Source organism: Streptomyces sp. NPDC056452 (genome assembly GCF_042796085.1).
GTDB lineage: Bacteria > Actinomycetota > Actinomycetes > Streptomycetales > Streptomycetaceae > Streptomyces.
The window spans coordinates 436,376-494,046 of record NZ_JBHTRI010000001.1 but is presented as its reverse complement, the minus strand read 5'-3'; the positions used below and the strand labels follow the sequence as shown (position 1 = coordinate 494,046).

The following is a 57,671-nucleotide window of genomic DNA, read 5'->3' as shown; positions in this document are numbered from 1 at the left end:
GGTGAAGAAGGGCGACCGGCTGGTCACCTTCGGATCCAGCAAGGACAAGCCCTTCGTCCCCGGCGTCCCGGTCGGCGAAGTGGTCCGCGTCGACCCGTCGGGCGGCGACCTGACCAGGACCGTCTACGTCCGCCCGTACGTCGGCTTCACCAAGCTCGACATCGTCGGCATCGTCGTCCAGGCACCCCGTGAGGACCCCCGCGACATGGTGCTGCCGAAGCAGCCCAAGAAGCCGGAGAAGCCGAAGCCCACCCCGACCGTCACCGTCACGGTCCAGCCGAACGGCGACCTGGTCGACGGCAGCGGCAAGGTCGTCGGGAACATCCACGAGAAGCCCGACGCGGACGCCTCCGGGAACGCCGACGCGAACGCGACCGGCAACGCCGACCCGAATGCGACCGGCAACGCCGACAACGCGGCCGACGAGCAGGAATAGAGCTGATCCCCATGCGCTTCAACCGGACTCTGCTCTCCGTCACCCTGGTCGTGGTCGCCCTCGTCGTCCAGGTCTCCGTACTCGCCCGCCTCCAGCTCCCCGGCGCCACCCCCGACCTGCTGCTGCTCGTCGTGCTCGGTCTCGCCTTCGTGTACGGGCACGTCAGCGGCGCGCTCATCGGCTTCGGCGCGGGCCTCCTCGCCGACCTGGCGCCGCCCGCGGACCATGCCGCGGGGCGCTACGCCCTGGTGCTCTGCGTCATCGGATACCTCGCCGGTCTGGTCCGCCCCGAGAACGGCCAGCTCAAGTCGGCCTTCGCCCCGATGGCCGTCGTCGTCGCCGCGGCGATCGGGTCGACCCTGCTGTACGCCGGTGTCGGCGCCCTCGTCGACGACACGGCGGCCCGCCATGTGGGGCTGGGCAGCCTGCTGTTCACCGCCGCCGTGTACGACCTGCTCCTCGCGCCGTTCACCGTTCCGCTGATCATGGCGCTCGCCAGACGCACCGAGAACGATCCGATCGCCGACAGTTCCGGCGGCGGCGATGTCGCCGCCGGCTGGCTGGCCTCGGGCACCGGGCTGCGGATCGGCAGCCAGCGGGGCGGACTGCGCGTCAAGGCCGCCCGTAACCGCGCCGCACGCGCAGGAAGGATCAAGGGGGTCAAGCGACTGTGAGCAACATCCCGGAGACGGGCCGGACCCAGCGGGTCCAGATCCGTCTCGTCGTCATCCAGGTCCTCGTGTTCTCCCTGCTCCTGACGCTCGGCGGCCGGCTCTGGTACCTCCAGATCCGCAACGGCCAGGAGTACACCGACGAAGCCAAGAACAACCACGTCCAGCAGGTCGTCCAGCCCGCCGTCCGCGGCGCCATCCTCGACGCCCGCGGCGTACCCCTCGCCGACAACGAGACCCGCCTCGTCGTCTCCGCCAGCCGCACCGAGCTGATGAAGATGAAGGACGACGGCGTCGGTGTCCTCACCCGGCTCGCCGGCGTCCTGGACATGAAGCCCAAGGACGTCCGGGACAAGGTCCGGCTCTGCGACGCCAAGACCCCGCAGCCCTGCTGGAACGGCTCGCCCTACCAGCCGATCCCGGTCACCGACGAGGCCACCACCCAGCAGGCCCTCACCATCCGTGAGCGTGCCGAGGACTTCCCCGGCATCACCGCCGAACCCACCGCCGTACGGCGTTACGCGGCGCCCGGCAAGGCCAACACCGCCCAGGTGCTCGGCTACCTCTCGCCCGTCACGGACGAAGAGGTCACCAAGGCCCAGGACAGCGACTCGCCCTACCTCCGCTCCGACCAGGTCGGCCGCTCCGGCCTGGAGCGCACGTACGACAAGGAGCTGCGCGGCAAGGCCGGCGTCACCCGCTACGAGGTCGACAACCTCGGCCGTGTCATCGGCCAGGCGCAGAACGACGAGGCCGAGCCCGGCGCCAGCGTCGTCACCTCCATCGACGCCCGGGTCCAGGCCGTCGCCGAGTACGAGCTCAACAAGGCGATGGAGACGGCCCGCAAGGAAATGGACCGCAACACCAACGAGCTCTACAAGGCGGACTCCGGTGCCGTCGTCGTCATGGAGGCCAAGACGGGCCGCATCGTCTCGATGGCCTCCCTGCCGACCTACGACCCCAACGCCTGGATCGGCGGCATCTCCGCCAAGGACTACGCGAAGCTCACCGGCAAGAAGTCCAACTTCCCGCTGCTGAACCGCGCCATCCAGGGAACCGCGGCCCCCGGGTCGATCTTCAAGGTCATCTCCTCGACCGCCGCGGTCAACGCCGGATACGAGTTCGACGGCAATTACCCGTGCCCGAGCTCGTACTCCATCGGCGGCCAGGTCTTCAAGAACTTCGAGTCCCAGGGCTACGGCAGCATCAGCCTCGGCCGTGCCCTGGAGGTCTCCTGCGACACCGTCTACTACGGTCTCGCGCACAGGGAGTGGCAGAAGGACGGCGGCAACAAGCCGAAGAAGAACACCAACGACTGGTTCTACAAGACCGCGCACCAGTTCGGCCTCGGCAAGGAGACCGGCATCGACCTCCCCAACGAGGTCCCCGGCCGTGTCCCCGACCGCCAGTGGAAGCAGAACTTCTACGACGCCAACAAGACCTCCTGGTGCAAGCAGGGCAAGAAGGACGGCACGTACGTCGAGAAGATCGCGTACGAAGGCTGCCTCGAGGGCTACAAGATGCGCGCCGGTGACTCCGTCAACTACTCGATCGGCCAGGGCGACACGCTCGTCACCCCGATCCAGATGGCGACCATCTACTCCGCGATCTCCAACGGCGGCACGCTCTACGACCCGACCGTCGGCAAGGCCGTCGTCAGCGGCGACGGCAAGACGGTCCAGGAGATCAAGCCCCAGGCGCACGGCAAGCTGCCCTTCAAGGGCGACACGCGCGACAAAATAGACGAAGCCCTCGCGGGAGTCGCGACCCGGGGCAGCGCCGCCTGGCGATTCGGCGGTTGGCCCCAGGACAAGATCCCGATGCACGCCAAGACGGGCACGGCCGAGGTCTACGGCAAGCAGACGACCTCCTGGTTCGCCACGTACACCAAGGAATACTCGATCGTCATGACGATCTCCCAGGGTGGTACGGGCTCCGGCGCCTCGGGCCCCGCCGTGCGCAACATCTACAACGCGCTCTACGGACTCGACTCCGCCGGGAAGCAGGACCTCAAGAAGGCTCTGCTGCCCAAGCCCCAGAAGGCCCTGCCGAAGATCCAGCCGGACGGGCAGATCGAGTCGCCGAAGATCAAGCCCTACGTCCCCGAGCCCCCTGCCGAAGAGGGCACCCAGGCACTCGCGCTCGCCGGAGTGCCGTGGAGGCGGGACTGATGGCCGGTTTCTCCGTTTCGCGCTACGCCCCCGAGCGTTCCTCCTGGGCCAAGCTCACCGCACGCGACTCCGTCGTCCGGCGGCTGGACTGGCCCCTGCTCGGGTCGGCGCTCGCCCTGTCCTTCATCGGCTCGCTCCTCGTCTGGTCGGCGACCCGCGGCCGTGACTCGCTCACCCACGGCGACCCGTACTACTTCCTGTTCCGGCACGCCCTCAACACCGGCATCGGTGTCGCCCTGATGGTCGGCACGATCTGGCTCGGCCACCGCACCCTGCGGGGAGCGGTGCCCGTCCTCTACGGGCTGTCGGTCGTGCTCGTCCTCGCCGTCCTCACCCCGCTGGGCGCCACCGTCAACGGCGCGCACGCCTGGATCCTCCTTCCCGGTGGCTTCTCCCTCCAGCCCTCCGAGTTCACCAAGATCACGATCATCCTGGGCATGGCCATGCTGCTCGCCGCCCGGGTCGACGCGGGCGACCAGCTGCACCCCGACCACCGGACCGTCGCCAAGGCCCTCGGCCTGGCGCTCGTCCCGATGGCCGTGGTCATGCTGATGCCCGACCTCGGCTCCGTCATGGTCATGGCCGTCATCGTGCTCGGCGTCCTGCTCGCCTCCGGAGCGTCCAACCGCTGGGTCTTCGGACTCCTCGGCGCGGGGACGACGGGCGCCGTCGCCATCTGGCAGCTCGGCCTGCTCGACGACTACCAGATCGCCCGCTTCGCGGCCTTCGCCAACCCGGCGCTGGACCCGGCAGGCGTCGGCTACAACACCAACCAGGCGCGCATCGCCATCGGCTCCGGCGGGCTCAGCGGCACCGGGCTCTTCAAGGGCTCCCAGACCACGGGCCAGTTCGTGCCCGAACAGCAGACCGACTTCGTCTTCACGGTGGCGGGTGAGGAGCTCGGCTTCCTCGGTGCTGGTCTGATCATCGTCCTGCTCGGCATCGTCCTGTGGCGCGCCTGCCGGATCGCCCGCGAGACGACCGAGCTCTACGGAACGATCGTCGCCGCCGGCATCATCGCCTGGTTCGCCTTCCAGTCCTTCGAGAACATCGGAATGACCCTCGGGATCATGCCGGTGGCGGGGCTCCCGCTGCCGTTCGTGTCGTACGGAGGATCATCGATGTTCGCCGTCTGGGTGGCGATCGGGCTGCTCCAGTCGATCAGGGTGCAGAGGCCGATAACGGCCTGAGCCGTTACCGGCCGCCCGCGGGGCCCCCTGCCCATCGGCGCGGAACACGTCTAGATTCGGTTCATGGCGGACTCGAAGCGTGAGATCGAGCGTAAGTACGAAGCGACGCCCGGAACCCGGCTGCCCGACCTGACCCGCGTGGCCGGGGTGTCGGCCGTCGTCCACCGGGGCCTCAGGGAACTCGACGCCGTCTACTACGACACCGAGGACCTCCGACTGGCCGCCGACTCCCTCACGCTGCGGCGCAGAACGGGCGGGGACGACGCCGGCTGGCACCTCAAGTTCCCGGTCTCCACCGGCATCCGCGACGAGATCCACGCCCCGCTCGCCGACACCCTGCCGCACAGTCTGGCCGGGCTGCTCCGCTCCCGGGTCAGGGACGCGGAAACGGTCCCCGTCGTCCGGCTGCTCTCCTCCCGGGACGTCCACCACCTGCTCGACGAGGACGGCGCCCTGCTCGCCGAGCTCAGCATCGACGCGGTCCGCGCCGAACGGCTCACCACCCAGGCGCACGGCGCCACGGCCGCCTGGACCGAGATCGAGGTCGAGCTGGCGGACGACGGCGACCCCGCCTTCCTCGACGCCGTCGAGCAGCGGCTCCACAAGGCCGGCGTACGGTCCTCCGCCTCGGCGTCGAAGCTGGCCAGGGCCCTGGCCGAGACCGCCCCGAAGAAACAGCGACGGAAGAAGAAGAGCGGCCCGGCGGCCCCGCTCACGGCGGGCGACCACGTACTCGCCTACGTACGCGACCAGGTCGAGGCCGTCATCGGGCTCGACCCCGCCGTGCGCCGCGACCTCCCCGACTCCGTGCACCGGATGAGGGTCGCCACCCGACGGCTGCGCAGCGCCTTCAAGACCTACCGCAAGGTGCTGGACCGAACCGTCACCGACCCCGTCGGCGAGGAACTGAAATGGCTCGCCGCCGAGCTCGGGATCGACCGCGACCAGGAAGTGCTCGACGAGCGGCTCGGCGCCCGGATCGCCGCACTGCCCCGCACCCTCCTCCTCGGCCCCGTCCGCGGCCGCCTGCGCCTGTGGTCCGTGGCCCGGCGGGCCGGGTCGCGGCGCCGGATCGTCTCCGTACTCGACGGCAAGCGGTATCTGGCCCTGCTGGAGACCCTCGACGCCCTCCTCGCCGACCCGCCCCTGCTGCCCGGCGCGGCACAGGAGCCGGGGGAGACCCTGCCCCGGGCCGTGCTCAAGGACTACGAGCGCCTCGCCACCCGCATCGGTCACGCCCTGGCGCTGCCCCCGGGCGAGGACCGGGACCTGGCCATGCACGAGGCCCGCAAGGCCGCGAAACGCGCGCGGTACGCGGGAGAGGCCGCCAGGCCCGCCCTGGGCAAGCCGGCGAAGAAGTTCGCCAAGCGCGTGAAGGCGGTGCAGACGGTCCTCGGGGAGCACCAGGACAGCGTGGTCGCCCGGGACGCGTTGCGCGCGCTGGCGGTCCAGGCGCACGGGGCGGGAGAGTCCGCCTTCACCTGGGGTCTGCTGTACGGGCAGGAGGAGGCCGCGGCGGCCGACCGGGAACGCGAACTGCCCGAGGTATGGGCGAAGGCATCGGATCCAGGACTGCGATCGGCGTTGAAGAGCTGAGCACCGGGTTACGCTTGATGGTCACCCCTGCCAGCTCACGAAGGTCCCCAGATGTCTGCCGAGTCGGTCTTCCCGCAGCTCGAAGCTCTGCTCCCGCATGTGCAGAAGCCCATCCAGTACGTCGGCGGTGAGCTGAACTCCACCGTCAAACCGTGGGACGAATGCGACGTCCGCTGGGCACTCATGTACCCGGACGCCTACGAGGTCGGACTGCCCAACCAGGGCGTCATGATCCTCTACGAGGTGCTGAACGAGCGCGAAGGCGTCCTCGCCGAGCGCACGTACAGCGTCTGGCCGGACCTCGAGGAGCTGATGCGCGAGCACAAGGTGCCCCAGTTCACCGTGGACAGCCACCGCCCCGTCGGCGCGTTCGACGTGTTCGGGCTGAGCTTCTCCACCGAGCTCGGCTACACCAACATGCTCACGGCCCTGGATCTCGCGGGCATCCCGCTGGAGTCCAAGGACCGCACCGTCGATCACCCGATCGTGCTGGCGGGCGGCCACGCCGCGTTCAACCCCGAGCCGATCGCGGACTTCATCGACTGCGCGGTCATCGGCGACGGTGAGCAGGCCGTCCTGGAGATCACCGAGATCATCCGCGCCTGGAAGGCCGAGGGCCGGCCCGGTGGCCGCGAAGAGGTGCTCTTCCGGCTGGCGAAGACGGGCGGGGTCTACGTCCCGGGCTTCTACGACGTCGAGTACCTCCCCGACGGCCGCATCGGCCGTGTCGTGCCCAAGAAGTCCGGCGTGCCGTGGCGGGTGTCCAAGCACACGGTCATGGACCTCGACGAGTGGCCGTACCCGAAGCAGCCCCTCGTGCCCCTCGCCGAGACCGTCCACGAGCGGATGTCCGTGGAGATCTTCCGCGGCTGCACCCGCGGTTGCCGTTTCTGCCAGGCCGGCATGATCACGCGCCCTGTCCGGGAGCGAAGCATCACCGGCATCGGCGAAATGGTCGAGAAGGGCCTCAAGGCCACCGGTTTCGAGGAGGTCGGCCTCCTCTCGCTCTCCTCCGCGGACCACACCGAGATCGGTGAGATCGCCAAGGGCCTCGCCGACCGGTACACCGAGGACAAGATCGGCCTCTCGCTGCCCTCCACCCGCGTCGACGCGTTCAACGTGGACCTGGCCAACGAGCTGACCCGCAACGGCCGCAGGTCCGGTCTCACGTTCGCCCCCGAGGGCGGCTCCGAGCGCATGCGCAAGGTCATCAACAAGATGGTCTCGGAGGAGGACCTGATCCGCACGGTCGCCACCGCGTACGGCAACGGCTGGCGCCAGGTGAAGCTGTACTTCATGTGCGGCCTGCCCACCGAGACCGACGAGGACGTCCTCCAGATCGGCGACATGGCGGTCAACGTGATCGCCAAGGGCCGCGAGGTCTCCGGCCAGAACGACATCCGCTGCACGGTCTCCATCGGCGGCTTCGTCCCCAAGCCGCACACTCCGTTCCAGTGGGCCCCGCAGCTCGGCGTCGAGGAGACCGACGCCCGGCTCGCCAAGCTCCGGGACAAGATCCGCGGCGACAAGAAGTACGGCCGGTCCATCGGCTTCCGCTACCACGACGGCAAGCCCGGCATCGTCGAGGGTCTGCTCTCCCGGGGCGACCGCCGGGTCGGAGCGGTGATCCGCGAGGTGTACGAGTCGGGCGGCCGTTTCGACGGCTGGCGCGAGCACTTCAGCTACGACCTCTGGATGCGGAGCGCCGAGAAGACGCTGCCCGCCTTCGGCGTGGACGTCGACTGGTACACCACCCGCGAGCGGACGTACGAGGAGGTCCTGCCCTGGGACCACCTGGACTCCGGCCTCGACAAGGACTGGCTCTGGGAGGACTGGCAGGACTCGCTCGACGAGACCGAGGTCGAGGACTGCCGCTGGACCCCCTGCTTCGACTGCGGGGTGTGCCCCCAGCTCGACCTGGACATCCAGATCGGTCCGACGGGCAAGAAGCTCCTGCCGCTCACCGTGGTGAAGTAGCGCCGAAGCACGCGTCCGGGTGACAGCCCGGTGAAGAAGGCCCGGCCGGGGAAACCCCTGGCCGGGCCTTCGCGTCATGTACTGCATGGACTACGACAAGCAGCCGGCGCCCGAGCGGTACGAAGGCGGGGAGGGCTGTCTGACCACCCTCATCAGGATTCCGGTACGGATCGTCGTCCTCGTTCTCGTCCTGCCCGTACGGATGATCTGGGATGTGCTCGTCGCCGGGCTGCGCGTCCTGGACCGTGTGCTGCTGCGTCCGCTGGGACGCGCCCTGGAGTGGCTGTACGACACCGTGCTCACGCCGGTCGGGCAGGCCCTCGCGTGGCTGGCCGTCGCCGTCCTCGTGTGGCCCTGGATCGGGCTGTGGCGGTATGTCCTCGTCCCCGTCGTCCGCTACGGGATCGTCGCCCCGCTGGTGTGGTTCCACGGGGCCGTCCTCACCCCGGCCGGGCACGGGCTGCGGTGGGTGTACCTCACGCTGCTCGTCCCGGCCGGCCGTGCGCTCGGCGCCGCTGTTGCCGGGCTGTTCACCGTGCTCCTGGTGTGGCCGGTGGTCGGCCTGTGGCGCTACGTCCTGAAGCCGATCGGAATCGCCGCCGACTGGCTCGTCACCCACCTGATCGTGATGCCCCTCGCCTGGACGTACCGGTACGTGCTCACCCCGGTCGGGCACGGCATCGTGTGGGTGTTCACCCAGCTGGGGCGCGGGATCGCCGCAACCGGGCGGGGCCTCGGGGCTGCCGCCGTCTGGCTGGTCATGGCGCTCCTCGTCCTCCCTCTCGCCTGGGTGCACCGGCATGTCCTGGCTCCCGTCGGCCGGGAGATCGCCGCCGCGGCCGGCGTCGCCTGGCGGATCGCCGGATACATCTCCCGGGCCGTCGGCCGCGCCCTGGCGTGGCTGGCGTGGCACATGGTCGGCGCGCCGGTGACCTGGGTCTACCGCACGGTGTGCACGCCGGTCGGACACTTCGTACGCGACGCGGTGTGGGCCCCCGTCAAACAGGGCGCCCTGGAGGCGGGACGCGCCGTCCGCAGTGCGCTGAGCGCGGCCCGCGAGAGCGTGCGCGCGGCCCGCCGCGACGCGTGGCGCGCACTGGTGGGACCGCCGCAGGTCACAGAGGTGCGGGAACTCCAGGGGTCCGCTGCGCGTACCCTGGGTAGAACAACGACTGTCCCCAGCGAGGCGCCCGCGCCCGAGATCTCCCTGCTTGCCGACAAAACCGTCGAGCGGGGGTGAGCCGGAGCGGCACCCCGGGGCACCCGTACTTCGTGGGCGGTGCGCCACCGCGTCCGCCCCGCACCGAGGAGAAGAACCACTGGGCAAGCGACAGCCCGAAGGCCCGCCGCCCGCACCGGCGGTGCAGCGCATCAGACTGCGCTACACCAAGCGGGGCCGCCTCCGGTTCACCAGCCACCGAGACTTTCAGCGCGCCTTCGAGCGGGCACTGCGCCGCTCCGAGGTGCCCATGGCCTACTCGGCGGGCTTCACCCCGCACCCGAAGGTGTCGTACGCCAACGCCGCCCCCACGGGTACGGGCAGCGAGGCCGAGTTCCTGGAGATCGCCCTCACCGAGGCGCGGGACCCCGGAACGCTCCGCGAGCTGCTCAACGCGTCGATGCCGGACGGCCTCGACATCATCGACGCGGTGGAGGCCCACACCTCGGGCCTCGCCGACCGGCTGACCGCCTCCGTGTGGGAGATGCGCCTGGACGGAGTCGACGTCGAGGACGCCAGGAAGGCCGTTGCCGCCTTCCTGGACGCCGAGACCGTCGAGGTCCAGCGCCGCGCGAAGAACGGGATGCGGACCTTCGACGCCCGTGCGGCCGTCGCCGAACTGCAGGCTCTTGATCCACAGCCTGATAGGTCCGGGGACAGGCCCTGTGCGATACTGCGGCTGGTAGTGCGGCACGTGACACCTGCCGTGCGACCCGACGACGTCCTGTCCGGTCTCCAAGTTGTGGCCGACCTGGCGCCGCCGGTCCCCGCAGCGGTGACCAGGCTGGCGCAGGGGCTCTTCGATGAGGAGTCCGGCACGGTGACCGACCCGCTCGCGCCTGACCGCGAGGCAGCCACGGCCGTTTTTGTTCCGGCCGACCGGCCCGCCGTCGCGACGGCGCCGGATGGTGCAGGTTCCGCGTAAGGCGGTCGTTGTAGCGCAGCCCTTGGACTCGGGAGCCACCTGGGTCGGGCCGCGCACCGCCCCATAAGACTTTCGCCAGGCCGTACGTACACGCGTACGGAACCGGCGAGCCAGACATCAGCTCCCGTGCGGCGCCCGCGCCCCGGACGGCGGTATCGCGCATTTCCCGCGAACCGTGCCGGACCGGAATCAGGCGCGGCGCCCGGGAGCGTGACGGGAGAACCGCCCGCATGCTTGAGCCGATCGAACCCGGTACCGCCGGGAACACAGAAGACAACACCCCCGGGGACAAGCTGCCGCCGCGCCGCAGGCGCCGCGCAGCCTCCCGCCCCGCCGGCCCGCCGTCGGGCGCACCGGGTGCGGCCGTCGCCGAGGACGCCACGCCGGCCATACCGGCCGAGGAGGCCGCGCTGACCGGGACGACCGGCACCGCGAAGGCCGAGACCGCGGAGACCGCCGAAGCGGCGCCTCCGGCACGTGCCCGCCGTCGTGCGGTGCGCAAGGCGACCGCCCCCGCGGGTGCGCCTGAGACCCCCGAGGTCGTGGAGCCCGTCGCCGCGGCACCCGCGGAGACCCCGGCCGAGACCGAAGAAGCCCCCGAGGCCGCAGAGCCGGCGCCTCCGGCACGTGCCCGCCGTCGCGCGGTGCGCAAGGCGACCGCCCCCGCTGGTGCGCCGCAGAACGCCGAAGCCGCGGCGGAGGTCGTGGCCGAGCCGGTCGCCGAGATCGCCGAGCCGGTCGCGGAAGTGGCCGAGGCGCCTGTCGCCGAGGCCCCGCGCGGCCGTCGTCGTGCCACCCGTAAGGCCACCGCTCCGGCAGGTGCCCCGCAGAACGCGGAGGCCGCCGCCGAGGAGATCGTCGTGGCCGAGCAGGCCGAGCCCGTCGCCCCCGAGGCCGCTGAGACCCCCGAACCCGTCGCCGCGCCGCGCGGCCGTACCCGGCGCCGTGCGTCGGCTCCGGCCGGTACGCCGCAGGGCACGCAGGCCACCGAGGTTCCGGCCGCGGCCGTGGCCGAGCCGGTCGCGGAAGTCGCCGAACCGGTTGCCGAGGCGCCTGTGACGGAGGCCCCGCGCGGCCGTCGTCGCGCGGTGCGCAAGGCGACCGCTCCGGCAGGCGCCCCGCAGCCGGCCGAGGAGGCTGCCGAGGAGGCCGCCGCCGAGACCGGTGAGAGCCTTCCCGCGGCTGTCGCCGAGGAGCTCGCCGCCGAGACCGAAGAGGTCGAGGAGGCCGCGCCGCGAGGCCGCCAGCGCCGCCGGGCCACCGCCGCCGCAGGCAGGCCGGAGTTCACCGGCAAGGTCGAGGAGCCGGCACGCAGGAGCCGCCGCGCCACGCGCCCCGCCGTGGCCGTCTTCCAGGCACCGGTCTTCGCCGAGCCGATGTTCCAGACCCCGGAGACCGCGGCCGCCGCAGCGGCTGCCGCCGGTTCCGGATCGCAGTACGAGGAGAACGACGAGTTCGAGGAGCCGAAGGCCCCCGAGCGCGCGTCGCGCAAGGCCGCGCAGGCCGTACAGGCCGCCGAGGCCGAGCCCGAGGCGGAGACCGCCGCACCCGCGCAGGCCGCCGAGGCCGCGCCGCAGGGCGGTTCGCGCCGTCGTCGCCGCCGTCGCGGTGAGGCAGTGGAGACCGAGCCGGCCGCGACGCCCGTCACCCTCCCGGTGGAGGAGCCCGTCGAGGACGAGCACGAGGCCGAGCCCGAGGCGGAAGCCGAGCACGAGGACGACTCGGACGAGTACGGCGACCGCCCCTCGCGCCGTCGCCGTCGTGGCGGCCGCCGTCGCCGTCGCGGTGAGACCAACGACGCGGACGACGCCGAGCAGCACGACGAGGCCTCCGAGGACGAGCAGGAGCAGGACGAGGACAACGACGAGGACCACGAGTCCTCGGCGTCCGGATCCAGCAGCAGCCGTCGCCGTCGCCGTCGTCGCCGCCGTAGCGGTGACGCCTCGGGCGAGGACGGCCCCTCGGGCCAGGACGACCCGGAGCGTACGGTCGTCAAGGTCCGCGAGCCGCGCAAGAAGGAAGCCGAGCGCGAGCCCGGCACCGGCTTCGACGAGGTCCAGTCCATCAAGGGCTCGACCCGTATGGAGGCCAAGAAGCAGCGTCGCCGCGAAGGCCGCGAGCAGGGCCGCCGCCGCGTCCCGATCATCACCGAGGCCGAGTTCCTGGCGCGCCGCGAGGCCGTCGAGCGCGTCATGGTCGTCCGCCAGAGCGGCGAGCGCACCCAGATCGGCGTCCTCGAGGACAACGTGCTCGTCGAGCACTACGTCAACAAGGAGCAGGCCACCAGCTACGTCGGCAACGTCTACCTGGGCAAGGTGCAGAACGTACTGCCGTCCATGGAGGCCGCGTTCGTCGACATCGGCAAGGGCCGCAACGCGGTGCTGTACGCCGGTGAGGTCAACTTCGAGGCGCTCGGCATGGCCCACGGGCCGCGCCGTATCGAGACCGCGCTGAAGTCCGGCCAGTCGGTCCTCGTACAGGTCACGAAGGACCCGATCGGCCACAAGGGCGCCCGCCTGACCAGCCAGGTCTCGCTGCCCGGCCGCTACCTGGTCTACGTGCCCGAGGGCTCGATGACCGGCATCAGCCGCAAGCTGCCCGACACCGAGCGGGCCCGGCTGAAGACCATCCTCAAGAAGATCGTTCCCGAGGACGCGGGCGTCATCGTGCGCACCGCCGCCGAGGGCGCGAGCGAGGACGAGCTGCGCCGCGATGTCGAGCGGCTGCAGGGCCAGTGGGAAGAGATCCAGAAGAAGTCGAAGAGCAGCGGGAGCACCAACGCCCCGACGCTTCTGTACGGCGAGCCGGACATGACCGTCCGGGTCGTCCGCGACATCTTCAACGAGGACTTCTCGAAGGTCATCGTCAGCGGTGAGGACGCCTGGGAGACCATCCACGGCTACGTCTCGCACGTGGCACCGGACCTCACGGACCGTCTGTCGCGCTGGACTTCCGAGGTCGACGTCTTCGCGACGTACCGGATCGACGAGCAGCTGATGAAGGCACTGGACCGGAAGGTCTACCTGCCCAGCGGCGGCTCGCTCGTGATCGACAAGACCGAGGCGATGGTCGTCGTCGACGTCAACACCGGCAAGTTCACCGGGCAGGGCGGAAACCTCGAGGAGACCGTCACCAAGAACAACCTGGAGGCGGCCGAGGAGATCGTGCGCCAGCTGCGGCTGCGCGACCTCGGTGGCATCGTCGTCGTCGACTTCATCGACATGGTGCTGGAGTCCAACCGGGACCTGGTGCTGCGGCGACTGCTGGAGTGCCTGGGCCGGGACCGTACGAAGCACCAGGTCGCCGAGGTCACGTCGCTGGGCCTGGTCCAGATGACGCGCAAGCGCGTGGGTCAGGGCCTGCTGGAGTCCTTCTCCGAGACCTGTGTCCACTGCAACGGACGCGGCGTGATCGTGCACATGGAGCAGCCGACGTCCGTCGGTGGCGGCGGTGGCGGCGGCAAGCGCTCGAAGAAGCGCGGACGCGGTGGCGCCGGCCAGGAGCACGACCACGACCACGACCAGCACGTCCAGGACCACGAGCACGACGAGCACGCGGTCGAGAGCGAGGACGAGGTGGCGGCCGAGGTCGCAGCCCCGATCGCGCTGCCCGAGCCGGAGTTCGTCGCGGACGAGGAGCTGTACAGCAGCCCGGCCGAGGCGGAGGCGGCAGCGACGCGCGGCCGTGGCCGTCGGCGCGCGACCCGCAAGGTGTCGGCTCCGGCCGGCACGCCGCAGGCCGCCCCCGCTCCCGTGGCCGAGCCTGCCCCGGCCGTCGAGGCGGAGCCGCAGGCCGAGCCGGTCGCCGAGACCCCGGCTGTCGTCCCGGCCCCCGAGGCCGAGCCCGCACCCGCGGGGCGTACGCGCCGCAGGGCGACCCGCAAGGCGACCTCTCCGGCCGGTACTCCCAAGTCGGCCGATGTCGCGCAGCCGGTCACGCCGGCCGAGCCCGCCGCGGAACCCGTAGCGGTCGAGGACCCGGTCGTCGAGGCCCCCGCGGCCAAGGCTCCGGCGCCTGAGGCACCGGCAGCCGGCGAGGTGTCCGCTCCGGCCGCCCCGCCGCGTGCCCGCCGCCGGGCGACCCGCAAGGTCACCGCTCCGGCAGGTTCGCCGACCGGTGCGGACGAGGCGGCGGTCGTCGTGGTCACGGGCAGCCCCGCGACCGAGTCGGCCCCGTCCGACGCCCCGGTTGCGGACGAGTCCGAGGCCCCGGCCAAGAAGGCCGTCCGCAAGGCCGCCAAGAAGGCCCCGGCCAAGAAGGCGGTCACCAAGACGGCCGCGAAGAAGACCGCTGCGAAGAAGACGACCGCGAAGAAGACGACCGCGAAGAAGGCAACGGCCAAGAAGACCGTCGCCGCCGAGCAGTCGTCGCCTTCCGTGACCGCTTCCGCACCGGCCGACGAGTCCTGACCAACGGTCGACTGAGCATTTCGTAACCGGTTGTTCATCGATCCGTGTCCCGCCCCGAAGCCTTCGGGGCGGGACACCTGCTTTGTTTCAGAACTGATGCACTAGCGGGTTAACGGGCCCGAAATCACCTGAGAAATCCCTGATAATGTGACGGCGGTCGTCGGCCTGTTCAGGTCCCTCAACGGGACTACGGTCGGTGACCGACCCGGTTCAGGACAGACTGGGCCCAGATTCCTCGGTAGGGCGTCGGCATTGTGCCGGTGGGGTTATGCGCGGCCTCGTAAGACGTCCCGCACCCCAGACCTCTGCCTGTAAAGAGCTCTTGCGGTGTTCAAGGAGGACGTCCATGACGAGCATCAACGAGCAGCCGATTCCTGCTGCCCGCCCGGTCATCGGTGAAGAAGAGATCGAGGCTGCGGTACGCGTGCTGCGCAGTGGCCGCGTCGTACAGGGGCCGGAGGTCGCGGCTTTCGAAGAGGGCTTCTCCGAGCTGGTCGACGGCCGGCACTGTGTCGCCGTCAACTCCGGTACCTCCGCGCTGCACCTTCTGCTGCTGGCCCTCGGCATCGGCCCGGGCGACGAGGTGATCGTCCCTTCCTTCTCCTTCGCGGCCTCCGCGAACGCGGTCCGTCTCGTCGGTGCCGATGTCGTCTTCGCCGACATCGAGCCCGGCAGCTACGGCCTGGACCCCGCCGCGGTCGAGGCGGCCATCACGCCGCGCACCGCCGCGATCATGCCGGTGCACCTGTACGGCCACCCGGCGGCGATGGACAAGCTCATGCCCATCGCGGCGAAGCACAAACTGGCCGTCGTCGAAGACGCGTGCCAGGCCCACGCCGCCGCCCTGAACGGCACCCCCGTCGGTGCGTTCGGCGAAGGCGGAACGTTCAGCTTCTACCCGACGAAGAACATGCACTCCCTCGAGGGCGGCATGGTCACCACGGCCGACGCCGAGCTCGCCCGCACCCTGCGCCTCCTGCGCAACCAGGGCATGGAGCAGCGGTACGCCAACGAGATCGTCGGCGCCAACGTGCGCATGACGGACGTGGCCGCAGCCGTCGGCCGCGTGCAGCTGACCAAGGTCGGCGGCTGGACCGAGCAGCGCCGCTCCAACGCCGCGTACCTCGACGCGCACATCACCGCACCGAACGTGACGACGCCGCCGGTCGCCGAGGGTGCCCGCCACGTCTACCACCAGTACACGATCCGGGTGCAGGGCGACCGCGACGCCGCGATGGCGAAGCTCACCGAGGCGGGCATCGGCAACGCCGTCTACTACCCGACCCCGATCCACCGGCTGAAGCCGTACTGGGAGCCGGACCAGAAGGCCGGCCGCACCTGGGACCTGCCGGAGACCGAGCGCGCGGCCGCCGAGGTCGTCTCGCTGCCCGTCCACCCGTCACTCAGCGAGGGTGAGCTGGAGCGCATCGCCAACGCCGTGAACGCACTGGGGGAGAGCCTGTGACCGCCGCCGTACTGAGGGCCGGGCTCATCGGCCTGGGCTCCATGGGGCGCCACCACGCCCGTGTGCTGGCCGGACTCGAAGGCGTGACCCTGGTCGGCGTCGTCGACCCGATGGGCGACAAGAACGGCTGGGCGCAGGGAGCCCCCGTCCTGTCGACCGTCGAGGAGCTCATCGCCCTCGGGGTCGACTACGCGGTCGTGGCCTGCCCGACCGCACTGCACGAGACGGTCGGCCTGCAGCTGGCCGACGCCGGTGTCTGCGCCCTGATCGAGAAGCCGCTGGCCGACACCGTCGAGGGCGCCCGCCGCCTCGTCGAGGCCTTCGAGTCGCGCAACCTGGTGGCCGGAGTCGGCCACATCGAGCGCTGCAACCCGGCCCTGCGCTCGCTGCGCAGCCGTCTGGAGGCCGGCGAGCTCGGCGACGTCTTCCAGGTCGTCACCCGCCGCCAGGGCCCGTTCCCGCACCGGATCGCGGACGTCGGCGTGGTCAAGGACCTCGCCACGCACGACATCGACCTGACGGGCTGGGTGACCGGCCAGACGTACACGTCGATCGCGGCCCACACCGTGTCGAAGTCCGGCCGCCCGCACGAGGACATGGTCTCCGCCGTGGGCCAGCTCTCCGACGGCACCATGGTCAACCACCTGGTCAACTGGCTGAGCCCCCTCAAGGAGCGCTTCACGTCGGTCACCGGCGAGCGCGGCTGCTACATCGCCGACACCCTCACCGCCGACCTCACGTTCCACTCGAACGCCGCGGTCACCACCGAGTGGGAGGCGCTGCGCGCGTTCCGCGGTGTCTCCGAGGGCGACATGATCCGTTACGCGATCCCGAAGCGCGAGCCGCTGCTTGTCGAGCACGAGCTCTTCAGGGACGCTGTGCTGGGTACGGACGCCGATATCTGCACCCTGAGGCAGGGCCTGCGTACCGTTGAGGTGGCTGCCGCGGTCCTCGAGTCGGCCGTGAGCGGCACGACCGTCCGCCTGGACACCAACAGTGCGGCGGGCTGAAGCCCCGGCAGCGGGCATATCGCTCATCTGCCCGGTCCGCTGCGCACTCCTGGGGAGTGCGCAGCGGGTACCGGCTCGTTTGTCTTCCACCGGAGGAAGTACAGAATGAAATCCCCTGCCCGCCGACCGCGGCTCGCCGTGATCGTCGCCAACGGCATCACGGGCGACTCGCGGGTCCAGAAGACGGCTGTGGCCGCCGCCCGCGACGGCTGGGACGTCACGCTGATCGGCAGGAGTGACACCAAGCGTGTCCAGCGGTCGAGGATGGGACCGATCCAGGTGGTCCGGGTCCCCGTTTCCGCGGAGTACGTACGGTCGGTGAAGGCCCGCAGAGCTCATCCGCTGCGTGGAGCCATGACCCAGTTCCGTATCCACGACCAGGCGGCTCTGAGCCACTACCGTGCCTCCTACCGGGCCTGGGTGCGCCAGACGTCGGCCGAGACGACCTGGTCGGGCGCGCCCCGGCGGGCGTCCCTGAAGGCCGTGCTGCGCGCGCGCCGCGCTGTCTACAAGCTGCGGGTACGGGCGTTCAAGTGGGAGCAGCGCCGGACGCCGAAGGATCCGGTCCGCGACTGGCGCCGGGACTGGCCGCAGCTGGTCGATCTCGACCTGGCGTTCGGTCCGGTGATCGAGGAACTCAAGCCGGACGTCATCCACGCCAACGACGCCACCATGATCGTGACGGCCGCGCGCAGTGCGGCGCGGCTCCGGGCGAGCGGTCACCGCTGTGCCTGGCTCTACGACGCGCACGAGTACATCCGCGGCGTCGAATGGCCCAACCCGCGCCAGGGCTACGCCCTTCCGGCGGCCGAGGCCGAGTACATCGGCCGCGCGGACGCGGTGGTCACCGTGTCCCCGCAGCTGGCCGAGCTGCTCAAGAACGACCACAAGCTCTCCGAGGCACCCCTCGTCGTGGGCAACTCCCCGGTCCGCGAGGTCATCGGCTCCGGCTCGGTGCGCTCGTCCGTCCGCGAGGTGTGCGGTCTGGGACCCGAGGTCCCGCTGATGGTGTACTCGGGCTGGCTCGGCCCGGAGCGCGGTGTGGACGCCGTCATCGACGGGCTTCCCGAACTGCCCGGCGTGCACCTGGCGCTCGTCTGCAGCCGTGTGACCCCGCTGCTGGAGCAGCTGCTGGCAACGGCCGAGACACTCGGTGTGCGCGACCGCATCCACCTGGTGCCCTATGTGTCGCAGCACGAGGTCGCGGACTACCTGTCCTCGGCGGATGTCGGCCTGACCCCGTTCAAGCGGGTCCCCAACTGCGAGGTCTCGCTGCCGACGAAGGTGTCCGAGTACCTTCAGGCCGGTCTTCCCCTGGTCACCAGCGACGTACGGGTGATCAAGGCGTACGTGGAGGAGAAGGGCCTCGGCGAGGTCTTCACCTGGGACGACCCGACCACCTTCGCGGCCGCCGCGTCCCGCGCGCTGAAGAGCCGCGGCGAGCTCGCCGCGCACATCACCGAGGACGTGCTCAAGGAGCTCTCCTGGGAGCAGCAGAGCGCCGGGCTGCTCGAGCTGTACCGCACCCTGTCGAAGAAGACGCCGCCGGTGCCCGTCGCCGAGGTGTCGTGGACCGTCCAGGAGACGCCGGGGGCCGCACCGCTCGGTGCGAGCAGCGGCAAGTCCGGTGTACCGGTCTGGACCCCCCTCGGCTCGACACCCGTGAAGCTGGGCATCGGACCGGCCAACTACGCCGGTCAGGGTGCCGCGTTCGCGCAGGCAGTGTCGCAGGCGAATCCGGATGTGTCCGTCGAAGTGGTCATGAACCAGCGGGCGGACACCTTCGACTACCCCGCGGACGTCTACGTCGACGCCTCCCGGCTCGGCGAGCTCGACGTCCAGCTGGAACAGGTGAAGCGGGTGGTCGGCCGCTACAGCCACCTGATCGTCGACGCCTTCATGCCGGTCTTCGGACGGCTCAACGGCGACACCGTCGCCGGCGATCTGGCCGCGCTGCGCAAGGCCCGTATCAAGGTGGCGCTGCTGTCGCACGGCAGCGACATCCGCAACCCGGCCCGGCACCTGGAGCGCCACGAGTTCTCGCTGTTCCGGGACGCCCCCGAGGGCATCGCCGAGAAGCTCCAGGCCAAGGCCGAGGCCAACCGGCGGATCGCCGACGAATGCGGCCTGCCGCTCTTCGTCACGACCCCCGACCTGCTGGACGACCTGCCGTCGGCCAAGTGGGCGCCGCTCGTCGTCGACGTCGCCTCGTGGGCGGCCGACCGTCCCGTGATGGAGCGCGAGCGGCCGATCGTGATGCACGCCCCGTCCAAGCGCTGGACGAAGGGCACGGACCGCATCATGCCCGTGCTCACCGAGCTGCACGACAAGGGCGTGATCGACTTCAGGCTCGCCGAGGACATCCCCTGGGCCGAGATGCAGGCGCTGGTCAAGGAGAGCGACCTCGTCCTGGACCAGTTCACCACCGGCAGCTACGGCACGTTCGCCGTGGAGGCGATGGCGGCCGGAAAGCCGGTCGTCGGCTACATCAGCGACGCGGTGAAGGCCACGACGAACGGGGAACTGCCGATCGTCAGCGCCACTCCTGACACCCTGCGCGAGGTGCTGGGCTCCCTGATCGAGGATCGCGAGGGAACCGCGGCCATCGGCCGCGCCTCGGTGGAATTCGCGCGTACTTACCATGACGGACGCTGGACCGCCCAGGTACTGAGCGGTTTTCTCAAGTGACGCGTTCGGGGGAAAGGTTGTTGATGGAGACGCAGGAACTCGGCACCGACAGGCCCGTCAGGGGCCGGGTCGTCATGCTGGTCGACAACAAGGTCGAAGGCGATTCGCGCGTACAGAAGGCTGCCGAGTCCATGGCCGCGGCCGGCTGGGACGTGACGCTGCTGGGCCTGGTCCGTTCGGGCAGCGGGCGCAGCTGGAAGCTGGGCGACGCCGACGTGCGGCTGCTGCCGCTGAAGACGCCCCTGGCGAAGCGGCATGCCGAGCGGCACCGCTCGCTGCTGCGTCGTCCCCTGGCGTATCCGCCCGGTCCGCTCGCCGCCTACCGCAGGCAGTGGGCGAAGGCGTGGCGCGCCGATGTGGCGACCCGCCGTGCCGCGCTCAAGGTGGCGCCGCAGGCAGTCGGCACCCCGGGCTTCCGCAGGACGGAGCAGGCCCGCCTCAAGGTGGCCGGGCCGGCGTCGAAGGTGATGCAGCGCTGGATCGAACTCCGGTCCCGCCAGTCCACCGAGGCGCAGAAGGCCGGCCGCCGGCTCCAGGGGCCGCTGGACCGGGCGTTCACCGCGGCCTGGAAGAGGGCCAAGGGGAACAGGGCCTGGCGCAGGCTCGAGCCCGCACTGTGGGACTACGAGCTCACGTACGGCAAGGAGATCGACGCCCTCAAGCCGGACCTGATCCACGCCAACGACTTCCGGATGCTCGGTGTCGGCGCCCGCGCGGCGGTCCGCGCCAGGGCCGCGGGCCGGAAGGTCAAGCTGGTCTGGGACGCGCACGAGTTCCTGCCGGGCGTCCGCCCGTGGGAGGACAACGCGCACTGGATTCCGGGCAACACGGCGCACGAGAGCGAGTTCGCCCCGTACGCGGACGCGGTGGTGACCGTCTCCGAGGGCCTCGGCGATCTGCTGCGTGAGCGCCACTCCCTGGCCGAGCAGCCGACGGTCGTCCTCAACGCGCCCGACCGGCCCCTCGAGCGGCTCGACGAGGACGACGCCGACCCGGTTCCGGATCTGCGTGAACTGTGCGGCATCGGCCCGGATGTTCCGCTGGTCGTCTACAGCGGCTCGCCCGGTCCGCAGCGTGGCCTCGGCGACCTGGTGGAGGCACTGCCGCATCTCGACGGCGTGCACATGGCGTTCGTCGTTCCCAGCCCGGCCGCCGGCTACATAAAGGGCCTCCTGGCCCGGGCCGAGGAGCTGGGGGCGGGCGACCGCCTGCACGCGGTTCCGTACGTACCGCACTGGCAGGTCGTGCAGTTCCTGTCCGCGGCGAACGCCGGCTGCATCCCGATCCACCACTGGCCGAACCACGAGATCGCTCTGATCACCAAGTTCTTCGAGTACTCGCACGCCCGGCTGCCCCTGGTCGTCAGCGATGTGAAGACCATGTCCGAGGTGACCCGTTCGACCGGTCAGGGCGAGGTCTGCACCGCTGAGGACGTTCCCGATCTGGTCCGCGCGATCAAGCAGGTGCTGGCCGATCCCGAGCGCTACCGCGCTGCTTACGACAAGCCCGGGCTGCTGGACACCTGGACCTGGGAAGCGCAGGCCGAGGTTCTCGACGGCCTGTACACCAATCTGCTCTCAGACCGCGAGAAGGCGGAAAACAGACTATGACGACGGCTCCTGACGTCAGTGTGGTTGTCGCCGTTTACAACACGATGCCCTACCTGACGGAGTGTCTGAACTCGCTCATCGGGCAGAGCATCGGCCTCGACCGGCTCGAGGTCGTCGCGGTCGACGACGGATCGACGGACGAGAGCGGCGCCGAGCTCGACCGGTTCGCCGAGCGGTACCCCGGTACGGTCAAGGTCATCCACCAGGCCAACTCGGGCGGTCCCGCCGCGCCCAGCAACAGGGCGCTGGAGGTGGCCACCGGCCGGTTCGTCTACTTCATAGGTTCCGACGACTACCTGGGCGAGGAAGCCCTGGAGCGGATGGTGGCCTACGCGGACGAGCACGAATCCGACGTGGTCGTCGGCAAGATGGTCGGAACCAACGGCCGGTACGTCCACCAGAAGCTGTACAAGAAGAACGACCCGGACGTCAGCCTGTTCCACTCCAGCCTGCCCTTCACGCTGGCGAACACCAAGCTCTTCCGCCGCGAGCTGGTCGAGAAGCACCGGCTGCGTTTCCCGGAGGACCTGCCGGTCGGCAGCGACCAGCCGTTCACCATAGAGGCGTGCTTCCGGGCCCGAAAGATCTCGGTGCTCTCGGACTACACCTTCTACTACGCGGTGAAGCGCGGTGATGCCAGCAACATCACCTACCGGGCCAATCACCTGTCCCGGCTGCGCTGCACGGCCGCGATCATGAAGCACGCGGCCTCCCTGGTCGAAGCGGGCCCCGACCGGGACGCCCTCTTCCAGCGCCACTTCACCTGGGAGCTCGCCAAGCTCGTCCAGGACGACTTCCCCGCCCTCGACGCCGAGACGCGGCGCGAGGTCTGCGAAGGAATCGCGGCGCTCGCCGACGACTACCTCACCGACGCGCTCAGGGACTCCCTGGACGTCAAGCGCCGGGTGCGGATCTGTCTCGCGCGGGCGGGTGCCGTCGACGAGCTGATCCGGGCGATCACCGAGGAGGCGGAGCAGGGCGCCCCGCCCTTCCGTATCGAGGGCGACAAGGCATTCGCCCTGTACCCCGGCTTCCGCGACGAGTCCCTCGGCTTCCCCGACCGCTACTACGAGCTGGTCGGCGAGGCCGTTCCCGGGCGGCTTGCGCAGGGGACGGAACTGCTCGCCGCCGAGTGGGACCAGGCGGGCGACGACCTGCACCTGGTCGTCTCGGCGCGGATCGGGGTCCTCGGCGACACCGGTTCGGTGACCGTGCGCCTGGCCAAGGGCGCCATGCCGAAGAGCGCGGACAAGCCCGGCGCGCGACGACTGCCGCCGGGACACGAACTGCCGGCACCGGAGGGTGAGTTCACCCTCGGTACCGCCGATGACGGGCGGGCGACGACGCTGCGGGGCCGGATCCCCGTCCACGCGGCGAAGTCGAAGCTCGGTGTCCGCGTGTACGTGGACCTGGCGGGCTCGACGTACGAGATCCCGGTGAAGACCGGTGGCAGGCCGCTGCCCCTGGCCCGCCGCTGGCGGCAGGCCGTCCCGTACAGGGTCGCGGCGAACCAGAATCCCAAGGGCCGCCTCGTGATCACCACGGCACCCCTGTGGGAGATCAAACCCGGTGCGGGCAAGCGGCTGCGCCACATGCTGTCCAGGCTGAAGAGGAAAGTAACCCGATGAACATCTGTGTAGTCGCGCTCGGCAAGATCGGCCTTCCGCTCGCCGTGCAGTTCGCCGCCAAGGGCCACAAGGTCATTGGCGCGGACGTCAACGAGAAGGTCGTCGAGCTGGTCAACGCGGCCACCGAGCCGTTCCCCGGCGAGCACGACCTGGACGTCAAGCTCAAGGAGACCGTGGGCGCCGGCCTGCTCTCCGCGACGACGGACACCACGGCCGCCGTGGCCGCGTCCGACGCCGTCGTGGTGGTCGTACCGCTCTTCGTGGACGCCGAGGGCACCCCGGACTTCGGCTGGATGGACGCCGCGACGAAGGCGATCGCCGCAGGCCTCAAGCCGGGCACCCTCGTCAGCTACGAGACCACGCTGCCGGTCGGCACCACCCGTACCCGCTGGGCACCGATGCTCGCCGAGGGCTCGGGCCTCACGCCGGGCAGGGACTTCCACCTCGTCTTCTCCCCGGAGCGGGTCCTGACCGGCCGCGTCTTCGCCGACCTCCGCCGCTACCCGAAGCTCGTGGGCGGCATCGACGAGGCTTCCGCGCAGCGCGGTGTGGAGTTCTACGAGGCCGTGCTCGACTTCGACGACCGCGAGGACCTGCCCCGTGCGAACGGTGTGTGGGACCTCGGTACGGCGGAGGCCTCCGAGCTCGCCAAGCTCGCCGAGACCACCTACCGCGATGTCAACATCGGTCTGGCCAACCAGTTCGCCCGGTTCGCCGACAAGAACGACATCGACATCAAGAAGGTCATCGAGGCCTGCAACAGCCAGCCCTACAGCCACATCCACCAGCCCGGCATCGCCGTCGGCGGGCACTGCATCCCGATCTACCCGCGGATGTACCTGTGGAACGACCCGGAGGCCACCGTCGTGCGCTCGGCCCGTGAGGCCAACGCCGCGATGCCCGAGTACGCCGTCGACCTGCTGGCCGCCGCCTACGGCGACCTGAACGGTGTCGGTGTGGTGGTGCTGGGCGCCGCCTACCGCGGTGGCGTCAAGGAAATCGCGTTCTCCGGTGTCTTCGGCGTCGTGGAGGCCCTGAAGGCGCGCGGCGCGATGCCGTTCGTCTCGGACCCGATGTACACGGCCGACGAGCTGACCGCCCACGGCCTCGTGCCGCACGAGGGCCAGGCCGTCACCGCCGCGATCCTCCAGGCCGACCACGCCGAGTACCGCGAGCTGGCCGCCGCCGACCTGCCGGACGTCCGCGTCCTGGTCGACGGCCGCCGTACGACCGACCCGGCCAACTGGGCCGGCGTCCGCCGCGTCGTCATCGGCGGCTGACCGCTTCTCCGCCACGCGATGGGCCCCACCCGGCACTGCCGGGTGGGGCCCATCGTCCGTTCAGGGGGGTGTCAGACGGCCTTGGACCGCTCGGTGCGGGCCGCGGCCTCCCGTGCCTCCCGGTCCAGCCTGGCGCGCAGCCAGCGCTGCGAGGGGCGTTCCACCAGCCGGTGCAGCAGCCAGGCCGCCAGCAGGATGACGGCCGTGGTCACCAGGAGCGTGGGCCAGGCGCCCAGATGCCCGTACAGGTTCCGGATCAGGGCCCAGCCGAGCTCTTCGTGCAGCAGGTACAGCGGGTAGACGAGTGCGCCCAGGGTGGCGAACCCGGTCCAGCGGATCCTGTCGAGCTTGTGGAGCGCCACGGCCAGCACGAGCAGGTAGAAGACGGTCACCAGTGCCAGCGCCACGTACGGCTGACGGTCCATGCCCCGGTCGTGGCGCAGACCGTCGGCGTGCTGGACCAGGTCGCTCTGCATGACCAGCCAGCTCGCGGCGAGCAGGCCCCAGAGCTTGAGGTCCGGGCCGAAGCGGTACATCAGGTACATCGCGATGCCGCCGACGAACAGGGCGGTGTTGAGCGGCTGGGCGAAGATGCCGAGGATCGGCACCTGGTTGTTCTCCTGCTGGATCAGCACACTCGCCAGCAGCCACAGCCAGCAGAAGACGCTGACACGGCGGTAGTCGAGGCCCTTCCAGATCACCAGGAGGAAGATCAGGTAGAAGGTCAGCTCGGCCCAGAGCGTCCAATAGGCACCCACCAGATGCTGGGCCGACAAGGGCACCTGGAGCATCGTCAGGTTCGTGAGCGACTCACTGATGCTCGGACCCGTGCGCGTGCCGTCCGGCAGCGCGCGCCACACCGCGAAAGCGACGGCGGCCGAGAACCAGTAGGCCGGGAACAGCCGCAGGAACCGGGCCCGCACGAACTGGCCCGGGGTGCGGTCCCACGCGGACAGGCAGATCACGAAGCCGCTGATCAGGAAGAAGAGCTGGACACCGTAGGACCCGTAGGACGTCACCGGGAAGAGCCACGGGAACAGCTCCTTGGGGTTCACCCCCCAGTTGGCCTTCGTCGCGGCGTCCACCCCGGTGAAGTGGAAGGCGAGCACGGCGAGCGCGGCGACGACCCGCAGCGCGTCCAGGGCGTGCAGCCGCGGCCCGGGCGCCCTGGCGGGACTGGGCTGAACGGCAGTCGCGGTGACAGCCGGCTGGCTGGGCACCTGGACCTCGGTCTGGGGCATGGCGGCCTCGTTAGGCTTGTACTGGGCACGTGACGGCGGTGCTGTGTCCGGTCATCCTAAAGAGCCTATGAACAGACCATGACCGGGGTGCGTGCGCCCGCGGCCCGGCCGCACGTCACTCGGCCGTGGTCCGTACGGCCCTCTGGGCGGGGATCTCCGCGGACCGGGTGATCAGCAGCCGGTCGAACTGCGGACCGACCGTCTGCCAGTCCCAGGTCGAGATCGCCTGCTCGGAGGCCTCGTGACCGGCCTCGAGCCAGGTCTCCTCGGATGCGTTGACCGCGAGGATCCGCTCGGCCGCCTCGGCGGGCGAGGACACCACCCAGGAACCGGGAAAGAGCGAACGGGCACCCCGCGGCATGTCCGCGAAGAAGGGCCAGTCGCGTACGACCGGGACCGCGCCGCTCGCGGCTCCCTCGATCAGGCCCAGGTGCCAGCTCTCGCGGACGGACGTGCTGAGGATCAGCCCGACCTCGGTCAGTGCCGCGGGCACATCGTCCGTCTGCCCCGTCACCTGCACCGCCCCGGCGGAGACGAGCGGTGCCAGGTCGGAGGTGAACGCCTCGTGGTAGCGGGCGAGAGCGGGGCTGTCGGCGGGGTTCATGGGACTGCCGATCAGATGCAGGCGGTAGCGCTTGTCCTTCTGCCGCAGCAGCCGCAGCACCTCCAGGGCCCAACGGGGGTCCTTGGCGACCTGGCCGGCGCCCACCAGGCCGAGCGTGAACCGGGCCTCGGGCTTCTTGGGCAGCGGGAAACGGGTGAGTTCGACCGCGTTGTCGATGACATGAACGGCCGGAGCGCCCGGCTCCCGCAGCCGGGGGAGCGAGGCGAGTGCGAGGTCCCGCAGGTGCTCGCTGACGAACACCACGTCGTCGACACGGGAGAAGTCCACCAGGTGGGGCCAGTAGCTGAACGCCTCGAAACTGTGCAGACGCACCACGACCCGGGTCGTACCGGGGTCGACGAGCGTGAGGAAGGCGGCGGCAGCCGTGCACCAGTCGACGAACACGACGTCGGCCCAGTCGAGGTGCGGGCGCATCGCCGTCTCCGCCTGCGCGGCGTAGTCGCGCCCGCCCCCGATACCGCAGGCGATCATCCGGCCCATGCCCTTGGCGAGCGGCGCCGTCGCCGGGGTGTCCGCGGTGTTCATGACGCGGACCTCGACGTCCGGGTGCGCCCCGTAGCGGTCGAGGATCGGCGGCAGGAAGTTCGCGTTCGCACTGTGGACGAAGAGCAGCCGCAGCGGCCGGTCGGTGGGCGGCGCGGCTGCCGGAGCGGTGCGCCCGCGCGGTGCCCTCAGGGCCCGCAGCACCCGGCTGCGGCGGAGCGGCGCCGTGAACCTGGCGGGGTCGGTGGCGAGCGGCGAGGCGAGGCTGTCGAGGTGGGCGACCCGGTGAAAGGCGAGGATCAGGGCCTTGGCGGCCGAGGCCGCGGCGGCGCTGCGCCGGCCGGCCTTGTGGTGCTCGTCGGCACACGCCAGCTCCGCCGCGTACGCCTGCGTCAGATGGCGGGGTATGTGACCGAGGGCGAGCCGGGCCTCCGCGGCCTCCACCAGTACGTCGGCCCTGGTCCGGGAGTCCTGGATGCGGTGACCGGCCACGCCGAGCACCCGCTCCGCCAGGACCGGGTTCTTGACGCGTGCCATCCGGTCGGTGGCCCAGCGTGCGAGACCGACGAGGCGTTCGTCGGAGAGGCGAGGTGTCAGCACAGCGAAGCTCCACGTTCGAGTCAGGAACTCGGACCGTACGGGCTTCGCGTGGGTAACGGAAGAGTGGCTGCCCACCGAACGCGCGGCAGACGCCAGGTGGCCCGACGCACGCCCGCCCCGATGCCGACCGGGGCATCGGGGCGGGCCGCGCGCGACGTCCTCGGGTCAGAGCGCCCGGGCGGCACGCTCCGTGAGCACGCCGTCGCTCTCGTCGTGCAGGGTGCCCGTCTGCGGGCACTCCCAGACACCGGGCTCGTCCGCACGCTCGACGAGCTTCACACCGGACCGGCCGACCCAGCCGATCCGGCGGGCGGGCACGCCCACGACCAGGCCGAAGTCCGGCACGTCCTTCGTGACCACGGCACCCGCGGCGATCATGGCCCAGCGCCCGATCCGTACCGGCGCGACACACACGGACCTGGCGCCGAGCGAAGCGCCCTCGGCGACCTTCACACCGACGGCCTCCCAGTCGCCGCCGCGCTTCTGCTTGCCCTCGGGGTCGACGGAGCGCGGGTTGTGGTCGTTGGTGAGAACGACGGCGGGACCGACGAAGACCCCGTCGCCGAGCTCGGCCGGCTCGTAGACGAGCGCGTAGTTCTGCAGCTTGACGTTGTTGCCGATCTGCACGCCGGTGCCCACATAAGCGCCACGGCCGACCACGCAGCCCTCGCCGAGCCTGGCGCCCTCGCGGATCTGCGCGAGCTCCCAGACGCTGCTGCCGTCGCCGATCTCGGCACTCCCATCGACCTGGGCGGTGGGCTGGACCCTGTAGTTCACGTGTTGCGCCTTCCGGAGAGCGGACTTGCCCGGCGAGCATACGACCCCCCGGATCCAGGCGCGGGGCGCCGGGGGAGCGACCCGGTTTGACCCCTCCGCGGCGGCCCCGTAGCCTTGACCCTCGGCGTGTTTCCGTGCGCCTACCCCTGAGCACATCCCTCGCGGTGGATTCGTCCCCGTGAGAGGCCGCTCATCCTTCCGGACTGTCGTGGGCCCCGGCCTGCGCGAACGGCTGGCTTCAGGGGGATCCGTTCCGAGTGAGAGAGAGATCCGCGTGTACGCCATCGTGCGCAGCGGTGGTCGCCAGCACAAGGTTGCTGTCGGCGACATCGTTGAGGTTGACAAGATTCCCACCGCCAAGGTTGGCGACACGGTCGAGCTCTCGACCCTGCTCGTTGTCGACGGCGACGCCGTGACCAGCGACCCCTGGGTCCTGGACGGCATCAAGGTCCAGGCCGAGATCGTGGACCACCACAAGGGTGCGAAGATCGACATCCTTCGGTACAAGAACAAGACGGGCTACCGCCGCCGCCAGGGTCACCGCCAGCAGTACACGGCGATCAAGGTCACCGGTATCCCCGCGGCTGCGAAGTAAGGGACTGAGGAGACATGGCACATAAGAAGGGCGCATCGTCCACTCGGAACGGGCGCGACTCCAACTCCCAGCGGCTCGGCGTGAAGCGCTTCGGCGGTCAGGCCGTGAACGCCGGTGAGATCCTGGTCCGCCAGCGCGGTACCCACTTCCACCCGGGCACGGGCGTCGGCCGTGGCGGCGACGACACGCTGTTCGCGCTGACCGCCGGTGCGGTGGAGTTCGGTACGCACCGTGGCCGCAAGGTCGTGAACATCGTTCCCGTCGCTGCCTGATTTCAGGTGTGCGGCTGAACGACACAGCACCTTCCGAGGGCGGATCTCAGCTTTCCCGGTAATCGGGGAAGCGGGTCCGCCCTCGGCGCGTTACGTCTAAAGACATTCCTGTATTTATCCGCATTACCTGGAGGCACCAACCATGACCACCTTCGTGGACCGCGTCGAGCTGCATGCCGCCGCAGGTAACGGGGGCCACGGCTGCGCCTCCGTACACCGTGAGAAGTTCAAGCCGCTGGGCGGCCCCGACGGGGGCAACGGCGGACGCGGGGGCGACGTGATCCTCGTCGTCGAGCAGGCCGTCACCACGCTGCTGGACTACCACCACAGCCCCCACCGCAAGGCCACGAACGGCCAGCCCGGTGCGGGCGACAACCGCTCCGGCAAGGACGGCCAGGACATGGTGCTGCCCGTCCCGGACGGCACCGTCGTCCTCGACGGCGACGGCAACGTCCTGGCGGACATGGTCGGCCAGGGCACCACCTTCGTGGCGGGCCAGGGCGGCCGCGGCGGCCTCGGCAACGCCGCGCTGGCCTCGGCGCGCCGCAAGGCGCCCGGTTTCGCGCTGCTCGGTGAGCCGGGAACGAGCCGGGACATCGTCCTGGAGCTCAAGACCGTCGCCGACGTCGCTCTCGTCGGCTACCCGAGCGCCGGCAAGTCCTCGCTGATCTCGGTGCTCTCCGCGGCCAAGCCGAAGATCGCGGACTACCCGTTCACGACCCTCGTACCCAACCTGGGCGTCGTCACCGCGGGCTCGACCGTCTACACCATCGCGGACGTCCCCGGGCTCATCCCGGGCGCCAGCCAGGGCAAGGGCCTCGGCCTGGAGTTCCTGCGGCACGTCGAGCGCTGCTCCGTGCTCGTGCACGTCCTGGACACCGCGACCCTCGAGTCGGACCGTGACCCCGTCTCCGACCTCGACATGATCGAGGAGGAGCTGCGGCTGTACGGCGGCCTCGAGAACCGCCCGCGCATCGTCGCCCTTAACAAGGTCGACATCCCGGACGGCCAGGACCTCGCCGACATGATCCGCCCGGACCTGGAGGCGCGCGGCTACCGCGTGTTCGAGGTCTCGGCCATCGCGCACAAGGGCCTCAACGAGCTCAGTTACGCCCTCGCCGGCATCATCGCCGAGGCGCGCGCCACCAAGCCGAAGGAGGAGTTGACCCGGGTCGTCATCCGTCCCAAGGCCGTCGACGACGCGGGCTTCACGGTCAAGAAGGACGACGAGGGCATCTACCGCGTGCGCGGCGAGAAGCCCGAGCGCTGGATCAGCCAGACCGACTTCAACAACGACGAGGCCGTCGGCTACCTCGCGGACCGCCTCAACCGCCTCGGTGTCGAGGACGCCCTGCGCAAGGCAGGCGCGCAGGCCGGTGACGGCGTCGCCATCGGGGCCGAGGAGAACGCGGTCGTCTTCGACTGGGAGCCGAGCCTGACGGCGGGCGCCGAGATGCTGGGGCGCCGTGGCGAGGACCACCGCCTCGAGGCGCCGCGGCCCGCCGAGCAGCGCCGCCGCGAGCGGGAGACCGAGCGCGACGAGGCACAGCGCGAGTACGACGACTTCAAGCCCTTCTAGGCACCCCGCCGGGCGCCCTCCGCACGGAGGGCGCCCGGTTTTCACAGGGAAGCACCCGGTTTTCACAGGGAACTGCCAGGTGGCGGCGGTGACGTGGCCGATGATGTGCGGATTGCGTAGACGTCTGTGGAGTCCGTCACTCCGCGTACGGGGCCGGCAGGGGCCAACCTCCCTGGCCAGGCAGTGAACTGCGGGTTTCGCGGAGGCGAGCAGCGGTGGGCGTCCGCCTTGCGAGACGGTCACGGAGAGTGCGACCATCACACTGTTCCCCCCTGTCATCGCAAGGTAGGTCGTCTGTGTCTTTGCCGCATGAAGCCAAGCCCCGGACCACAGCGGTCGTGCTCGCCGGTGGTACCGGCCAGCGCGTGGGACTGGCGATCCCCAAGCAGCTGCTGAAGATCGCCGGTAAGGCAGTCATCGAGCACACGCTGTCCATCTTCGAGAACGCCGAGGACATCGACGATGTCATCGTGCTGATGGCGCCGGGCTTCGTGCCCGACGTCGAGAAGATCGTCGCCAAGGCCGGACTGACCAAGGTCATCAAGATCATCGAAGGCGGCAACACCCGCAACGAGACCACCGAGCGTGCCATCGCGGCACTCGGCGAGGGGCTCGCGGAGGGCGAGGACCGCAACGTCCTCTTCCATGACGCCGTCCGTCCGCTTCTGTCACAGCGCGTCATCAAGGACTGTGTCGACGCCCTCGACCGCTACCAGGCCGTCGACGTCGCCATCCCCTCCGCGGACACGATCATCGTGACCCGCACGCACGGCGAGGACGGGGAATTCATCACCGAGGTCCCGGACCGGTCCCGGCTGCGCCGCGGCCAGACCCCGCAGGCCTTCAAGCTCTCCACGATCCGCAAGGCGTACGCGATCGCGGCGGGCGACCCGAACTTCCAGGCCACCGACGACTGTTCGGTGGTCCTGCGGTACCTCCCCGACGTGCCGATCTACGTGGTCGCGGGCGACGAGTACAACATGAAGGTGACCCAGCCGGTCGACGTCTTCATCACCGACAAGCTCTTCCAGCTGGCCTCCACCGCTGCCCCGCGCCAGGCCGACGAGGCCGCCTACCGGGAGCTGCTCTCGGGCAAGACCCTGGTCGTCTTCGGCGGTTCGTACGGGATCGGCGCGGACATCGCCACACTGGCCGAGCAGTACGGCGCCAGCGTGTACGCGCTGGGCCGTTCGACCACCGGTACCCACGTCGAGAACCCGGAGCACGTGGACGAAGCGCTCTCCAAGGCGTACGCGGAGACCGGTCGCGTCGACTACGTCATCAACACCGCGGGCGTGCTGCGCATCGGCAAGCTGGCCGAGACCGACAACGCGACGATCCAGGAAGCGCTGAACGTCAACTACCTGGCGCCCGTCCAGATCGCCCGCGCCTCGTACAAGTACCTGGCGGAGACCCAGGGCCAGCTGCTGCTCTACACCTCCAGCAGCTACACCCGCGGCCGCGCCGAGTACAGCCTCTACTCCTCCACCAAGGCCGCCATGGTGAACCTCACCCAGGCGCTCGCGGACGAGTGGGCCGGCGACGGGATCCGGGTCAACTGTGTGAACCCGGAGCGCACCGCGACCCCGATGCGGACCAAGGCGTTCGGCCAGGAGCCGGAAGGCTCGCTGCTCTCCTCCGAGGCAGTGGCACGCACCTCGCTGGACGTCCTGCTCTCGGCGATGACGGGTCACGTCATCGACGTGCGCCAGCAGGACCCGACGCGTGACGTCGCCGAATCCTCCGGATTCGAGCAGGCGCTCGCCTCGGTGCTGGACCGTCAGGAAGATGTGTAATAATTCTTGACAAATGTACTTTAACGGGCCTCTGTTATCGCTGAAACGCGACTACAGAGGCCCGAGTGCGTGAAGCCGCATCTTCACATTTCCCTCTATACGTGAAACAACCGGCACCCCCTGGAGCAGGTTCTTCGTGATTTCGACAGCCATTCGCCTGGCCCGTGTGGGCAGTCGGTCAGAACTGGCGGCAGCGATACTGATGACGCTGGGATACCCCTGCGTCATGATTGCCGCGCTTCTCCCCGACATCTGGTTCTTCGCGGCGGCCACGGCTGTCACGTACTTCACGGACTGGTTCCTGCACCAGCGTGGCAGTTACCTGGTCAACAGGCTCGGCAAGGTGCGGGCGGGACTGCCGATCCGCTTCCTGCTCCGCCAGCTGATGATCATCCTGCTGCTCGCGCGGCTGGATCTCGCCGAGGAGCCGATCTTCTACGCGGCGGTCGCCTGCTTCCTCGTCTTCTACGGCCTCCAGGCACCGCACGGCGCCCTGACGACGCTCATCCGGCTCCGCCGCACGATGCCGATCGTCACCCGCAACGTGGACCTGCACGCCGTCCGCATCGCCGACGCCCCGCCGCGGGCGCTGCTGCACCGCTCCGCCGAGAAGATGCTCCACCTGGACATCCCCGCGGTGGCAGGCATCCTGATCGCCGCCGGAACGGGCCAGGAGATCATCGGGTTCGTCGGAGCCGGAGTGACGGTTCTGCTGGCCGTCCTCTACAACGCCCTGCTCGTCCCGTACCTGCGCCGGGCCCGCCGGGTGCCGACGGCCCCGGCCGTGCTCAAGGCCCTGGACACCTGGCTGAACGAGTACCAGCCGACCACCGTCCTGTACTTCTCCGGCTCCAACGAGTCGGCGTACCAGGTCAACATGTGGCTGGACACCATGGCCGGCATAGAGGGCAGGCCGCTGATCGTCATGCGGGAGCGCCAGCTGGTGTCCATGCTCGCCGAGACCTCCGTACCGGTGGTCTGCATCCCCGCGGGCACCCACCTGATGAATCTGAACCTCTCCACCGTGCGGGTCTGCCTGTATCCGGCGAACGTCGGCAAGAACATCCACATGCTCCGCGTCCCGACGATGAAGCACGTCTTCATCGGACACGGCGACAGCGACAAGCTCGCCAGCGTCAACCCGTACTCCAAGGTGTACGACGAGGTGTGGACGGCCGGCCGCGCGGGCCGCGACCGGTACGCGCTCGCCGATGTCGGCATCCGCGACGAGGACATCGTCGAGGTCGGACGTCCGCAACTGGCGCCCATCACGAGCTGGACCGGCACCGCGAAGAACCCCATTCCGACGGTGCTGTACGCCCCGACCTGGGAAGGCTGGGACGACAACCCCGGCAACACCTCCCTGCTGCTGGCCGGGGAGAACATCGTGCGCAGGCTGCTCGACGCGGACCAGCCGGTCCGGGTCATCTACAAGCCGCACCCGTTCACCGGCATCCGCAGCGCCAAGGCCAAGGCCGTGCACGCCCGGATCGTGGCCCGGGTCGCCAAGGCGGCCCAGGCGCGCGCCGCCGACCCCCGCTGGGCCGGGGAGGCCGGCAAGGCCGCCGCGGATCAGCGTGCGGCGCGGGCCGAGCTGACGCGGATCGAGGCACGGCTGGACGTACTGGCCCAGCCCGGCCGGGCCGGCGGGGACGAGTCGGAGGAGTCGCGGGTCTCGCTCGCCGACCCGGCACGCCAGGCCGAGATGGCCACCCTGCGGGCCGCGTGGAACGACGCGTACTGGCGTTCGTTCGGCTGGTGGGAGCACCGGACGGTGACCGGCTCGCAGCCCAAGCTGTACGACTGCTTCAACCAGGCCGACGCCATGGTCTCGGACATCTCCAGTGTGGTGTCCGACTTCATCGCGAGCGGCAAGCCGTACGCCGTCACGGACTCGGCGGAGGTCGGCGCGGAGGAGTTCAAGCGCCAGAACACCGCTGTTCGGGCCGCCGTCGTCCTTTCGAACAGCGCCGAGGAGATCGGCGAGCTCCTGAACGCGGTCGCCGACCCGAAGGCGGACCCGCTGACCGAGGCCCGCCGCGAGCTGAAGAGCTATCTGCTGGGCCCGGACGAGCCGACCTCCCTGGAGCGGTTCGACGTGGCCGTACGGACGCTCTCGGCCAAGGCCGAGGCGCGCAACGCGGGCGTCGCCCAGCGCATCGGGGAGCAGCCCGCCCCCTTGCCCGACCCGGAGGCCTCCTCCAGTGGCGCCGGCGACGGTGCGGCTGCGGTCACCGCCGAGGCGGTGGCGGCGGCCGATCCCGATGAGACGGCCATTTCGGAGGCGGACGCGAGCATCGGCGCAGGTCCCACGGTGTCCCGCTGATGGCCTGATCAATACCGGCCACCAGATGTAATCCAGCCGTCATCCAGATGTTCGAAAGTCGTCCGGATGGTGGCGCAACCCCCTCGACGGCCCGTCCGTCTCCTCCTTCGGGAGGGGAACGTACGGGCCGTTCGGCGTGTCCGTGCACAGAGCAGGTGATCGAACATCGCTCTATCGTTTCTCCTGATTGATACGGATATGTACAGACCGGGGAGCGATGAGCAGCAGCACGCCAGATGTCAGCGTCATAATCGGGGCCTATGAGGCGATGCCCTATCTGATCCGCTGCCTGGAATCCGTCGAAGCGCAGACACTTCCCGCCGGGCGCATGGAGATCGTCGCCGTCGACGACGGCTCCACCGACGGGACGGGGGAGTACCTGGAGGAATTCGCCGCCAGGACCGCGATCGACATGCGTGTCATCCGCCAGGAGAACTCGGGAGGGCCGAGCGGCCCGCGCAATGTCGGCCTCGGGCTCGCCCGTGGCAGGTACGTCTTCTTCCTCGACGCGGACGACTACTTCGGCGAGGAGGCCCTGGAGCGGATGGTCGCGATGGGCGACCGGGCCGGCACGGATGTGGTGCTGGGCAAGGTCGTCGGAGTCAACCGCGGTGCCGCGAAGTCGATGTGGAAGGAAACCGTCGAACGGACCGACGTCCATTCCTCCAACATCAAATTCACGCTGAGTGCCCAGAAGCTGTTCCGGCGGGAACTCCTCGTGCGGTTCGGAATGACCTTCGACGAGGGGCTGAAGACCGGCGAGGACGCGCTCTTCACCATGGAGGCGTATCTGCGGGGAAACGGCGTCTCCGTCGTCGCCGACCACGTCTGCTACTACCTGGTCGGCCGGGACGACGGCAAACACGTGACGAAGAGCGGCAGTTACCTGCTGCGCTTCGACTCGGCCCGCGCGCTGATGGGACTCATAGCCGAGCACGTCCCGCCCGGGCCCCGGCGGGACGCCCTGATGGTCAGGCCGTTCGTCGTCACACTGCTCCCGCAGTTCGGCCCCGTGCTCCTTCGGCAGTCCGAGGCCGTACGGGCCAAGAAGATGGAACTGGGCGCCCCGCTGCTGGACGCCTACTGGACGGCGGGGCTGGCCGGGCGCCTCAGGGTCCAGGAGCGGCTGCGCATGCTCTGTGTGGCGAAGGGCAGGCTCGATCTGCTCCTGGACATCCTGCAGTTCATCAAGGACAAGCACGAGCCGAAGGCCGTCCGGAAGGGGCTCAGGGGGCGGCTCTACCTGTCCTATCCGCACTTCGGGGAGCGCGCCGGGCTGCCCGACTCGGCGTACGAAGTGACCGTGACCGAACGGTTCGCCGACGGGCGGACCGAGGCGCCGCCGGTCACACAGTCCACTGCCGCCTTCATGCGGCGCCTGGCACGCAAGGCCCGCAGGGTGGCCCGGACCACCCTGCACATGCCGCAGCGGGCACACAAGGTCTGAGCCCGCCCAGGAGCGGGCCCCGCGTGCCCCGGCTGCGACAGTGGACTTCCTTCCGCTACTGCTCGGGGCGCAGCAGCTTCCTGACGGGACGGCCCACCACGCGGCGGGCGCGCCGGTAGGCCGACGGCCAGGCGGCCGCACCGTCACCCGCCTGCACCTTGATGCTGACCTGACCGCTCTTCCTGTCGAGCTGGCTCCTCAACATGGTGTTCTGCGCGGCGAGTTCCTCCATGCGGCTCTGCATCCAGCTGAACCGGCCGCTCAGCGACTCCGGGTCACTGTCGATCCAGGGGCGCACGCCGGGCGGGAAGGAGAGCTTGCCCAGCTGCGCGTCGAACGCCGCGCCGCCGTCGCCGTGGGTGAACGTGTTCTCCAGGCCGTTCCTCTCCATGAATCCGGTGAAGCGGAGGAAGCGCTCCTTGTGGCCGTTCACGAGCTCACCGAAATCGGCGGCCTCGTACAGCTCGGCCGGGTCGATGTTCTTGGGGGTCTCGGTGATCTTGCGGTGCGGGATGCCGAAGTACCTGCACAGCTCGAGGGTGCGGGAGTCGCTGCAGAGCACGGTGCTCGGAACGCCGGCCAGCAGCGCCGCGATGTTTCCGTGGATGCGGGAGCCGAACGAGAAGTCGTACGCGCGCAGTTCGTTGATCCAGGTGACCGGGTCGACGTAGAGCCGGACCTTGCCCTCGCGGTACATGGGGTGGGACGGGTGGGTCGGCATCGAGGTCTGGGCGCCGATCGGGTTCGCCGTCTCCCGCCAGTGCAGCAGCTGTGCCTCGAGCAGGTTCTGCCCGACGAACCGCAGATGCGGATAGCGCTCGTGGGCCTGCCGGATGATGGCGTCCAGGCCGTGCGAGCGTACGGCGCTGTGCGAGCCGTTCACCGAGACGAGAGAATCCGCGGTCAGCGCCTCGGTCTTCTTCTCGATCCGGAACGTGTCGCCGTTCAGGAACATGGAGGGGCAGCCGATGACCTCGACGTCCCGGAATCCCATGTCCTTGAGGTACTGCTCGGTGAACTCGCCCCGCACACCGATGGACGCGCTGCGGTTGAGTACCTCTGTGACGAATTCCCTGACGGTCGGCTCCATCGGCTTCAGCCGGGACGCGTCGTAGCCGAGGGAGGCCTGCGCGCCGACACCCAGAACGACGACGGGAATGCGCAGCTTCTTGATCAGCTGCGTCATCCGCTTCAGCGGCCGCTCGAAGGTCGGCCGGAAGGCGTTGGCGAGAGGTACGACGAATGCGTCGTACTCCTCGTTTATGCGCTCGGCCGCCGACGGGTCCGTACGGATTCCGTTGGAGAAGACCTCTGCCCGCGGAGTCGTCAGAATCTTGTGCGCCGCGTCGCTGAAGATCAAGTTGCCCGCGTTGGTCGCGAAGACATCTCTGTGGAGGGACTGTTCGAGCGAGGCCACGTCGAAGGGGCTTTTGCCCGATCTGAGAAGAATGCGTCTCTTGCGGGAAGGTTCATCTGTCACGCGTAAAGCGTAGCCCGATGAATGACCGGTGGAGATTACGTAAATGGCTCTTTTCGGTGGCATGTCACAGGGCGGCGCGGGGCTGTCCGTCTGCGTCGGGGACAGCACGGCGCAGGCTGTCCGTCCACGCTGAGACGGCACAGCGCGGCTCCGGCCTCCTCGCGTAGATTGTGGTCACCGAGCAGGACGACGTGATGGGGACGGGCGTACGTGTCAGGGGCAAGGGATACCGAAGGCGCACTCCGCACACCCTCCGGGGACGGTGCGGGGCGAAGGCCGGGCGTGACCGACGCACGCAGGATCGTGGTCAAGGTCGGATCCTCCTCGCTCACCACGGCGTCGGGCGGCCTCGACGCCGACCGGGTGGATGCCCTCGTCGACGTACTCGCCAAGGTCAGGAGCGGCGGGGAGCGCGAGATCGTCCTGGTCTCCAGCGGAGCCATCGCGGCCGGACTCGCCCCCCTCGGACTCGTCCGCAGACCCAAGGACCTGGCCCGCCAGCAGGCCGCCGCCAGCGTCGGGCAGGGCCTGCTCGTCGCCCGCTACACGGCGTCCTTCGCCCGCTACGGCGTACGCGTCGGCCAGGTGCTCCTCACCGCCGACGACACGAGCCGGCGCGCTCACTACCGCAACGCGTACAGCACGCTCGACCAGCTCCTTGAGATGGGCGCGTTCCCCGTCGTCAACGAGAACGACACCGTCGCCACCGACGAGATCCGGTTCGGCGACAACGACCGGCTCGCCGCGCTCGTCGCCCATCTCGTCCACGCCGACCTCCTCGTCCTGCTCTCCGACGTGGACGGCCTCTACGACGGCGACCCCAGCACCCCCGGCACCTCCCGCATCGCCGAGGTGAGCGGTCCCGCGGATCTGGAAGGCATCACGATCGGCAGCGCGGGCAAGGCCGGCGTCGGCACCGGAGGCATGGTCACCAAGGTCGAGGCCGCGCAGATCGCCACCGCCGCCGGAGTCCCCGTGGTCCTCACGTCCGCGAGCCGGGTCGCGGACGCCCTCGCGGGCCGCGACACCGGTACGTACTTCCACCGCACCGGGCGCCGGTCGACCGACCGGCTGCTCTGGCTGGCCCACGCGTCGACCCCGCTGGGCGCGCTGACCCTGGACGACGGAGCCGTCGAGGCCGTCGTCGAGCGCCGTACCTCCCTGCTGCCGGCCGGGATCTCCGCCGTCGAGGGCGAGTTCTCCGCGGGGGACCCGGTGGAGCTGCGCGACGCCGCCGGCCGGGCCGTCGCCCGGGGGCTCGTCAACTTCGACGCCAAGGAGATCCCCCAGCTGCTCGGCCGCTCCACCCGCGACCTGGCACGGGAGCTCGGCCCCTCCTACGAGCGCGAGGTCGTACACAGGGACGATCTCGTCGTCCTCGCACCACGCCGCACCCCCTGAAACGGCTGAAAGTCCAGCCTTCGGGCAGAGACCTTCACCAAAACCGCCCCACACCCGGCTCCGGACTGGTCAACTTTGTCACGGGGATACAAGGGGTCAGCACAGCTACACATTCACAGGAGGCCGCCGGTGAGACGAGCGCGCCCGGGGGCGCTGCCCCGCGGAACGGGCAGCCGCGCCCTGACCAGCGTCGGAGCGGGGGCCGATTTCATCGGTCCGCGCAGCGACCAGACCCTCGAGCAGGAACCGGTGGTGACGGAGGAGGAGCGGACGCAGTCGAAGCTGTGGCACATCACCCTCAGCGTCTCCGGCAGCGAGACCCCGCTGAAGGAGGTCAGACGCGGCCTGGAGCAGCTGGCCCACGACCACCCGTTCCTGCTGACCAGCCGGTACGCCAACGACCATGCGGAGATCCGCTACTGGGAAGAGGCGCGCGACCTGCACGACGCGGCAGCCGTCGCGCTGCGCCTGTGGGGTGAGCACCGGTCGAGCGCCAAGCTTCCGCCGTGGGAGATCGTCGGCCTGGAGGTCATCGACCGGGAGACGTATCACCAGCGCATCGCCGAGGGCTACGGCCCGCCACCGGCGGCCCCGGTCGGGGTGCACCCGTACTGACCGGGCGTACGTTGCAGGGTGCACAGGTACCGGCGTGCTTGTCTCGCATCACGGGATACGTGACGGATGCCCGCAGTGTGCGCACTACCCTGCGGGCATGACCACGCTTTCGCCGTACGACAACATGTCCCCGGTCGCCCGGGCCGCCTACCGGGCACGAGCCGCCGCCGCCGACATCGCCCCGCTGCCGCGCTCGGCGAAGGACGATGCCCTGCTGGCGATCGCGGACGCGCTCGAGGTGCGTACCAGCGAGATCGTCGCGGCCAACGCCGAGGACGTCGAGCGCGCACGCGAGGCCGGTACGAGCGAGTCGATCGTCGACCGGCTGACCCTCACCCCCGAGCTGATCCGCGCGATCGCCGCCGATGTGCGCGATGTGGCGGCCCTGCCCGACCCGGTCGGCGAAGTGGTACGCGGATCCACCCTCCCCAACGGCATCGACCTCCGCCAGGTGCGGGTGCCGCTCGGCGTGGTCGGCATCATCTACGAGGCCCGGCCCAATGTGACGGTCGACGCCGCGGCCCTCTGCCTGAAGTCCGGGAACGCCGTCCTGCTGCGCGGATCGTCCTCCGCGTACGCCTCCAACACCGCCCTCGTACGGGTGCTGCGGGACGCGGTGGGCGGGTCGGGCCTCCCGGCCGACGCGGTGCAACTGGTCCCGGGGGAGAACCGCGACTCGGTACGCGAGCTGATGCGCGCCCGCGGTCTCGTCGACGTACTGATCCCGCGCGGCGGCGCCTCGCTGATCCGTACGGTCGTGGAGGAGTCCACCGTCCCCGTCATCGAGACCGGCACCGGCAACTGTCATGTGTACGTGGACGCGCAGACCGACCTCGACATGGCCGTCGACATCCTGATCAACTCCAAGGCGCAGCGCCCGAGCGTCTGCAACTCCGCGGAGACGCTCCTGGTCCACAAGGACATCGCCGAGGACTTCCTGCCGCGCGCCCTGGAGGCGCTGGCCGATGCCGGGGTCACCGTCCACGGTGACGAGCGGGTGCTGGAGTACGCGGAGGGGTCCAAGGCCACCGTCGTCGCTGCGACGCCGGAGGACTGGGAGACCGAGTACCTCTCGTACGACATCGCGGCGGCCGTCGTGGAGTCGCTGGAGGCGGCCGTGGCGCACATCCGGCTCTGGTCCTCGGGCCACACCGAGGCCATCGTGACCACGTCACAGGCCGCGGCCCGCCGGTTCACCCAATTGGTGGATTCCACGACGGTCGCCGTGAACGCCTCCACGCGCTTCACGGACGGCGGGCAGTTCGGCTTCGGCGCGGAGATCGGCATCTCCACGCAGAAGCTGCACGCCCGCGGGCCGATGGGGCTGCCGGAGCTGACCTCGACGAAGTACATCGTCACCGGCGACGGCCACATCCGGTAACCCGGTACGCCTCGGGCGGGGCGGGCGAATGTGTGGGCTCTCTGCCCAAAACGCCCCGCCGGGGCTACGCTGAAGCTGTGCCGGACGACGTGGGGGGCAGGCCGTTCCCGGACGGCTGGGAGCCCGACGACGACCGCGGGGGCGCGGACGAGGACTTCGCCTCCGTGGTGTTCGACGAGGACTTCGTCCGGTCCGCCGAGATCCACGAACCCACCGCCGTCGAGCGGCTGCTCGCCGCCGCCGAGTCCCGCGCGGAGGCCGAGGCGGCCAGGGCGCATTCGCGCGGCGGCTCCATGGACGACGACCTCCACGACGACGGCTACGGGCCGGACGGCCTGTACGGCCGTGAGCGGGCCTTCGGGGATCCTTGCGACCTGGACGGCCCCGACGGTGACTACGAGGACGACAGCGGCCCCTACGGGCGTCATGGCGGCGCTCTGCGCCCCTACCGGGGCAGCGCGCGCTGGCACCGGCCGGTCGCCTGGCTGCTGGCCGTGCTGATGGGCATCGGCATGGTCGCGCTGGCCTTCAGCGCCGTCTACCGCGGCGCCGCCGGCAATCGGCAGGACCAGGTCCCGCCGCCGGTGACGAGCGGTGTCGACAAACCAGGCGTCGCCCCCTCCGCATCGGCCGACTACTCCCGCCCGGCGGTCTCCGCGATCCCACGCACGCCGTGACGCACCCACGGGGCTGACCCACGGGCCTGACGCACGGGCCTGACGCACGGCACGGGCGGGCAGACCGTGCGGCCCTCGGCGCAGCAGCCTCCGGCCCTCCGGCCTCCGGTGCGGCGGTCTCCGGCGCGCGGCGGCCGGCGTCACGCGGGTGGGGCAATCCAGTGGTGCCGGCGAAGGCGTAACCCGGTGGCGTAACCGCGGGCTTCTCCGACTGCGCTCCCACCTGCGCGGCGTTTACCTTGATGAGGATCGACCCAATCTGAAGGTATGACCCCGTGATCCCTCCTCCCGTCCCCGTCCCCGGGGAGAGGGCCCTTCACTTATCCCTGCGTCGAACCCGTGACGGACAGGCCGGCCCGGTGCCTTTCGGCTGAAGGCCGGCCCCAGCGCCCGCCCTCGCCGGTGGCGTGGAGATCGGGAGAAGTCATGACAGGCCGCGGAGAACCGCCGGAAGGTCCGCCCGAGAACTCGTCGAGCGGTGAGGACGAGTACCGCTCCCTCGTCTTCGACGAATCGTTTGTCCGTGCTGCCCGACTGCAGGAGTTCTCCGCCCAGGAACGGATGGGCGAACACGCCCGCGCCGTACGTTCCCTGCCCGGCCGCGCCGGCCGACGGCGCTCCAGGGCCGCTGTGGCCCTGGTCGTGCTCATCACCCTTGCCTTCGCCGCCGCGGTCTACGTCGGCTTCCGCAACCCCTACCCGACGCCCGCGGGCAGGCATGCCGAACCTTTGCGGACGACTCTGATTCCTCTCGCTCCCCGGGGCGCCGTGCCCGGCGGGACCCCTGACACGCTCTTCGCCACCGGCCCGGCAGCGGGCCACCGGACCGGCGCGGCGGGCATCAACCTGCCGGTCGTCCGGCGGACGAAGAACTTCTCGGACAGTCAGGTGACCACAGCCCTGATCACGGCCAAGGACTACCTCGTGGAGTCCTCGCTCGACCCCGATGTGCTGACCGGTGGCATCGTGCGGCCCGTCGGGCGGCTGATCGACCCGGACCAGACGCCCCAGTTCGACCGGAGCATGAGCGCACCCGACAGGGACGGCCAGCACATGGCGACGGGCTGGCTCGTGCGCTTCGACCCGGCCGAGGTGGAACTCGCGGACCCGGAGATACGGGTCCAGGGAACGTTCTCCTACGCGGAGGCGGGGTCGGACACCCTGGAGGTGGTGTCCGACCACACCTTCACCTACGCCCTGCGCCCGGCCGTATCCGGCCCCCACCGCGCGGACGGCGCGTCGCTGTTCACCGTGCGGCGCGAGATGCACTTCCTCGTGGACCGGGAGGACCTCCGGCTGCACCGGCTGGAGGTGCGCAGCGCCTACGTCCAGGCCGGGCCGCAGGCGTGCTCCGCCGATGCGGCAGGCGCACTGCGTCCGCTGTTCGCCGGTCAGCGGGCCGACACCCGGGGACCGGCCGGTACGAACCCGTATGCCACGGGCCTGCCCACCGCGGCGCTGTGCGGCACCCTTGCGGTCAGCCCCCCGCCGGCTCCGAGCCCTCTTCCGGGTCCTGACGCCGCCAGGTCCCATCGGAGCCGTCCGTAGAGTCCGAGGACGGGGCTCCGCCCTTGCCCGCGGCTCCACCGCCGCTCCCGCCACTCGCCCCGGTGAACTTGTCCCGGAGCTTGCCCCCCAGGTCACCCGCACCGCCTGCGATGTCACCGACGAGCTTCATCAGCGGGTCCTTGCTGGTGCGCACCGTGTCCGCGTAGTGCGATGCGGACTCCCGGAAGGAGTCCGTCACCGAGGTGTCCTTGTCCTCTTCCCGCTTGGGGTAGTGGCCGTCCATGATCCGCTGGTACTCGCGGGTCTCCGACCACTTCTTCAGCTCGGCCGCCCGCACGGTGGTGAAGGGGTGGGAGCGGGGCAGCACGTTGAGGATCTTGAGCACGGAATCGCGCAGATCGCCGCCCTTCTCGTACTCGTCGGCCTGGGCGAGGAAGGCATCCACATTCATCTCGTGGAGGTGATTGCCGCCCGCGATCTTCATCAGGCCGCGCATCGACGCCTGCTGGTCCTGCCCGACGAGAAGTCCGGCCCGGTCCGCGGACAGCTCCGACTTGCGGAACCACTCGCGCAGCGCGGTCACGATCGCCATGATCGCGACGTTGCCGAGCGGGATCCACGCCACCTTGAGAGCGAGGCCGGTCAGGAAGAGAAGTATCGTCCGGTACACCGCGTGACCGGAGAGCGCGTGGCCCACCTCGTGGCCCACGACCGCCCGCATCTCCTCCTCGTCGAGCAGCTCCACCAGGCCCGTCGTCACGACGATGATCGGCTCGTCGAGTCCGATGCACATGGCATTCGGCTGCGGGTCCTGATTGACGTACATGGGCGGGACCTTCTCCAGGTCCAGGATGTAACAGGCGTCCCGCAGCATGTCGTTGAGGTGGGTGAACTGTGCGTCGCTCACCCGGACGGAGTCCGACAGGAAGAGCAGCCGCAGGCTGCGCTCCGGGAGCAGTCCGCTGAGCGCCTTGAACACGGTGTCGAAACCGCTCAGCTTGCGCAGGGCCACCAGGGCCGAGCGGTCCGCCGGGTGTTCGTACGCCCGGGAGGAGATACCCGGGAATCGCCTGCGCTGCCTGCTCGGCACGCTCTCGTGACTGTGGTCGGTCATGGATGCCCCCTGTTCGTACGAGACGTCGCTCGTCCCCCTGACAAAACCCAGCGTATGTGCTGGCGCTACGGTGTGCGGGGGGCTGTGGATAACTTTGAGGAGCGCCCGAAATGCCGTACACCGTCGCAGTGCTCGCTGCCGCATCCGAGGACCAGGGGCCGGGCAATACGCTCCGCGTCGTGCTGCTCGTCTCGCTCGTCGGAGCTGCCCTGCTCGCCTGGTTCCTGCTGCGCGGATACCGCAACGACGACAACAACGACTGAGTCGGCGTGAGCGTGCCCGCGGCGCCCGCATACGATGTCCGCGACGTCTTCCTTCCGACTCCCGATCGATAGGTCCTGCCGAAGATGAGCCTCACGAGCACCGCGCACCAGCTGGTCACCCTCGCCTCCGAAGGTGGCGAGCAGGGTGGCAACCACGAAAGCCTCAGCCCGTACCTCACCGGCGGCGGTGCGTTCGTCGCGCTCATGCTGCTTCTGTGGATCACGACCCGCTTCAACCGAGACCGCTGAGGCAGAGGCGAACAGCTGTGCCAGTAGGGTCTGCACGCATGGGAGAGCAGGAAGTGCCTACCGGCCGCGGCAAGCGCCGACTCGGCGTGATGGGCGGGACGTTTGACCCGATCCACCACGGACACCTGGTGGCGGCCAGTGAAGTGGCCGCCCATTTCCACCTCGACGAGGTGATCTTCGTCCCGACCGGGCAGCCGTGGCAGAAGAGCCACAAGAACGTGTCCCCGGCCGAGGACCGCTACCTGATGACGGTCATCGCGACGGCGTCCAACCCGCAGTTCTCGGTCAGCCGCAGTGACATCGACCGTGGCGGACCGACGTACACGATCGATACGCTGCGGGACCTGCGTGCGGTCCACGGCGACGCGGACCTCTTCTTCATCACCGGCGCCGACGCGCTGTCCCAGATCCTCACCTGGCGTGACGCGGAGGAGCTCTTCTCGCTCTCCCACTTCATCGGTGTGACCCGGCCGGGTCATGTACTCACGGACGACGGACTGCCCGAGGGCGGGGTCTCGCTCGTGGAGGTACCCGCGCTGGCGATCTCGTCCACAGACTGCCGAGCGAGGGTCCAGCAGGGGGATCCTGTCTGGTACCTGGTGCCCGACGGTGTGGTCCGCTACATCGACAAGCGCCAGCTGTACCGCGGCGAATGAGCCACGGAGAGGGGCACCGGTGAACGACCGACAGAACCCGTACGACCCGTACTACCCACAGCAGCCGCAGATCGTCGGCTACGACGAGTACGGGCAGCCGGTCTACCAGCAGCAGGGGCAGCAGCAGTACGACCCGTACACGCAGCAGGCCCAGCAGGCCCCACAGCAGGACGGGCAGACGCAGCAGGCCCAGCCGCAGCAGGCCTACGGGTCCGGCCAGGGATACGGCTACGACCCGTACGCGGGTACGCAGCAGTACGACCCGTATGCCGCTCCCCAGCAGCCCCAGCAGCCCCAGCAGCAGGGCTACGACTACGACGGCGGCTACGGGAACTACGGCTACGACACCGGCCAGCAGCCCGCCGTCGACGACTCCACCCAGCAGTGGAGCACCCAGCAGCCCCAGAGCGCCCCGATGGCCGCGCCGCCGGAACCCGAGCCGCGCCGTTCGCCCGAGCCGGCGCCCGAACCCGTCGTGCCCGAGCAGCGCCGCGCCGACCGCGACTACCGCACCGAGCAGTTCTCGTTCATCGAGGAGCCCGACGAGGACTCCGAAGACGTCATCGACTGGCTGAAATTCACCGAGAGCCGAAGCGAGCGGCGCGAGGAAGCGCGACGCCGCGGGCGCAAGCGGATCGTCGCGCTGATAGTCGTCATGGTCCTCGTGGCAGTCGGCGGCGCCGGTTACCTCTGGTACGCCGGCAAGATCCCCGGCCTCTCGGACCAGGACAAGCAGAACAACACGGCGACGGGTCCGCAGCAGCGGGACGTGATCGTCGTCCATCTGCACAACACCAAGAAGGGCGGCACCTCCACGGCGCTGCTCGTCGACAACGTCACCACCAAGCAGGGCACCACCGTCCTGCTTCCCAACTCGCTCTCCGTGGCCACGGACGACGGCTCCACGACCACGCTCGGCAAATCCGTCGACGACGACGGGTCCACCGGAACACGCGAGGCGATCGACACCCTGCTCGGCACCAGGATCAGCGGCACCTGGCGGCTCGACACCCCGTACCTCGAGAACCTCGTCGAGCTCGTGGGCAACATCGAGGTCGATACCGACACCGATGTACCCGATGCCAAGAAGGGCGCGTCGCCGCTCGTGAGCAAGGGCGAGGCGCAGACGCTGAGCGGCCAGATGGCCGTCGCGTACGCCACCTACCGGGGCCCCGGTGAGCCGGAGGCGAAGCAGCTGCTGCGCTTCGGGCAGGTCATGCGCAGTGTCCTGCGCAAGATGTCGGAGGACCCCAAGGCCGCCACGGTCACCGTGGAGACCCTGGCGCAGATCCTCGACCCGTCGCTGCCCGAGCAGGACCTGGGTGCCTCGCTGGCGAAACTTGCCGGGCACGCCAAGGTGGGCGACTACAAGACGGCGCTGCTCCCGGTCCAGGACGACGGCACCCTCACGGACAAGGCCACGGAGAGCGTCGTCAAGGACATCCTGGGCGGCACGGTGAAGGCACCGGACCAGGGCGCGGCCGTACGGGTCGGGGTCAAGAACGCCACGGGCAACGCGGACGGCACGGAATTCGCCAGAGTCCAGCTGGTCAACGGCGGATACGCGTTCGTGGACGGCGGGAAGTCGGGCGCCGAGGCGTCGTCCCAGGTCGTCTACAAGGCTGCCGAGGACAAGGCGAAGGCGGTCGAGGTCGCCAAGACCCTGGGCCTGCCGACGAGCTCGGTGAAGCAGGGCAAGCCCGCGGCGAATGCCGATGTGTCCGTCGTGCTCGGCCAGAACTACAAGATCAAGTAGCACCCGGCGTAAACGTCGTAAGGGCTGTCGGCGGTCCGTGAGACCCTAGAGGTCGATCTGACCGCCGACGAAAGCCTGCATGTGACCGCCACGGACCGCTCCATCGAGCTCATCAACGCTGCCGCCCAGGCGGCAGCCGACCGGCTCGCGCACGACATCATCGCCTACGACGTCAGCGACGTGCTGTCGATCACCGACGCCTTCCTGCTGGCCTCGGCTCCCAACGACCGCCAGGTCAAGTCGATCGTCGACGAGATCGAGGAGCGGCTGCAGAAGGAGCTCGGCGCCAAGCCGGTACGCCGCGAGGGCGACCGCGACGCCCGCTGGATCCTCCTCGACTACGTCGACATCGTGATCCACGTCCAGCACAGCGAGGAGCGTGTCTTCTACGCGCTCGAGCGCCTGTGGAAGGACTGCCCCGAGATCGCCCTCCCCGAGGACGCCCTCAAGACCCGCGGTAAGGCCGAGGAGCACGCCCAGCTCCACGGTGTCACGGAAGGTGAGCAGAGCTGAACGGCAGCAAGGGCGGCAGAGGCCGCCGGATCGTCCTTTGGCGGCACGGCCAGACGGCGTGGAATCTGGAGCGCCGCTTCCAGGGCTCCACGGACATCGAGCTCACCGAGGCCGGCGTCGGACAGGCCCACAGGGCTGCCCGGCTGCTCGCCTCGCTGAAGCCTGATGCCATCGTGGCCTCGGACCTGCAGCGAGCAGCGGCCACGGCCGCCGAACTCGCCTCGGTCACCGGCCTCGATGTCGCACACGACTCCGCACTGCGCGAGACGTATGCGGGTGCCTGGCAGGGCCTCACCCATGAGGAGATCGTCGGGCAGTACGGCGAGCAGTACGCCGCCTGGAAGCGCGGGGAGCCCGTGCGCCGGGGCGGTGGTGAGCTGGAGACCGAGGTCGCCGACCGGGCTGCTCCGGTCGTCCTGGAGCACGCCGCCAAGCTGCCCGACGGCGGCACGCTCGTCGTGGTGAGCCACGGGGGAACGATCCGGACGACGATCGGCCGGCTGCTCGGTCTGGAGGCGCACCACTGGGAGGGGCTCGGCGGGCTCTCCAACTGCTGCTGGTCCGTGCTCGGCGAAGGTGCGCGGGGCTGGCGACTGCTCGAACACAACGCCGGGACACTCCCCGAACCGGTGCTCGGCGACGACGATTAGCGGGTGCCCGGAGCGTGTCTCCGGGCCGCGGGGGCCGGATTTCACTTTCCGGCTGGTCGCAGGCTAAAGTTCTTCTTGTTCGCAGCGCGGAAACGCAGGGAAACACAGCGAACAGCGGGGCTATAGCTCAGTTGGTAGAGCGCCTGCATGGCATGCAGGAGGTCAGGAGTTCAATTCTCCTTAGCTCCACAATCACAGGATCCCGTCCCCACCAGGGGGCGGGATCCTTTGTCGTGCCGTCGTGCCGTCGTGCCGTCGTGCAGTCGTGCCGTCAGTTGGTCCGGTCCTGGGGCGTGAGGCTGCTGCCCTGAGGGCCGGAACTCTCCCGCTGGCTCCCCTCCTCCCGCTCGGGAGCACATTCAAGCCTTCTTCTCGGGTGTGATGGCCGGTTCCGTACGGCTGATACAGGCAGTGCGGTTGTCGGCGGGCTGACCCCCTTGCGGGGCCATGGCAGAATCGGACCGCCGGAGGGGGCGATGGACCGATCGGGAGGGAGCGCGATGCCTGCGAGCCGCGAACAGGTCCCGGACCTGCCCCTTACCTCCAAGGCGCCCCCCGGCCCGGAGGCCCCGCAAGTGGCCCCCCACGCGTGCACGGCCTGCGGCCACAGTCGGAGCTGACCGATGGGTGCACACAGGCGTAAGTGCGACTGGTGCGGCAGCGGTACGCCCATCGTCAGGGACATGGATCCGGTCAATTCGGAGTTCCAGTACTGGTGCGAGGAGTGCGCGCGGGCGCTGATCATAAAAGGCGACCCCATCGAGACGTACCGGGAGCTCGAGGGGGAGCCCATCTACGGACGGCTCCTCGAGGAGCACTGCACCCTGAAGCGGTTCTACTCCTTCGCCACTGCCTGACGAGGTCCGGGCTGCCGGGCCCCTCGCTGGTCAGGGCTTCGCCAGTCGGGCATATCGGGACAGACTGGAAACGATTTGGTGAAGGGCCGGGGGGACCGTGTAATGTTCTCGATGTCGCCGGGGGAACCGGGCGATAAGCGCGGGGCTATAGCTCAGTTGGTAGAGCGCCTGCATGGCATGCAGGAGGTCAGGAGTTCAATTCTCCTTAGCTCCACAGTGAAGAAGCGGTCCATCCGAATCGGATGGACCGCTTCTTGTTGTGCACCGGGGTGCTGGGATGGGGAGCCGGATCAACTACGTCCGCTGCCCAGGGCCTTCCGCTGGGCGCTCGGGAGCACCGGACGTTCGGCTGGGGCCTGCTCGATGCGGAGGGCCAGCTCCGGGCATCGCCGTACGGCGCGCTGGGCGCGGCCCCGCAGATGCATCGGAACGGCCGCGTCCGCGAGCGCCGGGTAACCGTCGGGGCCGAGTCTGATCAGTTCGGGGACGATGTCCGCACACAGTCCGTGGCCCCGGCAGAGCGTCCAGTCGACCGCCAGCTTCTCGCCGCTCGGAATCGACTCCTCCACGTCCTCGTAACCGGGAGAGGGCAGGGGCAGTACCCCGAGCGTCTCGCGTCCGCAGCCGCCGCCCAGGACATGCGCCGCGAGGTCGTCCGTGAACGCGGACAGGGTTGACGCCAGGAAGCGCGCCGAGCCGTCCGGGTGCTTGCACGCCCCCCGGCCCTTCACGGCCTGGGTCACCTCCCGCAGCGCCTCGAGGGCGGCAGGTCCGCCGCCGTTGAGGACGTCGGAGAGTCCGCCGGCCGCGGCCGGCAGCCCGAGCTTGCACGGCCCGCACTGGCCCGCGGTCTCGGCCGCCAGCCAGTTCGCGATGCGCAGCGACTCGCCGATCGGGCAGGTCTCCGGGCCGATCGGCAGGATGGCCCCCGCACCGAGCGCACCCCCCGCCGCAGCCAGGGACGCCCGGGAGACGACGGCGTCGTGCGAGGCGTTCGCATCGATCCAGTTGCCGTGATAGCCGCCGGTGAGCACGCCCTGGGGCAGCGGCGGCGCACCGGCCAGCTGCAGTACGTACCGCAGGGGCACTCCGGTGGGCACCTCGATGACCATGGGGCGCGCCACGGCCCCGGAGACGGTGAGCAGGACCGTGCCGGGCTCGTCGGGCAGGCCGGTGTGCCCGTAGCGGCGGGAGCCGATCCGGGCCGCGACGGCGAGCTGCGCGTAAGTCTCCGCGTTCGACAGCAGGGTCGGGGCGCCGGCCACTCCGGACTCCGCCGCGCGCTCCCGGCGGCCCGGCGGCAGAGCGGGGCCACCGTTCACCGCCCGGATGACTGCCGAGGCCTCACCCGAGACCATGCGCTCCGGGGTGCGCACGACCCGGGCGCGCAGGTGCTGTCCCCGCCGGTCCGACAGTCCGCGCTCCGCCAGTGCGGCGCGGATGGAGATCTCCGTGGAGTTGCGGGTGACGGCGACGACCAGGGTGCGCGCGCCGAGTGCCTCCGCCGCGAGCAGGGCGCCGTCGAGGATGAGGTGCGGGGCGCGGTTGAGCAGGACGGTGTCCTTGCGGCAGGCGGGCTCGCCCTCACTGCCGTTGATCACGACGACGGGCCGCACTCCGCGCCGGATGGACGCCTTCGCCACGGCGCGCAGTTTCTTGCCGAACGGGAAACCTGCGCCGCCGCGGCCGCGCAGGGAGATGGACTCGGCCAGTTCGGCGAGGCGCTCGCCGTTCATCGGTTCGAGCGGGCCGTGCACCTTCAGGTGCATGGCGAGATCGATCCGCTCGACGAGGTCGAAGCCGGTCGTCAGCTGGGGAAGGCCGACTACACGGACCTCGGGTACATCGGGGAGGGGGACATTCACGGTCGGTCTCCTGCGGGTGCGTGCCAGGGCTCTCCTGCGGGAGGCGGATAGAGCCCTGGCAGCTGTTCGGTGTCGGCGTTGCCCCGGGTGCCACTGCCGTCGTATCCGGACGGGTCGACCGTGGGGACGGAGCCGGTCGAAGTGGCATCGGGGTAGGCGTAAGCGGTCTCGGTGTACAAGGGCGTGGCGTAGGCCGTCTCGGTGTACAAGGGCGTGGAGTACGCCGTCTCGGTGGGCGGGGGCGTGGAGTACGCCGTGGACTCCTGGGTGCGGGCGTAAGCGTGCTCGGGATCGTAAGAGGGGTCGGGGCCGTAGGAAGGCCTGAGCGCCTGCGCGGGGGGCGCGGGGGACGGTGCGGGCCACAGGTCGTCCGCCGCACGTTCCTGCGGGGGTACGGGGGGCCTTGAGACGGCGCGGTAGGCGGCAGAGATGCCCGGCCCTGGCCCCGGTCCCGCCGCGGCCCCTGTCGCCGTTGTGGCGTCGAGGCCCGGACCGAGCCGCTCGGAGCTGCGCGGCGGGGCTTCGTACAGAGGGGACTCGTCCGGCGTGGCCCCGTACTGCGGGGCCTCGTACAGCGGCGGGGAGGGGGCGGCGAGCGTACGGGGACGGACCGGGGTGCCGCGTACCTCGCGGTCGTCACCCCACCCGGGCGCCTCGGGCGGCAGCCCTTGTCGCTGCAGTCCCTCGCGCGACTGCGACGGCATGCGTTCCGTGCCGGCGAGCGGGGAACTGCGTATCACCGGGTCGGGTTCCGGGGGAGGGCCGTCGGGGCTGATCAGGGTGGTGACCAGATCGGTGATGAGGCGCTTGGTCGGGGCGGGCAGCAGCCGCAGGCACAGTGCGGCGGCCACGGCGATCAGGCAGAGGCTGTACATGACGACGACCCAGGTCGCTGCCTGACGGCCGGCGTACAGGCCGTGCAACAGGGCGGAGCACCAGGCCGGATAGGCCAGCCCGTGCAGCGCCCGCCAGCGGCCGGCGATCTTCCCCGGGGTGGCGAAAGCGCTGCGCATGGCACCGGTTGCCGCAGCGACGATCATCAGCAGGCCGGCCAGCGAGCCGAAGCCGATGAGTCCGGCCGTGCCGCTGACGCCGAGGCCGAAGGGTATGAGGGCGCCGATCAGTTCCACGTGCCCGAGCGAGACCTTCACGGTGCCGTGCAGCAGGAGGAAACCGAGCGAGGTGACAGCGGCGGCCCGGTGGATGCCCTGGCCGATCAGCCGCTGACGGGTCGAGAGGAAAATCCGGTCGGTGGCCAGCAGGCCCCAGGCGACCGCAGCAGTGAGCGACACCAGCGTCAGGACGCCGGTGGTGAAGTCGAGTCCGGCGCGCAAGCCGTCGCTCCCTGCGACGGCGACCAGAGGGAGGAGCACCAGCGCGGCGACGGTCAGTCCGCCCTGCACCGGGCGGCTCAGTCCTGGGCTGCTGCTCATTGAGGGGGATGAGCGGATCCTGCGATGAGGCTTCATGGGGGCGACTCCGAATGGTTCGGCAAAGCGGTCCCGTTGCCGCATGCTAAGTCGCCGCATACCGGCCAGTACGAGGTTTGAGTTGTTGCCCCGATAGAGGGCAGTACGCGGAGTAACCCCCGGAGTGTGTAGGTACTGCGCAGGGATCGTGGTGAAGTCGTGGGGCATCGGCCAGTGTGTGCGGCGCCGCTGCGGGTCCTCTGCGACGGGTATGTGCCCGGCAGCGTTCCGGGGCTGTGCGGTACCCTGACGCCATGCGTGCCGTACGCCTTCTGCTTAGCGAGCCGCGCTGATCACTACCGACCGGTGAGAATGCCTGGTCGGACTCGGCGCGGCGTCCCCTCCTGTGCGAGGGGATTTTTCGTTTCCGTAGACGTGTGTCCGTAGACGTGGGCGCCGGCAGATGACGATCGATGGAGCTTTGAGGATCATGAGCGAGACGAATTCCGCAGTCGAGGTGGCTGCGCCGCACCGCTACACGGCAGCGATGGCCGCCGACATCGAGGCACGCTGGCAGGACTTCTGGGACGCCGAGGGGACGTACGAGGCGCCCAACCCCACCGGTGACCTGGCGGACAATCCGGAACTGGCCGCCAAGCCGAAGAAGTTCATCATGGACATGTTCCCGTACCCCTCGGGTGCGGGACTGCACGTCGGCCACCCGCTGGGCTACATCGCCACCGATGTCTACGCCCGCCACCAGCGGATGACCGGGCACAACGTCCTGCACACCCTGGGCTTCGACGCCTTCGGCCTGCCCGCGGAGCAGTACGCCGTGCAGACCGGTACGCACCCCCGGGCCTCCACCGAGGCCAACATGGAGAACATGAAGGTCCAGCTGCGCCGGCTGGGCCTGGGCCACGACAAGCGCCGCTCCTTCGCGACGATCGACGCGGACTACTACAAGTGGACCCAGTGGATCTTCCTGCAGATCTTCAACTCCTGGTACGACACCGAGGCCGACCGGGCCCGCCCGATCGCCGAACTGGTCGCCCAGTTCGAGAGCGGTGAGCGCCCAACCCCGGACGGCCGCGAGTGGAACGCGCTGAGCACCGCCGAGCGAGCCGATGTGCTGGGGCAGTACCGCCTGGCGTACGCCTCCGACGCCCCCGTCAACTGGGCGCCGGGACTGGGCACCGTACTGGCCAACGAAGAGGTGACGGCCGACGGCCGTTCCGAGCGCGGCAACTTCCCCGTCTTCAAGGCCAAGCTGCGCCAGTGGAACATGCGCATCACGGCCTACGCGGACCGGCTGCTGGACGACCTGGACGGGCTGGACTGGCCCGAGGCCATCAAGCTGCAGCAGCGCAACTGGATCGGTCGCTCCGAAGGCGCGCGCGTCGACTTCCCGGTCGACGGAGCGGGTGACATCACCGTGTTCACCACCCGCCAGGACACCCTGTTCGGTGCCACCTACATGGTGCTGGCACCCGAGCACGAGCTGGTCGAGCGGATCATCCCCGCAGCCTGGCCCGAGGGCACCCACCCGGTGTGGACCGGCGGCCACGCGAGCCCCGCCGAGGCCGTGACGGCGTACCGCAAGCAGGCCGCCGCCAAGTCCGATGTGGAGCGCCAGGCCGAGGCCAAGGACAAGACCGGCGTCTTCACCGGCGCGTACGCGACCAACCCCGTCAGCGGCGCGAAGGTCCCCGTCTTCATCGCCGACTACGTTCTGATGGGCTACGGCACCGGCGCGATCATGGCCGTACCCGCGCACGACGCGCGGGACTTCGCCTTCGCGCGCGCCTTCGAGCTGCCGATGCGCTGCGTCGTCGAACCGTCGGACGACCGCGGCACCGACACCTCGACCTGGGAGAACGCCTTCGCCTCGTACGAGGCGAAGCTGGTCAACTCCGCGAACGACGAGATCTCGCTGGACGGTCTGGGCGTCGTCGACGCGAAGGCGAAGATCACCGAGTGGCTGCAGGAGCACGGAGTCGGAGAGGGCACCGTCAACTTCCGGCTGCGTGACTGGCTGTTCAGCCGGCAGCGCTACTGGGGCGAGCCCTTCCCGATCGTGTACGACGAGGAGGGCATCGCCCACCCGCTGCCCGAGTCGATGCTGCCGCTGGAGCTGCCCGAGGTCGAGGACTACTCGCCGCGCACCTTCGACCCGGAGGACGCCGACACCCAGCCCGAGACGCCGCTGTCCCGTAACGCCGACTGGGTCAACGTCACGCTGGACCTGGGCGACGGGGCTGGTCTGCGAAGTTACCGCCGCGAGACCAACACCATGCCGAACTGGGCGGGTTCCTGCTGGTACGAGCTGCGCTACCTGGACCCGCACAACGACCGGCAGCTGGTCGACCCGGCGATCGAGCAGTACTGGATGGGTCCGCGGGAAGGCCAGCCGACCGGTGGTGTCGACCTGTACGTCGGCGGTGCCGAGCACGCCGTGCTGCACCTGCTGTACGCGCGTTTCTGGTCCAAGGTGCTGCACGACCTGGGACACGTCTCGTCCGCCGAGCCGTTCCACAAGCTGTACAACCAGGGCATGATCCAGGCCTTCGTGTACCGGGACAGCCGTGGCATCGCCGTCCCGGCCACCGAGGTCGAGGAGCGCGACGGGGCGTACTACCACCAGGGCGAGAAGGTCAGCCGTGTCCTGGGCAAGATGGGCAAGTCACTGAAGAACGCCGTGACGCCCGACGAGATCTGCGGCGAGTACGGGGCGGACACGCTGCGCCTGTACGAGATGGCCATGGGCCCGCTGGATGTATCGCGGCCTTGGGACACACGGGCCGTGGTGGGCCAGTACCGGCTGCTGCAGCGGCTGTGGCGCAATGTCGTCGACGAGGAGACCGGTGAGGTCACCGTGGTCGCCACGGAGCCCGACGAGGACACGCTGAGGGCGCTGCACAAGGCCATCGACGGTGTCGGCCAGGACATGGCCGGGATGCGCTTCAACACCGCCATCGCCAAGGTCACCGAGCTGAACAACCACCTGACGAAGTCGGGCGGCCCGCTGTCGCGGTCGGTCGCCGAGCGGCTGGTGCTGCTGGTCGCACCGCTGGCCCCGCACGTGGCGGAGGAACTGTGGCGTCGGCTGGGCCACAGCGAGTCCGTCGTGCACCAGGACTTCCCGGTCGCCGACCCGGCCTACGTCGTGGACGAGACCGTGACCTGCGTGGTGCAGATCAAGGGCAAGGTCAGGGCACGCCTGGAGATCTCCCCGTCGATCACGGACGAGGAGCTGGAAGCGCTGGCGCTGGCCGACGAGGGCGTCGTGGCCGCGCTGGGCGGAGCCGGGATCCGCAAGGTGATCGTGCGGGCCCCCAAGCTGGTCAACATCGTCCCCGCGTGACGGCAGGGGCCCGTTGACCCGGTCCGGTACGGCTCAGGGACCGCTCCCGGCGGTCGCGGAGCGGTTCCCGGACCGGCCTTGGGGCTTTCCCCTACGGGCAGGTTGGGGGTTCGGATGGAACCCCTGGCCTGCCCGTTCCGTTTACCGTAGAAGGGGCGACCGCACACCGGCAGCCACATCGACAACCGAGGGGCGTTCATGGAAGCCGTGATCCTGATCCTGACGCTGCTCTTCGTAGCGTTCATGGCGCTCGGGGTGTACGCCGGAGTGAAGGCCGTCCGCGCCGCCAAGCGTGGCGTGGACCGCACGATCACGCAGGCGCGCCGCTCCGTCGAGGACACCGCGCTGCGGGCCAAGAGCTACGGCCAGCCGGGCGTCCAGGGGGAGCTTGCGCAGCTGCGGCTCGCTCTGCGGACGTCGATGCGCGCCACCCAGGACGCACTCGCTGCGGGGGTGGCGGAGGATTCCTCGCTGTCGGAGTCGATGGGACTTTTCCAGCGGCTCAGCGCGCACGGACGAGAGCTCGACAACGAACTGAAGAGGCTGGAGCGCGAACCCGACCGGGCGACGGTCGCCACGCTGCTGCCGAGCCTGAAGGAGCGCACTGAGCGCATCACGCACTCGGCGGAGTCGCTGCGCTGGGCGGCGCGTGACCGGGCGCGTCAGTTCGCCGACGACGATCTGGCGGCGCTGAACGCCCAGATCGACGTGGAGGCGGGTGCTCTGCGGCACTGGACGACGGAGGAGCCGTCGACGCAGGACGGTGCGACGGCGCAGAGCTGGAGCGGCCCGGCCGACGAAGAGGCCCCACAGGCGCTCACGCCTCCGGACCCGCGACTGCAGACCGGGTACCCGTGGCAGAAGTCCGCGAGGCCGGAGACCACGAACTGACACGGAACGCCCGTGACCGGGACCGGCAGGAATCTTTCCGCACCGACTGGGAATGATCGGCAGTCCGGGCCCGAGCTGCCGTGCCCCCGTCCCGGAAGGTAACCTCCGGCTCATGTCCCGCCATGTCGCGATCGTCACCGATTCAACGGCCTACCTGCCGCACCAGACGATGGAACGGCACGGCATCACCGCAGTGCCCCTGACCGTGGTCCTGGGTGACCAGGCTCTGGAGGAGGGCACGGAGATCTCGGCCAGGTCGCTGGCTCTGGCCCTGCAGAAGCGCCGCTCCGTGACCACGTCCCGGCCCAGCCCCGAAGTCTTTGCCGCCACCTACCGTGCCGCGGCCGAGGCAGGGGCCACGGGCATCGTCTCCCTCCACCTGTCGGCCGAGTTCTCGGGCACGTACGACGCCGCCCTGCTCGCCGCGAAGGACGCGCCGGTGCCGGTACGGGTGGTGGACACCGGCATGGTCGCCATGGCGCTGGGATTCTGCGCGCTGGCCGCGGCGGAGACGGCAGGGGCGGGCGGTGACCTGGACGCGGCGGTCGCGGCGGCGGAGAAGCGGGCAGCGGGCACATCCGCGTACTTCTACGTCGACACACTGGACTACCTGCGCCGGGGCGGGCGCATAGGCGCCGCTCAGGCGCTGCTCGGGTCCGCCCTCGCGGTGAAACCGCTACTCACACTGGACGGCGGACGTATCGAGCTGCTGGAGAAGGTACGGACGGCGTCCAAGGCGATCGCGCGGCTCGAGGAGATCGTCGCCGAGCGGGCCGGAACGGGTGCGGTGGACATCGCCGTGCACCATCTGGCCGCTCCGGAGCGGGCGGAGAGACTGGCGGAGCGGCTGCGGGAGCGGGTTCCGGGGCTGGTCGAGCTGCATGTCAGCGAAGTGGGTGCGGTGATCGGGGCCCATACCGGCCCCGGGCTGTTGGGGGCCGTGGTCTCGCCCCGGTGATCCCGCCCTGCGTGTTCGGCCGTCGGCCTCACTCCGGCGAGTGAGGG

43 protein-coding genes and 2 tRNA genes (1 of these 45 cut by a window edge) are annotated in these 57,671 nt (G+C 70.0%); 38 read left to right on the top strand and 7 right to left on the bottom strand.

Annotated features, from left to right (window positions below; genetic code table 11):
* The 15 genes from mreC to ACFQ6X_RS02145 form a co-directional block, all read left to right on the top strand.
* Positions 1-436 carry the 3' portion of a rod shape-determining protein MreC gene (gene mreC, locus ACFQ6X_RS02215; protein WP_383174519.1) on the top strand. The gene continues 635 nt to the left of window position 1, outside the view, so only the last 436 of its 1,071 coding nucleotides appear in the window; its start codon lies beyond the left edge, outside the window; it ends in the stop codon at positions 434-436.
* 11 nt (positions 437-447) lie between these two features.
* The gene (gene mreD / locus ACFQ6X_RS02210) at positions 448-1,110 is read left to right on the top strand and encodes a rod shape-determining protein MreD (protein WP_329211107.1); all 663 of its coding nucleotides are present in this window, start codon (positions 448-450) and stop codon (positions 1,108-1,110) included.
* Positions 1,107-3,278, top strand: a complete 2,172-nt coding sequence (gene mrdA, locus ACFQ6X_RS02205; protein WP_383174516.1) for a penicillin-binding protein 2 — start codon at positions 1,107-1,109, stop codon at positions 3,276-3,278. Before mreD ends, mrdA begins: the two co-directional genes overlap by 4 nt.
* Complete coding sequence (rodA, locus tag ACFQ6X_RS02200) at positions 3,278-4,468, top strand: rod shape-determining protein RodA (RefSeq protein ID WP_383174513.1); 1,191 nt, start codon at positions 3,278-3,280, stop codon at positions 4,466-4,468. Before mrdA ends, rodA begins: the two co-directional genes overlap by 1 nt.
* Before the next feature lie 63 nt (positions 4,469-4,531).
* Entirely contained in the window at positions 4,532-6,064 is a 1,533-nt protein-coding gene (locus tag ACFQ6X_RS02195) for a CHAD domain-containing protein (protein ID WP_383174510.1), read from the top strand.
* A gap of 51 nt (positions 6,065-6,115) precedes the next feature.
* Positions 6,116-8,041 carry a TIGR03960 family B12-binding radical SAM protein gene (locus ACFQ6X_RS02190; protein WP_329211114.1) on the top strand — a complete coding sequence of 642 codons (1,926 nt, stop codon included), beginning with the start codon at positions 6,116-6,118 and terminating at the stop codon, positions 8,039-8,041.
* A gap of 85 nt (positions 8,042-8,126) precedes the next feature.
* Positions 8,127-9,281, top strand: a complete 1,155-nt coding sequence (locus tag ACFQ6X_RS02185; RefSeq protein WP_383174507.1) for a hypothetical protein — start codon at positions 8,127-8,129, stop codon at positions 9,279-9,281.
* Between the two features lie 121 nt (positions 9,282-9,402).
* Entirely contained in the window at positions 9,403-10,185 is a 783-nt protein-coding gene (locus ACFQ6X_RS02180) for a TIGR03936 family radical SAM-associated protein (protein ID WP_383174504.1), read from the top strand.
* 230 nt (positions 10,186-10,415) lie between these two features.
* Positions 10,416-14,594 (top strand): Rne/Rng family ribonuclease, encoded by a 4,179-nt coding sequence (locus ACFQ6X_RS02175; protein ID WP_383174501.1) that lies wholly within the window; start codon positions 10,416-10,418, stop codon positions 14,592-14,594.
* Between the two features lie 346 nt (positions 14,595-14,940).
* A complete protein-coding gene (locus ACFQ6X_RS02170; protein WP_383174498.1) occupies positions 14,941-16,059 on the top strand; it encodes a DegT/DnrJ/EryC1/StrS family aminotransferase in 1,119 nt (372 codons plus the stop codon).
* Positions 16,056-17,069 (top strand): Gfo/Idh/MocA family oxidoreductase, encoded by a 1,014-nt coding sequence (locus ACFQ6X_RS02165; protein WP_329211123.1) that lies wholly within the window; start codon positions 16,056-16,058, stop codon positions 17,067-17,069. The genes ACFQ6X_RS02170 and ACFQ6X_RS02165 overlap by 4 nt, the downstream gene beginning before the upstream one ends.
* A gap of 105 nt (positions 17,070-17,174) precedes the next feature.
* Positions 17,175-19,757, top strand: coding sequence for a glycosyltransferase family 4 protein (locus ACFQ6X_RS02160; RefSeq protein WP_383174493.1), 2,583 nt, complete (start codon positions 17,175-17,177; stop codon positions 19,755-19,757).
* A gap of 23 nt (positions 19,758-19,780) precedes the next feature.
* Complete coding sequence (locus ACFQ6X_RS02155; RefSeq protein WP_383174490.1) at positions 19,781-21,367, top strand: glycosyltransferase family 4 protein; 1,587 nt, start codon at positions 19,781-19,783, stop codon at positions 21,365-21,367.
* A complete protein-coding gene (locus ACFQ6X_RS02150; RefSeq protein ID WP_383174487.1) occupies positions 21,364-22,995 on the top strand; it encodes a glycosyltransferase family 2 protein in 1,632 nt (543 codons plus the stop codon). The genes ACFQ6X_RS02155 and ACFQ6X_RS02150 overlap by 4 nt, the downstream gene beginning before the upstream one ends.
* Complete coding sequence (locus ACFQ6X_RS02145; protein ID WP_383174485.1) at positions 22,992-24,275, top strand: nucleotide sugar dehydrogenase; 1,284 nt, start codon at positions 22,992-22,994, stop codon at positions 24,273-24,275. The genes ACFQ6X_RS02150 and ACFQ6X_RS02145 overlap by 4 nt, the downstream gene beginning before the upstream one ends.
* A 71-nt stretch (positions 24,276-24,346) precedes the next feature.
* Here ACFQ6X_RS02145 and ACFQ6X_RS02140 read toward each other — a convergent pair whose 3' ends face one another.
* From ACFQ6X_RS02140 to ACFQ6X_RS02130, 3 genes are all read right to left on the bottom strand, one after another.
* Positions 24,347-25,516 (bottom strand): acyltransferase family protein, encoded by a 1,170-nt coding sequence (locus tag ACFQ6X_RS02140; RefSeq protein ID WP_383174482.1) that lies wholly within the window; start codon positions 25,514-25,516, stop codon positions 24,347-24,349.
* A gap of 115 nt (positions 25,517-25,631) precedes the next feature.
* On the bottom strand, positions 25,632-27,224 hold the full coding sequence (locus ACFQ6X_RS02135) for a glycosyltransferase family 4 protein (RefSeq protein ID WP_383174479.1): 1,593 nt from the start codon (positions 27,222-27,224) through the stop codon (positions 25,632-25,634).
* A 165-nt stretch (positions 27,225-27,389) separates the two neighbouring features.
* The gene (locus ACFQ6X_RS02130; RefSeq protein ID WP_383174476.1) at positions 27,390-28,001 is read right to left on the bottom strand and encodes an acyltransferase; all 612 of its coding nucleotides are present in this window, start codon (positions 27,999-28,001) and stop codon (positions 27,390-27,392) included.
* A 274-nt stretch (positions 28,002-28,275) separates the two neighbouring features.
* On the opposite strand from ACFQ6X_RS02130, the gene rplU reads away from it, so the two are divergent.
* The 6 genes from rplU (at position 28,276) to ACFQ6X_RS02100 (ending at position 36,016) form a co-directional block, all read left to right on the top strand.
* A complete protein-coding gene (gene rplU / locus ACFQ6X_RS02125; RefSeq protein ID WP_018551604.1) occupies positions 28,276-28,596 on the top strand; it encodes a 50S ribosomal protein L21 in 321 nt (106 codons plus the stop codon).
* A gap of 14 nt (positions 28,597-28,610) precedes the next feature.
* Complete coding sequence (rpmA, locus tag ACFQ6X_RS02120; RefSeq protein ID WP_056785490.1) at positions 28,611-28,868, top strand: 50S ribosomal protein L27; 258 nt, start codon at positions 28,611-28,613, stop codon at positions 28,866-28,868.
* 142 nt (positions 28,869-29,010) lie between these two features.
* The gene (obgE, locus tag ACFQ6X_RS02115; protein WP_383174472.1) at positions 29,011-30,447 is read left to right on the top strand and encodes a GTPase ObgE; all 1,437 of its coding nucleotides are present in this window, start codon (positions 29,011-29,013) and stop codon (positions 30,445-30,447) included.
* A gap of 296 nt (positions 30,448-30,743) precedes the next feature.
* Complete coding sequence (locus tag ACFQ6X_RS02110) at positions 30,744-32,243, top strand: SDR family NAD(P)-dependent oxidoreductase (RefSeq protein ID WP_383174469.1); 1,500 nt, start codon at positions 30,744-30,746, stop codon at positions 32,241-32,243.
* 226 nt (positions 32,244-32,469) lie between these two features.
* Positions 32,470-34,569, top strand: coding sequence for a hypothetical protein (locus ACFQ6X_RS02105; protein WP_383174466.1), 2,100 nt, complete (start codon positions 32,470-32,472; stop codon positions 34,567-34,569).
* Positions 34,570-34,786: 217 nt separating this feature from the next.
* On the top strand, positions 34,787-36,016 hold the full coding sequence (locus ACFQ6X_RS02100; protein WP_383174463.1) for a glycosyltransferase family 2 protein: 1,230 nt from the start codon (positions 34,787-34,789) through the stop codon (positions 36,014-36,016).
* 55 nt (positions 36,017-36,071) lie between these two features.
* Here the strand turns inward: ACFQ6X_RS02100 and ACFQ6X_RS02095 are convergent, their stop codons facing one another.
* Positions 36,072-37,496 (bottom strand): polysaccharide pyruvyl transferase family protein, encoded by a 1,425-nt coding sequence (locus tag ACFQ6X_RS02095; protein WP_383174460.1) that lies wholly within the window; start codon positions 37,494-37,496, stop codon positions 36,072-36,074.
* Between the two features lie 282 nt (positions 37,497-37,778).
* Here ACFQ6X_RS02095 and proB point away from each other — a divergent pair, with 282 nt between their 5' ends.
* The 5 genes from proB to ACFQ6X_RS02070 all read left to right on the top strand — a co-directional run bounded on the left by proB (position 37,779) and on the right by ACFQ6X_RS02070 (position 43,118).
* Positions 37,779-38,897: a glutamate 5-kinase gene (gene proB, locus ACFQ6X_RS02090; RefSeq protein WP_383174457.1), complete on the top strand. Its 1,119-nt coding sequence runs from the start codon at positions 37,779-37,781 to the stop codon at positions 38,895-38,897.
* 129 nt (positions 38,898-39,026) lie between these two features.
* On the top strand, positions 39,027-39,512 hold the full coding sequence (locus ACFQ6X_RS02085; protein WP_383174454.1) for a hypothetical protein: 486 nt from the start codon (positions 39,027-39,029) through the stop codon (positions 39,510-39,512).
* Positions 39,513-39,609: 97 nt separating this feature from the next.
* On the top strand, positions 39,610-40,893 hold the full coding sequence (locus ACFQ6X_RS02080) for a glutamate-5-semialdehyde dehydrogenase (RefSeq protein ID WP_383174451.1): 1,284 nt from the start codon (positions 39,610-39,612) through the stop codon (positions 40,891-40,893).
* Between the two features lie 77 nt (positions 40,894-40,970).
* Entirely contained in the window at positions 40,971-41,570 is a 600-nt protein-coding gene (locus tag ACFQ6X_RS02075) for a hypothetical protein (RefSeq protein ID WP_383174448.1), read from the top strand.
* A gap of 426 nt (positions 41,571-41,996) precedes the next feature.
* Positions 41,997-43,118 (top strand): hypothetical protein, encoded by a 1,122-nt coding sequence (locus ACFQ6X_RS02070; protein WP_383174445.1) that lies wholly within the window; start codon positions 41,997-41,999, stop codon positions 43,116-43,118.
* On the opposite strand, the gene ACFQ6X_RS02065 is transcribed toward ACFQ6X_RS02070, so the two are convergent.
* Positions 43,048-44,193 (bottom strand): M48 family metallopeptidase, encoded by a 1,146-nt coding sequence (locus tag ACFQ6X_RS02065; RefSeq protein ID WP_383174442.1) that lies wholly within the window; start codon positions 44,191-44,193, stop codon positions 43,048-43,050. The two genes, ACFQ6X_RS02070 and ACFQ6X_RS02065, sit on opposite strands and share 71 nt — an antisense overlap.
* A gap of 110 nt (positions 44,194-44,303) precedes the next feature.
* On the opposite strand from ACFQ6X_RS02065, the gene ACFQ6X_RS02060 reads away from it, so the two are divergent.
* The 9 genes from ACFQ6X_RS02060 (at position 44,304) to ACFQ6X_RS02020 (ending at position 49,351) form a co-directional block, all read left to right on the top strand.
* Entirely contained in the window at positions 44,304-44,456 is a 153-nt protein-coding gene (locus tag ACFQ6X_RS02060; RefSeq protein ID WP_351178289.1) for a hypothetical protein, read from the top strand.
* Positions 44,457-44,540: 84 nt separating this feature from the next.
* The gene (locus ACFQ6X_RS02055; RefSeq protein WP_189541543.1) at positions 44,541-44,705 is read left to right on the top strand and encodes a hypothetical protein; all 165 of its coding nucleotides are present in this window, start codon (positions 44,541-44,543) and stop codon (positions 44,703-44,705) included.
* A gap of 38 nt (positions 44,706-44,743) precedes the next feature.
* On the top strand, positions 44,744-45,361 hold the full coding sequence (gene nadD, locus ACFQ6X_RS02050) for a nicotinate-nucleotide adenylyltransferase (protein ID WP_329211163.1): 618 nt from the start codon (positions 44,744-44,746) through the stop codon (positions 45,359-45,361).
* 19 nt (positions 45,362-45,380) lie between these two features.
* Positions 45,381-47,117, top strand: a complete 1,737-nt coding sequence (locus ACFQ6X_RS02045; protein WP_383174438.1) for an LCP family protein — start codon at positions 45,381-45,383, stop codon at positions 47,115-47,117.
* Positions 47,118-47,198: 81 nt separating this feature from the next.
* Positions 47,199-47,630, top strand: a complete 432-nt coding sequence (gene rsfS / locus ACFQ6X_RS02040; RefSeq protein ID WP_056785448.1) for a ribosome silencing factor — start codon at positions 47,199-47,201, stop codon at positions 47,628-47,630.
* Entirely contained in the window at positions 47,627-48,280 is a 654-nt protein-coding gene (locus ACFQ6X_RS02035; protein ID WP_329215348.1) for a histidine phosphatase family protein, read from the top strand. Before rsfS ends, ACFQ6X_RS02035 begins: the two co-directional genes overlap by 4 nt.
* A gap of 116 nt (positions 48,281-48,396) precedes the next feature.
* A tRNA-Ala gene (locus tag ACFQ6X_RS02030) sits at positions 48,397-48,469 on the top strand.
* 434 nt (positions 48,470-48,903) lie between these two features.
* The gene (locus ACFQ6X_RS02025) at positions 48,904-49,137 is read left to right on the top strand and encodes a hypothetical protein (protein WP_329211167.1); all 234 of its coding nucleotides are present in this window, start codon (positions 48,904-48,906) and stop codon (positions 49,135-49,137) included.
* A 141-nt stretch (positions 49,138-49,278) separates the two neighbouring features.
* A tRNA-Ala gene (locus ACFQ6X_RS02020) sits at positions 49,279-49,351 on the top strand.
* 76 nt (positions 49,352-49,427) lie between these two features.
* On the opposite strand, the gene ACFQ6X_RS02015 is transcribed toward ACFQ6X_RS02020, so the two are convergent.
* Both ACFQ6X_RS02015 and ACFQ6X_RS02010 read right to left on the bottom strand, forming a co-directional pair.
* Complete coding sequence (locus tag ACFQ6X_RS02015; RefSeq protein WP_383174434.1) at positions 49,428-51,002, bottom strand: NADH-ubiquinone oxidoreductase-F iron-sulfur binding region domain-containing protein; 1,575 nt, start codon at positions 51,000-51,002, stop codon at positions 49,428-49,430.
* Positions 50,999-52,435: a hypothetical protein gene (locus ACFQ6X_RS02010; RefSeq protein WP_383174431.1), complete on the bottom strand. Its 1,437-nt coding sequence runs from the start codon at positions 52,433-52,435 to the stop codon at positions 50,999-51,001. The genes ACFQ6X_RS02015 and ACFQ6X_RS02010 overlap by 4 nt, the downstream gene beginning before the upstream one ends.
* Positions 52,436-52,901: 466 nt before the next feature.
* Here ACFQ6X_RS02010 and leuS point away from each other — a divergent pair, with 466 nt between their 5' ends.
* The 3 genes from leuS to ACFQ6X_RS01995 all read left to right on the top strand — a co-directional run bounded on the left by leuS (position 52,902) and on the right by ACFQ6X_RS01995 (position 57,624).
* Entirely contained in the window at positions 52,902-55,775 is a 2,874-nt protein-coding gene (gene leuS, locus ACFQ6X_RS02005) for a leucine--tRNA ligase (RefSeq protein WP_383174428.1), read from the top strand.
* A gap of 198 nt (positions 55,776-55,973) precedes the next feature.
* Complete coding sequence (locus tag ACFQ6X_RS02000) at positions 55,974-56,666, top strand: hypothetical protein (protein ID WP_383174425.1); 693 nt, start codon at positions 55,974-55,976, stop codon at positions 56,664-56,666.
* 112 nt (positions 56,667-56,778) lie between these two features.
* Positions 56,779-57,624, top strand: a complete 846-nt coding sequence (locus ACFQ6X_RS01995) for a DegV family protein (RefSeq protein ID WP_383174422.1) — start codon at positions 56,779-56,781, stop codon at positions 57,622-57,624.
* Positions 57,625-57,671 lie beyond the last annotated feature (47 nt).

Excerpts from the sequence above, each read along its gene's own strand:
- ACFQ6X_RS02070 (WP_383174445.1), top strand. The coding sequence starts at position 41,997 with ATGACAGGCCGCGGAGAACCGCCGGAAGGTCCGCCCGAGAACTCGTCG.
- ACFQ6X_RS01995 (WP_383174422.1), top strand. The coding sequence starts at position 56,779 with ATGTCCCGCCATGTCGCGATCGTCACCGATTCAACGGCCTACCTGCCG.
- ACFQ6X_RS02160 (WP_383174493.1), top strand. The coding sequence starts at position 17,175 with ATGAAATCCCCTGCCCGCCGACCGCGGCTCGCCGTGATCGTCGCCAAC.
- ACFQ6X_RS02080 (WP_383174451.1), top strand. The coding sequence starts at position 39,610 with ATGACCACGCTTTCGCCGTACGACAACATGTCCCCGGTCGCCCGGGCC.
- rpmA (WP_056785490.1), top strand. The coding sequence starts at position 28,611 with ATGGCACATAAGAAGGGCGCATCGTCCACTCGGAACGGGCGCGACTCC.
- ACFQ6X_RS02105 (WP_383174466.1), top strand. The coding sequence starts at position 32,470 with ATGATTGCCGCGCTTCTCCCCGACATCTGGTTCTTCGCGGCGGCCACG.
- ACFQ6X_RS02055 (WP_189541543.1), top strand. The coding sequence starts at position 44,541 with ATGAGCCTCACGAGCACCGCGCACCAGCTGGTCACCCTCGCCTCCGAA.
- obgE (WP_383174472.1), top strand. The coding sequence starts at position 29,011 with ATGACCACCTTCGTGGACCGCGTCGAGCTGCATGCCGCCGCAGGTAAC.
- ACFQ6X_RS02170 (WP_383174498.1), top strand. The coding sequence starts at position 14,941 with ATGACGAGCATCAACGAGCAGCCGATTCCTGCTGCCCGCCCGGTCATC.
- ACFQ6X_RS02140 (WP_383174482.1), bottom strand. The coding sequence starts at position 25,516 with ATGCCCCAGACCGAGGTCCAGGTGCCCAGCCAGCCGGCTGTCACCGCG.
- ACFQ6X_RS02010 (WP_383174431.1), bottom strand. The coding sequence starts at position 52,435 with ATGAGCAGCAGCCCAGGACTGAGCCGCCCGGTGCAGGGCGGACTGACC.
- ACFQ6X_RS02025 (WP_329211167.1), top strand. The coding sequence starts at position 48,904 with ATGGGTGCACACAGGCGTAAGTGCGACTGGTGCGGCAGCGGTACGCCC.
- leuS (WP_383174428.1), top strand. The coding sequence starts at position 52,902 with ATGAGCGAGACGAATTCCGCAGTCGAGGTGGCTGCGCCGCACCGCTAC.
- ACFQ6X_RS02185 (WP_383174507.1), top strand. The coding sequence starts at position 8,127 with ATGGACTACGACAAGCAGCCGGCGCCCGAGCGGTACGAAGGCGGGGAG.
- ACFQ6X_RS02060 (WP_351178289.1), top strand. The coding sequence starts at position 44,304 with ATGCCGTACACCGTCGCAGTGCTCGCTGCCGCATCCGAGGACCAGGGG.
- ACFQ6X_RS02000 (WP_383174425.1), top strand. The coding sequence starts at position 55,974 with ATGGAAGCCGTGATCCTGATCCTGACGCTGCTCTTCGTAGCGTTCATG.
- ACFQ6X_RS02155 (WP_383174490.1), top strand. The coding sequence starts at position 19,781 with ATGGAGACGCAGGAACTCGGCACCGACAGGCCCGTCAGGGGCCGGGTC.
- rodA (WP_383174513.1), top strand. The coding sequence starts at position 3,278 with ATGGCCGGTTTCTCCGTTTCGCGCTACGCCCCCGAGCGTTCCTCCTGG.
- ACFQ6X_RS02150 (WP_383174487.1), top strand. The coding sequence starts at position 21,364 with ATGACGACGGCTCCTGACGTCAGTGTGGTTGTCGCCGTTTACAACACG.
- ACFQ6X_RS02065 (WP_383174442.1), bottom strand. The coding sequence starts at position 44,193 with ATGACCGACCACAGTCACGAGAGCGTGCCGAGCAGGCAGCGCAGGCGA.
- ACFQ6X_RS02190 (WP_329211114.1), top strand. The coding sequence starts at position 6,116 with ATGTCTGCCGAGTCGGTCTTCCCGCAGCTCGAAGCTCTGCTCCCGCAT.
- ACFQ6X_RS02145 (WP_383174485.1), top strand. The coding sequence starts at position 22,992 with ATGAACATCTGTGTAGTCGCGCTCGGCAAGATCGGCCTTCCGCTCGCC.
- ACFQ6X_RS02100 (WP_383174463.1), top strand. The coding sequence starts at position 34,787 with ATGAGCAGCAGCACGCCAGATGTCAGCGTCATAATCGGGGCCTATGAG.
- ACFQ6X_RS02175 (WP_383174501.1), top strand. The coding sequence starts at position 10,416 with ATGCTTGAGCCGATCGAACCCGGTACCGCCGGGAACACAGAAGACAAC.
- ACFQ6X_RS02195 (WP_383174510.1), top strand. The coding sequence starts at position 4,532 with ATGGCGGACTCGAAGCGTGAGATCGAGCGTAAGTACGAAGCGACGCCC.
- mreD (WP_329211107.1), top strand. The coding sequence starts at position 448 with ATGCGCTTCAACCGGACTCTGCTCTCCGTCACCCTGGTCGTGGTCGCC.
- nadD (WP_329211163.1), top strand. The coding sequence starts at position 44,744 with ATGGGAGAGCAGGAAGTGCCTACCGGCCGCGGCAAGCGCCGACTCGGC.